45 protein-coding genes and 1 tRNA gene (1 of these 46 running past the window's edge) are annotated in these 57671 nt (G+C 71.3%); 7 read left to right on the top strand and 39 right to left on the bottom strand.

Going from position 1 to position 57671, the window contains the following annotated elements; all coding sequences use genetic code 11:
* Positions 1 to 156: 156 nt before the first annotated feature.
* The 8 genes from DEJ00_RS03070 to DEJ00_RS03035 form a co-directional block, all read right to left on the bottom strand.
* Entirely contained in the window at positions 157 to 1908 is a 1752-nt protein-coding gene (locus tag DEJ00_RS03070; RefSeq protein ID WP_027465763.1) for a proline--tRNA ligase, read from the bottom strand.
* A gap of 42 nt (positions 1909 to 1950) precedes the next feature.
* Positions 1951 to 3105: a flavodoxin-dependent (E)-4-hydroxy-3-methylbut-2-enyl-diphosphate synthase gene (ispG, locus tag DEJ00_RS03065; protein ID WP_173034028.1), complete on the bottom strand. Its 1155-nt coding sequence runs from the start codon at positions 3103 to 3105 to the stop codon at positions 1951 to 1953.
* Between the two features lie 56 nt (positions 3106 to 3161).
* Entirely contained in the window at positions 3162 to 3722 is a 561-nt protein-coding gene (locus tag DEJ00_RS03060; protein WP_181440075.1) for a cysteine hydrolase family protein, read from the bottom strand.
* Positions 3719 to 5197 (bottom strand): cytosine permease, encoded by a 1479-nt coding sequence (locus DEJ00_RS03055; RefSeq protein WP_111056387.1) that lies wholly within the window; start codon positions 5195 to 5197, stop codon positions 3719 to 3721. Before DEJ00_RS03055 ends, DEJ00_RS03060 begins: the two co-directional genes overlap by 4 nt.
* 26 nt (positions 5198 to 5223) lie before the next feature.
* Positions 5224 to 6558, bottom strand: a complete 1335-nt coding sequence (locus tag DEJ00_RS03050) for an RIP metalloprotease (protein ID WP_176708898.1) — start codon at positions 6556 to 6558, stop codon at positions 5224 to 5226.
* 124 nt (positions 6559 to 6682) lie between these two features.
* Entirely contained in the window at positions 6683 to 7795 is a 1113-nt protein-coding gene (gene dxr / locus DEJ00_RS03045) for a 1-deoxy-D-xylulose-5-phosphate reductoisomerase (RefSeq protein ID WP_111056385.1), read from the bottom strand.
* Between the two features lie 2 nt (positions 7796 to 7797).
* Positions 7798 to 8769, bottom strand: coding sequence for an FKBP-type peptidyl-prolyl cis-trans isomerase (locus DEJ00_RS03040; protein WP_071244781.1), 972 nt, complete (start codon positions 8767 to 8769; stop codon positions 7798 to 7800).
* A gap of 6 nt (positions 8770 to 8775) precedes the next feature.
* Positions 8776 to 9285, bottom strand: coding sequence for an OsmC family protein (locus DEJ00_RS03035; protein ID WP_027465770.1), 510 nt, complete (start codon positions 9283 to 9285; stop codon positions 8776 to 8778).
* A 34-nt stretch (positions 9286 to 9319) separates the two neighbouring features.
* On the opposite strand from DEJ00_RS03035, the gene DEJ00_RS03030 reads away from it, so the two are divergent.
* Positions 9320 to 10312 (top strand): asparaginase, encoded by a 993-nt coding sequence (locus tag DEJ00_RS03030; RefSeq protein WP_071244782.1) that lies wholly within the window; start codon positions 9320 to 9322, stop codon positions 10310 to 10312.
* A 63-nt stretch (positions 10313 to 10375) separates the two neighbouring features.
* Here the strand turns inward: DEJ00_RS03030 and DEJ00_RS03025 are convergent, their stop codons facing one another.
* The 22 genes from DEJ00_RS03025 to DEJ00_RS02920 all read right to left on the bottom strand — a co-directional run bounded on the left by DEJ00_RS03025 (position 10376) and on the right by DEJ00_RS02920 (position 38041).
* Complete coding sequence (locus tag DEJ00_RS03025) at positions 10376 to 11137, bottom strand: hypothetical protein (RefSeq protein WP_111056384.1); 762 nt, start codon at positions 11135 to 11137, stop codon at positions 10376 to 10378.
* A gap of 65 nt (positions 11138 to 11202) precedes the next feature.
* On the bottom strand, positions 11203 to 13218 hold the full coding sequence (locus DEJ00_RS03020) for a zinc-ribbon domain-containing protein (RefSeq protein WP_111056383.1): 2016 nt from the start codon (positions 13216 to 13218) through the stop codon (positions 11203 to 11205).
* Positions 13215 to 15692 (bottom strand): transglutaminaseTgpA domain-containing protein, encoded by a 2478-nt coding sequence (locus DEJ00_RS03015; RefSeq protein WP_111056382.1) that lies wholly within the window; start codon positions 15690 to 15692, stop codon positions 13215 to 13217. Before DEJ00_RS03015 ends, DEJ00_RS03020 begins: the two co-directional genes overlap by 4 nt.
* The gene (locus DEJ00_RS03010; protein ID WP_258373510.1) at positions 15689 to 17002 is read right to left on the bottom strand and encodes a DUF58 domain-containing protein; all 1314 of its coding nucleotides are present in this window, start codon (positions 17000 to 17002) and stop codon (positions 15689 to 15691) included. The genes DEJ00_RS03015 and DEJ00_RS03010 overlap by 4 nt, the downstream gene beginning before the upstream one ends.
* Before the next feature lie 98 nt (positions 17003 to 17100).
* A complete protein-coding gene (locus DEJ00_RS03005; protein ID WP_027465773.1) occupies positions 17101 to 18072 on the bottom strand; it encodes a MoxR family ATPase in 972 nt (323 codons plus the stop codon).
* Positions 18073 to 18131: 59 nt separating this feature from the next.
* Positions 18132 to 23987: an Ig-like domain-containing protein gene (locus tag DEJ00_RS03000; protein WP_146247863.1), complete on the bottom strand. Its 5856-nt coding sequence runs from the start codon at positions 23985 to 23987 to the stop codon at positions 18132 to 18134.
* A complete protein-coding gene (locus DEJ00_RS02995) occupies positions 23984 to 25396 on the bottom strand; it encodes a serine/threonine-protein kinase (protein WP_111056379.1) in 1413 nt (470 codons plus the stop codon). The genes DEJ00_RS03000 and DEJ00_RS02995 overlap by 4 nt, the downstream gene beginning before the upstream one ends.
* A gap of 130 nt (positions 25397 to 25526) precedes the next feature.
* Positions 25527 to 26348 (bottom strand): PP2C family serine/threonine-protein phosphatase, encoded by an 822-nt coding sequence (locus tag DEJ00_RS02990; protein WP_017885739.1) that lies wholly within the window; start codon positions 26346 to 26348, stop codon positions 25527 to 25529.
* Between the two features lie 3 nt (positions 26349 to 26351).
* Entirely contained in the window at positions 26352 to 27134 is a 783-nt protein-coding gene (locus DEJ00_RS02985; RefSeq protein WP_111056378.1) for an FHA domain-containing protein, read from the bottom strand.
* 55 nt (positions 27135 to 27189) lie between these two features.
* On the bottom strand, positions 27190 to 27747 hold the full coding sequence (locus DEJ00_RS02980) for a hypothetical protein (protein ID WP_111056377.1): 558 nt from the start codon (positions 27745 to 27747) through the stop codon (positions 27190 to 27192).
* 107 nt (positions 27748 to 27854) lie between these two features.
* Positions 27855 to 28607, bottom strand: a complete 753-nt coding sequence (locus DEJ00_RS02975; protein WP_250899321.1) for a YaaA family protein — start codon at positions 28605 to 28607, stop codon at positions 27855 to 27857.
* Positions 28608 to 28621: 14 nt separating this feature from the next.
* The gene (locus DEJ00_RS02970) at positions 28622 to 28885 is read right to left on the bottom strand and encodes a F0F1 ATP synthase subunit epsilon (RefSeq protein ID WP_027465776.1); all 264 of its coding nucleotides are present in this window, start codon (positions 28883 to 28885) and stop codon (positions 28622 to 28624) included.
* Position 28886: 1 nt separating this feature from the next.
* Positions 28887 to 30341, bottom strand: coding sequence for a F0F1 ATP synthase subunit beta (gene atpD, locus DEJ00_RS02965; protein WP_017885744.1), 1455 nt, complete (start codon positions 30339 to 30341; stop codon positions 28887 to 28889).
* A 47-nt stretch (positions 30342 to 30388) separates the two neighbouring features.
* Positions 30389 to 31291 (bottom strand): F0F1 ATP synthase subunit gamma, encoded by a 903-nt coding sequence (locus tag DEJ00_RS02960; protein ID WP_027465777.1) that lies wholly within the window; start codon positions 31289 to 31291, stop codon positions 30389 to 30391.
* Positions 31292 to 32920 (bottom strand): F0F1 ATP synthase subunit alpha, encoded by a 1629-nt coding sequence (gene atpA / locus DEJ00_RS02955; protein ID WP_111056375.1) that lies wholly within the window; start codon positions 32918 to 32920, stop codon positions 31292 to 31294.
* A 108-nt stretch (positions 32921 to 33028) separates the two neighbouring features.
* Positions 33029 to 33823: a F0F1 ATP synthase subunit delta gene (locus tag DEJ00_RS02950; RefSeq protein ID WP_111056374.1), complete on the bottom strand. Its 795-nt coding sequence runs from the start codon at positions 33821 to 33823 to the stop codon at positions 33029 to 33031.
* Positions 33824 to 33825: 2 nt separating this feature from the next.
* A complete protein-coding gene (locus DEJ00_RS02945) occupies positions 33826 to 34380 on the bottom strand; it encodes a F0F1 ATP synthase subunit B (protein ID WP_027465780.1) in 555 nt (184 codons plus the stop codon).
* A gap of 9 nt (positions 34381 to 34389) precedes the next feature.
* Positions 34390 to 34626 carry an ATP synthase F0 subunit C gene (gene atpE, locus DEJ00_RS02940; protein ID WP_027465781.1) on the bottom strand — a complete coding sequence of 79 codons (237 nt, stop codon included), beginning with the start codon at positions 34624 to 34626 and terminating at the stop codon, positions 34390 to 34392.
* Between the two features lie 61 nt (positions 34627 to 34687).
* Positions 34688 to 35548, bottom strand: a complete 861-nt coding sequence (atpB, locus tag DEJ00_RS02935) for a F0F1 ATP synthase subunit A (RefSeq protein WP_027465782.1) — start codon at positions 35546 to 35548, stop codon at positions 34688 to 34690.
* Positions 35549 to 35655: 107 nt separating this feature from the next.
* A complete protein-coding gene (locus DEJ00_RS02930) occupies positions 35656 to 36147 on the bottom strand; it encodes a hypothetical protein (RefSeq protein WP_035808335.1) in 492 nt (163 codons plus the stop codon).
* Entirely contained in the window at positions 36144 to 37370 is a 1227-nt protein-coding gene (locus tag DEJ00_RS02925; protein ID WP_027465783.1) for an MraY family glycosyltransferase, read from the bottom strand. The genes DEJ00_RS02930 and DEJ00_RS02925 overlap by 4 nt, the downstream gene beginning before the upstream one ends.
* Positions 37367 to 38041 carry an L-threonylcarbamoyladenylate synthase gene (locus DEJ00_RS02920; protein WP_111056373.1) on the bottom strand — a complete coding sequence of 225 codons (675 nt, stop codon included), beginning with the start codon at positions 38039 to 38041 and terminating at the stop codon, positions 37367 to 37369. Before DEJ00_RS02920 ends, DEJ00_RS02925 begins: the two co-directional genes overlap by 4 nt.
* 37 nt (positions 38042 to 38078) lie before the next feature.
* On the opposite strand from DEJ00_RS02920, the gene DEJ00_RS02915 reads away from it, so the two are divergent.
* On the top strand, positions 38079 to 38732 hold the full coding sequence (locus DEJ00_RS02915) for an HAD family phosphatase (protein ID WP_146247861.1): 654 nt from the start codon (positions 38079 to 38081) through the stop codon (positions 38730 to 38732).
* 321 nt (positions 38733 to 39053) lie between these two features.
* Here DEJ00_RS02915 and prmC read toward each other — a convergent pair whose 3' ends face one another.
* The 9 genes from prmC to argS all read right to left on the bottom strand — a co-directional run bounded on the left by prmC (position 39054) and on the right by argS (position 51102).
* Positions 39054 to 39929: a peptide chain release factor N(5)-glutamine methyltransferase gene (gene prmC / locus DEJ00_RS02910; RefSeq protein ID WP_051596799.1), complete on the bottom strand. Its 876-nt coding sequence runs from the start codon at positions 39927 to 39929 to the stop codon at positions 39054 to 39056.
* A gap of 25 nt (positions 39930 to 39954) precedes the next feature.
* Positions 39955 to 41037, bottom strand: coding sequence for a peptide chain release factor 1 (prfA, locus tag DEJ00_RS02905; RefSeq protein WP_017885756.1), 1083 nt, complete (start codon positions 41035 to 41037; stop codon positions 39955 to 39957).
* Between the two features lie 3 nt (positions 41038 to 41040).
* Positions 41041 to 43329: a transcription termination factor Rho gene (gene rho, locus DEJ00_RS02900; protein ID WP_111056371.1), complete on the bottom strand. Its 2289-nt coding sequence runs from the start codon at positions 43327 to 43329 to the stop codon at positions 41041 to 41043.
* 180 nt (positions 43330 to 43509) lie between these two features.
* Positions 43510 to 44493, bottom strand: a complete 984-nt coding sequence (thrB, locus tag DEJ00_RS02895; RefSeq protein WP_181440074.1) for a homoserine kinase — start codon at positions 44491 to 44493, stop codon at positions 43510 to 43512.
* Between the two features lie 32 nt (positions 44494 to 44525).
* Positions 44526 to 45605, bottom strand: a complete 1080-nt coding sequence (gene thrC, locus DEJ00_RS02890) for a threonine synthase (RefSeq protein WP_111056370.1) — start codon at positions 45603 to 45605, stop codon at positions 44526 to 44528.
* Between the two features lie 87 nt (positions 45606 to 45692).
* Complete coding sequence (locus DEJ00_RS02885) at positions 45693 to 47000, bottom strand: homoserine dehydrogenase (RefSeq protein WP_111056369.1); 1308 nt, start codon at positions 46998 to 47000, stop codon at positions 45693 to 45695.
* 65 nt (positions 47001 to 47065) lie between these two features.
* The gene (lysA, locus tag DEJ00_RS02880; RefSeq protein ID WP_111056368.1) at positions 47066 to 48487 is read right to left on the bottom strand and encodes a diaminopimelate decarboxylase; all 1422 of its coding nucleotides are present in this window, start codon (positions 48485 to 48487) and stop codon (positions 47066 to 47068) included.
* Positions 48488 to 48545: 58 nt separating this feature from the next.
* Positions 48546 to 49301, bottom strand: coding sequence for an LmeA family phospholipid-binding protein (locus DEJ00_RS02875; protein ID WP_027465792.1), 756 nt, complete (start codon positions 49299 to 49301; stop codon positions 48546 to 48548).
* Between the two features lie 130 nt (positions 49302 to 49431).
* Positions 49432 to 51102 carry an arginine--tRNA ligase gene (argS, locus tag DEJ00_RS02870; RefSeq protein WP_056068838.1) on the bottom strand — a complete coding sequence of 557 codons (1671 nt, stop codon included), beginning with the start codon at positions 51100 to 51102 and terminating at the stop codon, positions 49432 to 49434.
* 59 nt (positions 51103 to 51161) lie between these two features.
* Here argS and DEJ00_RS02865 point away from each other — a divergent pair, with 59 nt between their 5' ends.
* The 5 genes from DEJ00_RS02865 to DEJ00_RS02845 all read left to right on the top strand — a co-directional run.
* Positions 51162 to 51737 (top strand): hypothetical protein, encoded by a 576-nt coding sequence (locus tag DEJ00_RS02865; RefSeq protein ID WP_111056367.1) that lies wholly within the window; start codon positions 51162 to 51164, stop codon positions 51735 to 51737.
* A gap of 245 nt (positions 51738 to 51982) precedes the next feature.
* A tRNA-Arg gene (locus tag DEJ00_RS02860) sits at positions 51983 to 52054 on the top strand.
* A gap of 149 nt (positions 52055 to 52203) precedes the next feature.
* Complete coding sequence (locus tag DEJ00_RS02855) at positions 52204 to 53265, top strand: Gfo/Idh/MocA family protein (RefSeq protein WP_258373508.1); 1062 nt, start codon at positions 52204 to 52206, stop codon at positions 53263 to 53265.
* Between the two features lie 44 nt (positions 53266 to 53309).
* On the top strand, positions 53310 to 57206 hold the full coding sequence (locus DEJ00_RS02850) for a Pls/PosA family non-ribosomal peptide synthetase (protein ID WP_111056366.1): 3897 nt from the start codon (positions 53310 to 53312) through the stop codon (positions 57204 to 57206).
* Positions 57207 to 57220: 14 nt separating this feature from the next.
* Positions 57221 to 57671 carry the 5' portion of a M1 family metallopeptidase gene (locus DEJ00_RS02845; RefSeq protein ID WP_258373507.1) on the top strand. 878 nt of this gene lie beyond the right edge of the window, so 451 of the gene's 1329 nt are visible here — the first part of the coding sequence; the start codon lies at positions 57221 to 57223; its stop codon lies off the right edge, out of view.

The raw sequence follows: 57671 nt of genomic DNA, 5'->3' as shown, positions 1-57671 counted from the left end.
CGCAGAAGTCGGCCACAAGCGTACCCCAGAACCAGGAGACGGACAGGAGGCCCGTGGCGGCGTCGCACCCCTCCCTCGCAGGCTCGGTCGGCGCGCCCCGCGTGACGCTGGCGCGTCACGGCTGAGCGGGGCGCGCCCGTCCGTCAGGGGGCGCGTCTAGATCGCGCGGACCGCGTCGAGCAGGTCGGCCACCGGCACGTCGCGGCGGTCGCCCGTCGCCCGGTCCCACAGCTCGACGACGCCCTCGGCGGCGCCGCGGCCGGCGACGACGACGATCGGCATGCCGAGCAGCTCGGCATCGCGGAGCTTCACGCCGGGCGACACCTTCGGGCGGTCGTCGTACAGCACGTCGAACCGCTCGCCCTCGAGCTCGGCGACGACGGAGGCCGCCAGCTCGTAGGCGACCTGGTCACGGCCGGTGGCGACGATGTGCACGTCGAACGGCGCGACGTTCTTCGGCCAGACCAGGCCCTTCTCGTCGTTGTGGGACTCGGCCAGGATCGCGAGGATGCGGGTCACGCCGATGCCGTACGAGCCCATCGTGACCGTGGCGAGCTTGCCGTTCTCGTCCTGCACCTTGAGACCGAGCGCCTCGGCGTACTTCCGACCGAGCTGGAACACGTGCCCGATCTCCATGCCGCGCGCGGTCTCGAGCGGGCCGGAGCCGTCCGGGGACGGGTCACCGGCGCGGACGTCGGAGACCTCGACGACACCGTCGGCCACGAAGTCACGGCCGGCGACGAGGCCGGAGACGTGCACGCCGCGCTCGTTGGCGCCGGTGATCCAGCTCGTGCCGTCGACCACACGGGGGTCGACGAAGTAGCGGAGGCCGGTGGCGCTGTCGGCACCGAGGACCTGCGGGCCGATGTAGCCCTTCACCAGGCCGCGGTGCTTCTTGAAGTCGTCGTCGCCGGCGGCCTCGACCTCGGCCGGGGCGAACGACACCTCGGCGCGCTTCAGGTCGACGTCGCGGTCACCGGGCAGGCCGACGACCACGACCTCACGAGTGCCATCGAGGTGGGTGAGCGCGAGGACGACGTTCTTCAGCGTGTCGGCCGCGGTCCACGGGGCGCCCTCGCGTGGCGCGACCTGGTTCGCGTGGGCGACGAGCGTGTCGATCGTCGGGGTGTCCGACGCCGGCAGCAGCACGGGCTCGGGCTGACCCTCGATCGGCAGCGACTCGGGGACGGGGGTGACGTAGGCCTCGACGTTGGCCGCGTAGCCGCCGGCGCTGCGGACGAAGGTGTCCTCGCCGACGCCGATCGGGTGCAGGAACTCTTCCGACTTGGAGCCCCCCATCGCGCCGGCGTCGGCCTTGACGATGACGTAGTCGAGGCCGAGGCGGGCGAAGATCTTCTCGTACGCGTCGCGCATGACCTGGTAGCTGCGCTCGAGGCCCTCGTCGGTGAGGTCGAACGAGTACGCGTCCTTCATGGTGAACTCGCGGCCGCGCAGGAGTCCGGCGCGGGGCCGGGCCTCGTCGCGGTACTTGTCCTGGATCTGGAACAGCGTCACCGGCAGGTCCTTGTACGACGAGTACAGGTCCTTCACCAGGAGCGCGAACATCTCCTCGTGCGTGGGCGCGAGCAGGTAGTCGGAGCCCTTGCGGTCCTGCAGGCGGAACATGCCGTCGCCGTACTCGGTCCAGCGGTTCGTCGCCTCGTACGGCTCACGCGGCAGCAGCGCCGGCAGCAGGACCTCCTGCGCGCCGGCGGCGACCATCTCGTCGCGGATGATCGCCTCGATCTTGGCGCGCACCCGGAGTCCGAGCGGCAGCCAGGCGAAGATCCCCGGGGACTGGCGACGGACGTACCCGGCGCGGACGAGCAGCTTGTGGCTCGTCACCTCGGCGTCGGAGGGGTCGTCGCGGAGCGTACGGAGGAACAGATGCGAAAGCCGTGTGACCACGGGGCAAGCCTAGTGGCGGCGGGCAGGGAGCGGTGGTCGCGCCTACGGCGCCATGATCACCTGGGGCGTGCCCGTGGCGGCGGCCGGACCCATCTCGTCCGCGATGCGGTTCGCCTCGTCGATGAGCGTCTGGACGATCTCGGCCTCGGGCACGGTCTTGACGACCTGGCCCTTGACGAAGATCTGCCCCTTGCCGTTGCCCGAGGCGACACCGAGGTCGGCCTCGCGCGCCTCGCCCGGGCCGTTCACGACGCAGCCCATGACGGCGACGCGGAGCGGGACGGTCATGCCCTCGAGCCCCTTCGTGACGTCGTTCGCGAGCTGGTAGACGTCCACCTGCGCGCGACCGCAGCTCGGGCAGGAGACGATCTCGAGCTTGCGCTCGCGCAGGTTGAGCGACTGCAGGATCTGCAGGCCGACCTTGACCTCTTGCGCGGGCGGGGCGGAGAGCGACACGCGGATGGTGTCGCCGATGCCCTCGGCCAGCAGGATGCCGAACGCGGTGGCGCTCTTGATGGTGCCCTGGAACTCCGGGCCGGCCTCGGTCACGCCGAGGTGCAGCGGCCAGTCACCGGCGGCGGCGAGCTGCCGGTAGGCCTTGACCATCACGATCGGGTCGTTGTGCTTGACCGAGATCTTGAAGTCGTGGAAGTCGTGCTCCTCGAACAGGGAGGCTTCCCACACGGCGGACTCGACGAGCGCCTCGGGGGTGGCCTTGCCGTACTTCTGCAGCAGGCTCGGCTCGAGCGACCCCGCGTTCACGCCGATGCGGAGCGAGACGCCGGCGTCCTTGGCGGCCTTGGCGATCGCGCCGACCTGGTCGTCGAACTTGCGGATGTTGCCCGGGTTGACGCGGACGGCCGCACAGCCGGCGTCGATCGCCTGGAAGACGTACTTCGGCTGGAAGTGGATGTCGGCGATCACGGGGATCTGCGACTTCTTCGCGATGATCGCCAGCGCATCGGCGTCGTCCTGCGTGGGCACGGCGACCCGGACGATGTCACAGCCCGAGGCCGTGAGCTCGGCGATCTGCTGCAGCGTCGCGTTGATGTTGGTGGTCTGCGTCGTGGTCATCGACTGCACGGACACCGGGGCGTCGCCGCCCACGAGCACCTTGCCGACCCGGATCTGCCGCGACTTGCGACGCGGAGCGAGGGTTTCGGGGGACTTGGGCATACCGAGGTTGACTGCGGGCACGTGAGCACTCTACGCGCTCGGTCTGACCGTGCCGGGTCCGGTCCCCGTGCGTCCGTTCAGAGCTCCCTGACCGAGTCCACGACCGTGATGAGCGGGGCGTAGAGCCGCATCACCGCGAGCGCACGGTCGTGGTCCTCGTCGGTCCCGCCGGCGCAGGCGTCGGCCACGACGGTCACCGTCGCACCGGCGTCGGCCGCCGCCAGCGCGGTCGACAGGACACAGCAGTCGGTCGAGACCCCCGTGAGCACCAGGTGCGGGTGGTCACCGACGACGGCCTGGAGGCTCGTGCCCCACTTGCCGAAGGTCGGTTCCGTCACGACGGGGTCGTTCCGGTCCGCTGCCGCCGACGCGAACGGCTCGGTGAGCGCGTACAGCGGGTCGGCGTCCGGGACCAGTGCGAAGGGCCAGTCGCGGTAGTACGGCACCCACGCGCCCTGGGGCTCCGCCGGAGCCACGAAGCGGGTGAACACCGTGCGGCCCGTGAACCGCGGCAGGAGTCGCTCGATGCCGGCACCGGCGTGGTCGTACCGCGGGGCGGCCCACGGGTTCTCGCCGGTGAAGACCTGCTGCATGTCGATCACGACGAGCCGGGCGTCGTCGGGGATCTCCGCGCTCATCGCAGGTCGTCCGGGGTGGCGAGTGCTTCCTGACGGCGGATCGAGCCGCGCGCGAACAGCAGCGTGCCGAGGAACCCGACGACCAGGGCGACGAGGACGCCGAGGTTCGCGTACGCCCAGGGCCCCTCGCGGCCGCCGAGGCCGAACGGGCCGAGCAGGTAGCCCTGCCAGTTGAGCCAGGCCGGGACGCCGTAGGTGTTCGTCACCAGCCCCCACCCGAGCACGGTACCGAGCACGACGAGCGCGATGGGCAGCCACCGGACGTCGCCGTAGCGCCCGCGGCGGTCGTCGAGCTCGGCTTCGGCGTAGGCGCGTCGACGGAGCAGGACGTCGGCGACGAAGATCCCGGCCCACGCGGCGATCGGGACGCCGAGGGTCACGAGGAAGGCCTGGAACGGCGAGATGAAGTCCTGCGCGAAGAAGGCGACGTAGACGGCACCGGCGACCATGATCACACCGTCGACGCCCGCGGCCGCCGGACGCGAGATCTTCACGCCGACGCTCAGCAGTGCGAGGCCCGACGAGTAGATGTCGAGGACGGCTCCCCCGACGAGCCCGAGGATCGCCACGATCGCGAACGGGATGAGGAACCAGACCGGGAGCACCGTCGTGAGCGCGCCGATCGGGTCGGCTCCGATCGCGTCGTTCAGGTCCGGTGACGACCCCGCCAGCATCACGCCGATCACCACGAGGACCGCCGGTGCGAGGGCACCACCGAACGTCGTCCAGCCGACGACCCCGCCCGTCGAGGCGTTCCGTGGCAGGTACCGCGAGTAGTCGGCGGCGGCGTTCACCCAGCCGAGTCCGAACCCGGTCATCACGAGGACGAGCGCCCCGATGACGTTCTGCCCGCTGCCGGACGGCAGGGCACCGAGCGCTGCGAAGTCGATGGTCGGCGCGGCGAGCACGATGTAGACGACGGTCAACACGGCGGTAACGACGGTGATCACGGTCTGCAGGCGCATGATGACGTCGAACCCGGCGATGCCGGCTCCGACGATCAGTGCGGCAACCACGATGAGCGCGACGACCTTCGTCAGCACCCCACCGTCCCAGCCGAGCTCGGTGAACACCGTCGAGGTCGCCAGGACAGCCAGGGCGGCGAGCGACGTCTCCCACCCGACGGTGAGGACCCAGCTGAGGAACGACGGCACCCGGTTGCCGCGGACCCCGAAGGCGGCGCGGCTCAGCACCATCGTCGGCGCGGAGCCGCGTTTGCCGGCGATCGCGACGACGCCGCACAGCAGGAACGAGAACACCACCCCGATCACCGAGACGATCGTCGCCTGGGCCAGCGAGATGCCGAAGCCGAGGACGAAGGAGCCGTAGCTCAGGCCGAGGACAGAGATGTTGGCGGCGAACCACGGCCAGAACAGCCCCCTCGGGGTGCCCTTCCGGTCGGACTCGGCGATGACGTCGAGCCCCTGGCGTTCGACGGCGCGAACCTCGGGCGGGTTCGTGGCGGCTGTGCTCATGCGCTGAGCGTAGTGGCTCGGCAGCCCTACCCGAAGAGGTTCACCGGACGAACGATGTCGGCGTAGATGAGCAGGGCGCTCATGCCCGCCAGCAGCACCACGACCACCATCGTCAGCGGCATCGTCTTCGCCAGGTCGATGGGCCCCGGGTCCGCCTTGCCGACGAGCTTGAACGACCGTCGCTTGACCGCCTCCCAGAGCGCACCCGCGATGTGTCCGCCGTCGAGCGGCAGCAGCGGCACCATGTTCAGCACGAACAGGCCGATGTTGAGCGAGGCCAGCAGCCCGAGGATCGTGTACGCCTTGTCGACCACGGGGACACCGCTCATCGACGAGACCTCGCCGATCGCACGGCCGACGCCCACCACCGACACGGGGCTGTCCTGCGACCGCTCCTGGGCGCCGAACGCGGCGTTCCACACCGCGACCAGGCGCTGCGGCAGGTCGATGATCAGGTGCGCCGACGCCGCGATCTGGGCGCCGGTCGCGGGCAGCACCTCTGCCGGGGACTGCCGCACCAGGGACTGCCCGATGCTGACGCCGACCACGCCGACACGCTGGGTCTTCGTGGTGCCGTCGTCGTTCTTGACGACCTTGCCCTCGGCGTCGTAGACGTCGCGGGTGGCGGTCGTCGGGGTGATCTCGAGGGTCTTCCGGGCACCGTCGCGCTCGACCACCACGGTGACCTGCTCACCGGCGGACTCCTGGAAGACCTCGGAGACGCGGGTGATCGTGGGGTCCTGCTCGCCGTTCACCGAGAGCACGACGTCACCGGACTCGATGCCGGCCTGCTTCGCCGGGGACACCGCGTCGCCGGGCGAGCACTCGGTCGTCTGGCTGTTCGGCAGCACGCACCCGACGCTCGACGTGAAGGTCGTGGTCGGCGCCCCGAACCCGCACAGCAGCACGCCGAACAGCACGATGCCGATCACCAGGTTCATGGCCGGGCCCGCGACCATGACGATGATCCGCTTCCACGGCGTCAGGCGGTAGAAGGCACGGGAGTCGTCGCCACCGGAGTCCGCGATCTGTTCGGCGCTGGCCTGGCGGGCGTCCTGCACGAACGCGCCGTACATGCCGGTGTTCGTGATGGCGTTCGCCCGGCCCGAGGCGCGCGGCTTGAGCATGCCGACCATCGAGATGTACCCACCGAGCAGGATCGGACGGATCCCGTACTCGGTCTCACCCCGCTTGAACGACCACATCGCCTTGCCGAAGCCCAGCGAGTACTGCGTCACCTTGACGTTGAAGAGCTTCGCGAAGGACAGGTGTCCCAGCTCGTGGAGTCCGATCGAGACCAGCAGGCCGATGATGAAGACGACCACGCCGAGGACGAAGAGCAGGACGGATTCGACGGTCACCGGGAAAGAGTACGGGACTGATTCCATGACGGAGCCGAGCGCCGTCTGAGAGGCGAGCCGGGCCTCCTGTCCGTCGCCGTCCGCGGTCTGCCGCCTCCGCGTCGGACGGGAGGCGCGTCTCGCGTCAGCGGGTCAGCGCGCGGTCCGCAGCGGTGCGCGCCCACTGCTCCGCCGCGAGCACGCCGTCGAGCGACGGCTCCCCCGCGGTGTGCTCCTCGACGATGCGCTCGACCGTGTCGACGATGTCCAGGAAACCGATCGCACCGGCGTGGAACGCGGCGACGGCCTGCTCGTTCGCGGCGTTGAACACGGCCGGGAACGTCCCACCGAGCTCGCCCACCCGCTTCGCGAGGGCGACGGCGCCGAAGGCGTCCTGGTCGAGGGGCTCGAACGTCCACGTGCTCGCGGTCGTCCAGTCGAGCGGCACGCCGACGCCGGGCACCCGGTCCGGCCAGGCCAGGCCGAGTGCGATCGGCAGGCGCATGTCCGGCGGCGACGCCTGGGCGATGGTGGAACCGTCGACGAACTCGACCATCGAGTGCACGATCGACTGCGCGTGCACGGTGACGTCGATGCGGTCGTAGGGCACGTCGAAGAGCAGGTGGGCCTCGATGACCTCGAGCCCCTTGTTCACCAGGGTGGCGGAGTTCGTCGTGACGACGAGCCCCATGTCCCAGGTGGGGTGCGCCAGCGCCTGGGCAGGGGTGACGTCGCGGAGCTGCTCGCGGGTGCGCCCGCGGAACGGACCCCCGCTCGCGGTGAGGACGAGTCGCTGCACCTCGGTGTCGACGCCGGAGCGGAGCGCCTGCGCGATCGCGGAGTGCTCGCTGTCGACGGGCACGATCTGCCCGGGTGCCGCAGCCTGCTGCACGAGGGAGCCGCCGACGATCAGGCTCTCCTTGTTCGCCAGGGCGAGGGTGGCACCGCTCTCGAGTGCGGCCAACGTCGGACCGAGCCCGACCGAACCGGTGATGCCGTTGAGGACGACGTCGGCCTCGACGCTCCGGACGAGCCGTTCCGAGTCGGCCGCGCCGAACGCGGTGTCGCGCACGCCGAAACGGGCGGCCTGCTCGGCGACGAGGCCGCGGTTGCTGCCCGCGGTGAGGCCGACGACCTCGAACCGGTCGGGGTTGCGGGCGACGACGTCGAGCGCCTGGGTGCCGATCGAACCGGTGCTGCCGAGGACGACGATGCGTCTGCGGGCCGGACCGGTGCTGCCGAGGCCGCCGTCCGTCACGATCAGCCCTTGGCGAGGATGTCGACCACGAAGACGAGCGTGGCGTTCTTCGGGATGCCCGAGCCCTCCTGCGGGTTGGCGCCGTAGGCGTCCTCCGGCGTGGCGACGATCAGGACCTGTGAGCCGACCTTCTGCCCGACGAGCCCGGTGACGAAGCCCTTGATGAGTGCGCTCTCCGACACGGTGAAGGTGGTGGGGACGCCCTTCGACCACGAGGAGTCGAACTCCTTGCCCGTGTCGTAGACGACGCCCTTGTACTGCACGAGTGCGGTGTCGCCGTCGGCGATCGCGGAGCCGTCGCCCTGCTTGAGCACCTCGACCGTGGTCTTCGTGGGCGCCTTCACGCCGTCGGGGATCGTGATCTCCGGCTCGCCGCTCGACTTGTCCGTGACCGTGGGCAGGGCCGGGTCTTGGTCCTTCGGGGTGCCGTTCGCCTTGGTGGGGGTCTGCGCGACGACGTCGGCGACGACCACGATCTCGCCGCCGGTGTTGAACCCGAGTGCCGAGGACTGTCCGACCGCGGCGATCCGGTCGCCCACCTTCGAGCAGGCGAGGAGTGCGCCGAAGCCCGACCCACCGACGGACAGGACCTGCGGGTTGCCCTCGTCGAAGCCGACGGTGCCGAGCTTCTTGGCGTCCGACGTCTTGTAGACGCTGTAGGACACCTGCGCGTAGTCGCCCTCGTCGAGCGCCGCGCCCTTGCCCTTCACGAGCCGGGTGGCCTGCGGCGTCTTCGCGGACAGGCCCGAGGCGAACTTGACGGTCGGGGCCTTCGTCCCACCGAACGACCCGGTCGCCTCGACGGCGTCGGAGGCCTTGCCCGGGTCGGGGCAGGAGGTGATCGCCGAGGCCGTGGCGCTGGCCGACGGGGTCGGCGAGGCCGAGGACCCGTTCGAACCGGAGCCGGAGCAGGCGGCGAGTCCCAGCACGACGGCGGGGACGATGGCGATCGGGAGCAGGCGGAGACGCTTCACGAGGACCTAGTCTGCCCCACCAGTCGAAGAGTCCCCTGCCAATGACGCAGGTCGGACGACCAGCTGCGGCTCGTGGTGCACCGGGAACGCCACGGAGCGCGCGATGAAGCAGAGCTGGTTGGCGGTGACGTGTGCGGCTTCGGCGTCCGCGACGCGGTCGGCCTCGAGGATCGTGACGACCGGGTGCAGGGTCGCCTCGGTCAGTTCACCCGAACCGTCACGGTTCAGGCGGAGCGACGCGGTCGCGGTGTCCTGGTAGTCCACGACGGTGAAGCCCTTCGTGACCGCGACGTGCAGGTAGCTGAGCATGTGGCACTGGGCCAGCGCCGCGACCACCATCTCCTCGGGGTTCCAGCGGTCACGGTCCCCGCGGAACGTCGGGTCGGCAGAGCCGGGGACGTCCGGCTTGCCCGTCGCCGAGACCACGTGTTCGCGGCCGTAGTCGCGGTACCCGGACGTGCCGGTCCCGCGGTCGCCGGTCCAGCTGACGGAGACCTCGTAGGAGTGGTCGTGCACGGGTGTGCCCCTTCGCCTTGGCTAGCATGGCGGCATGACGGTGAGCCCCGAAGTCCGCAGTGATCGCCATCCTCTCACCGCCGACGGTTCCGTCGAGCTGGCGGTGCTCGAACGCTCAGGGTTCGACGAGAGCCGACACGTCGGTGCCGGCGTCGTCGTCGACGCGACCGGCACGGTGATCGACTCCGTGGGTGACGTGACGGCGAGCATCTACCCGCGTTCCACCATGAAGCCGTTCCAGGCCCTGGCGGTCCGACGCGCCGGCGCGCTGTTCTCCGACGAGGAGCTCGTCCTCACCACCGCGAGCCATGCCGGGACCGCGGCGCACCAGGCGCTCGCCCTGCACATGCTCGAGTCCTTCGACCACGTCGAGGCCGACCTCGGTTGCCCGCCGGACATGCCGTTCGACCGCGGCACCGCCCGCACGATGGACGGACCCCGCCGACTGGCGATGAACTGCTCCGGCAAGCACGCCGGCATGCTCGCGGCCTGCCGGGTGAACGGGTGGGACGAGGCCACCTACCTCGACATCGAGCACCCGCTGCAGCAGCGGGTGCGTTCCGTGGTCGAGGAGTACACGCACGAGACCGTCGACCTGGTCGGCACGGACGGCTGCGGCGCCCCCGTGTTCCCGCTGACCCTGACGGGGTTGGCACGCGGGTTCGCCGGTGTCGTGGCACGGGCCGACGACGACTCCGCCGCGCTGACCGACGCGGTCCTTGCGCACCCGTGGGCGATCGACGGTGTCGGGCGTGCGAACACGGTCACCATCGAGCGGCTGCAGGTGCTGGCGAAGCTCGGTGCCGAGGGCGTCATGGTCATGGGGTTGCCCGGCGGCGCGGCGGTGGCGGTGAAGGTGCTCGACGGCTCGCAGCGGGCCGGCACCCTGGCGGCCCTTGCCCTGCTCGAGCGGAACGGGCTCGTCGCGTCCGACGGCGTGGCCGAGGTGCTCGAGGCGACCGGTGAGCGGGTGCTCGGCGGTGGCGTCCCCGTCGGTACGGTGCGCGTCGGTGCCGGGCTGCGCTGATCCGTCGCGGGTGCTGATCCTCGGTCGGCGCTGATCCTCGGTCGGTGTTGTCCTTGGCGCTGGTCATCGGTCCGCACGGACGGGGTCAGGGGCGAGGACCGGCAGTGCCGGGAACACGCGGACGACCCCGTGGCCGTCGAGTCGACGGACGGAGCAGCCGTACCGCGAGACCTCGACGGTGACGTCCCGGTGTCGGGGCGCTGCTCCGAGTCCGGGGACGAGCACCACCGTGCCGAGCGGTCGGCCGTCGGCGCCCATCCACACCGCGACCGAGGTCCCCGACGGGAGGGTCTCCACTGACGGCGCGCTCGAGGTGGTCGGGGCCGGATCGTCGCTGCCGGAGCCCGCGGCGTCGAGGAGTCCTGGCGCGACGGCCCACCGCAGATCGTCGTCGGCGTCGACGGCAGCGGCGCTGAGCTGCTCGGCGAGCCCACGGAACACCGCGACGGCGAGTGCTCCGGCCCCGACGACCACGATGTGGGAGCCGGCGTCGACGCGGAGCAGGTTGCCGCCCGGCCCGTGCCCGAGGACGAGTGCCGGGGTGCCGTCACCGTCCTCGGAGGTCGTGCCCGTCGGCTGCTCCGGCGAGCCGAGGGGATCGGCCGCGGCGGGCTGGTCCGGCGCACGCGGCGCAACGACCTGGGCCGGACCGGTTCCGGGATCCGGCGGCGCCGATCGGTGCAGCACCACGTCGACCAGGGCGCAGCACGCTCCCGCGCCGAGCAGGACGCTCTGCCCGGCACCACTGATCGGCGCGAGGACACCGGCCACGACCAGCGCGACCGCTGCCCCCACGATCACACAGCGGGCGGTGAAGCGGGACATGTCCCCATCGCACCAGGTGCGAACGGCTCAGCGCTGGTCCACGACGGGATCTGTGGAGAAGTCGCCTACTGCACGAGGAAGAACTGCTCACCGATGTCGACGCGCGCACCACGCTCGACGCGGTACCGCCGACCGGGCTCGCAGCGGCGGATCGATCCGTCGATGTGCCGGACCACCGTGCCGTTGCCGGAGAACCGGTCGGAGACCCACAGGTCGTCGCCGTCGCGGCCGAGCTCGAGGTGGGTCTTCGACACGGACTTGCCCGGATCGTGCACGGTCAGCAGATCGTCGTACCGCTCCCCCGGCTGCGGTCGCGGCAGGCGGCCGAGCAGGCCCGTGCCGTGCACCCCGAGCCGTTCACCCGTGCTGAAGTGCAGGACGAACGGCGCCCGGGTCGGGGTCTTCGCGACGATGCGGGTCTCGTCGACGTCGTCGTCGGGGTCGTCGGACTCATCGGCTCCGGCGTTCGACTCGGACGGGCTCGCCGGCGGGAGCGGCAGCGCGGGTCCGGTCGCTCCCGGGATCGGGGGCAGCGGCGCAGCCAGTGGCGCACCGGGCGCGGTGGCGGACGGCGCGGAGGACGGGACGGTCGCGGAACCGGGCACCGGCGGGAGCGGGACGCGCGGTACGGCGGACGCCTCGGGCTCGCTGACCGGGGCAGCGTGCGCCCTCCGGGCGCGACGGCCCGAACCGGACTGCTCGACCCCGGCGCGGACCGGCTCATCGTCCACCGGGACCTCGTCGTGCGGCTCATCGCCTTGCTCGTCGTGCGCAGCGAGTTCGTCGGCGCTGTTCTCGTCGGACTCGTCCGAGCCCGTGGAGTCGGACGAACCCCCGACCGGCTCGTCCGCATCGTCGGCCGTTCCGGACGCCTCGGTGCCGTCAGGCCCCTGGGTGCCGTCAGACCCCTGGGCGCTGTCAGATCCCTGGGTCTCGTCGGAGCCCTCTGCTGCCCAGTCGGGTCGGGTCATCGGCAAGGGCATGACCGGGCCGGTGAAGGCCGCGGTGACCGCCGGGCGGACGGCTCCGCACTCGCCGCAGAAGATGTCGTCGGGCTCGAGCCGGTTGCCGCAGACGTGGCAGATGGTCGTCTCGTGCATGCCGGGGGTGACGAGCGGGGCCGGACGCGGCGGCCGTCGGTCGATGAGCGGCTCGACCACAGCGGTGTCCCCGGGCTGCGGGGGCGACACGACGGCGGGCTGGTCGTCGGCGGCACTCGTCTCCGACGCCGCCACGATCACCTCGTCGCGCTCCGGCTCGGAGCCGGCCTGGGCATCCTGTGCGCCCTGTGGGTCCGGTCCGTCCTGTGGTTCCGGTCCGTCCTGTGGGTCCGACCCAGGAGCCGCGGTGCCCTGCTCGGCGGCCGGGTCGGCAGGTGCTCCTGGCACCGGGGGAACGACCGGCTCGGACGGCGTCTCGGCAGCCGGGGTACCACGGCCCACCCACCAGGACGGACCGGCGGGTGCCGCTGGGGGTGCGGAGGCGGCCGGCGGTGCCCACACGGGCAGAGCGGGCTCCGCGGTGTGCGGGGGTGCGACGGGCTGCTGCGCCGTCTGCTCGGGACCCGGCGTCGCGGCATCGCGCACCGGGGCGGCGGGCGTCGCCGGGCGACCCGGAGCCGGGGCGATGCGGGTGCGCTCAGGGTCGTCGGCGTCGAGGGGCTCGGACGGGTAGGCGTCGGGGTCGAGAGCCGGCTCCGGCTCCGACTGGCCCGGCGCGCCCGACCAGTCCCCGAGTCCGGATCCGGCGCCGTGCACGTGGGAGGGCGCCTGGCGCGGCGCGAAGTCGTCGGGACGCTGCACCGGCACGGGTGCCGGCGGTTCGGTTCCACGGCGGTCGGCACCGGTGAGCCAGGCGCGGGTGGCGGGATCGAGCGTGGCTTCGGGCAACCAGGCGTCGGAGGCCGGGTCGGACCGTCGGCCGTGGGCGTCGGGCTGCTGCAACGGTGGCGGCGGTGCCTGTTCGACGGGGGTCGGCGCGACCGGGCGACGGCTCGCCGCGGCGGTGACCGCGCGTCCGCACTCACCGCAGAAGATCGCCCCGTCCGGGAGCATCGATCCGCAGTGTTCGCATCTGATCACGTGGTGCCTCTGTCCTCACTCGGCCGTCCACGACGCTCGTCCGGCCTCTGGACATCGTAGTCGTCGTGCCCCGACGCAGCCTGGCCGTCGGTTCCGCGACGGGACCGTGCCGTCGGACGACGCCCGGTTCCCCGCAGCGACCGGAGCGACACGGCGGTGCGGAACCGCTCCCGCCGGGTCCGCCCGGTCCGGAGCGAACCGATCGCGTCGTCCGTCGCCGCCCACATGCGATCGGCGGTGGACTGGTCGGCGTCGCTCGGACCGAACACCGCACGGTCGGCCAGCGCCGCGAGTCCGGTCCCGCCGTCGCCCGGTGCACCGACGACGGCTTCACGCCGGGTGGCGGATCGCCGTACGTCGTGCCCACGGTCGAGCAGCGCGTCGCGGTACTCGTCCCAGGCGCCGACGATGCGACCCCGGTGCGTGGTGGCGTTCCGCCGTCGTCGCCGTCGCAGTCGCTTCAGCAGCACGATCACGGCGAACGGCAGCAGGACGAGTGCGACGACGCCGAGGGTCCCGAGGGCCCAGGGCAGCACCGCGAGCAGGATCCGGAGCCAGAGCGGCTGCACCGGCGGCGTGTTCCGGTCACTCTCCGGAGGCGTCTGCTGGTCCTGGTCCTGCTGGTCCACCGGGGGCGGCGGCACGACCGTCTCCGGACGGGTCACCGGCTGCGGGGTCTGCTGCTGCTCGTCCGGGATCTCGCGCACCTCGGGGTTGGGGTTGAGCATCACCCACCCCCACTGCGCGGTGTCCACCTCGATGCGGGCCGTGACGTCGGACCCGCGGAAGGTCGTCGTCCCGCCACGCGCTGCGGTGCCGTCGCTGCCCGAGTCGCCCCCGGCCGTGAAGCCCATCACGACCCGCGCGGGGAACCCGATCTGGTCGGCCATCAGCGCGGCCGCCGCGGCGTACTGTTCCTGGTCCCCGATCATCAGGGGCGCGGTGAGGAGCTCCTGGACACGGTCGGCGCCGTGGCCGGACCGGCTCATCCGGTCGTCACCGACACCGTGACTGACGTACCCCTTCCGCTGCAGTGCCTGCACCGCGGCGAGGAGCTTCGCACCGGGTGCCGAGACGTCCTTCGTCGTCGACTCCACGGTGTCGCGCACGGCGTCGGGGACGTCCCGTGCGGTGGGGACCGCTGCGCTCCCCGGCCGCGCGGCGGCCAGCTGCCGTTCCGTCGGCTGGTCGGGCAGCACCGCCGTCAGGTCGTAGGACGTGCCGTCCCCCACTCCGCCGACCACGGCGCCGGTGCCGGTCGATCCGTTGTAGAAGAACGCGCCGCGCTCGTCGTCGGCGTCCTGCCCGGTGAACTCCACGCGCTCCAGGTCGCCGACCGTCGGCAGCCACACACCGCGGTACCTGTCGACCGTCACACCGACGTCGACCGTGGTGCCCCGGACGCCACGGACGTCGACCGAGGTCGGCACGCGTTCGAAGGTGCCCGAGCCCGCCGAGCCGTCGGCGCCGCCGACCCGGTAGACCACGCCGTCGTAGGTGTCGAGCGTCGCGATGCGGACGAACCCGCCCTCGGGCAGGCCGGTGACCCGGAGCTGGGTCGCGTCCGAGGCGGTCGATTCCTCGTAGGCGCGGAACCCGCTGAGCGGACTGACGTAGTCGCGGGGATCGAACGGCTTCACGACGTCGGTGCGAGCGACGGTGCGGTCGCCGGAGGGCGGTGCGACCAGGCCGAGCCCGGTCGCGACGACCGCCGCGGCCACGATGGTGCCGGTGCCCACGAGCGCGGGTCGGACGATGGACCGTGCGACCGGCACGCGGGAACCGATGGTGGTCGCCACGGCGACCGCGCGACGCGCGTGCCGGACCGTCAGCGCCCAGACGAGGGCGAGGCCGACCAGGACGACCGCCGTCACGATCGACGTGTCGAGCCGGCTCGGCCCGACGACCACGCCCACCGCGAAGAGCACCAGTGCCGGGATGCTCGCGAGTTCCTGCCTGGAGGCGCGGGTCGCCACGCTAACGGCGGTCACCGTCGCCACGAGCAGCGTCACGAAGTAGGGCACGAGGAGCGCTTCGTAGGAGCCCACCGGAAGGCTGATGGTCACCAGCTGCTTCCAGCCGAGGGCGACGCCGGCGAAGAGGTCGAGGAGTCCGTGTCCGGTGGGCAGCAGGCCGTTCGCCTGGCTCGGCACGGCGGCGGGGACGCCGGTCAGCGTGAACGCGGCGACGGTCGCGATCGCCACGACGGCCATCGGGAGCCGGAGCAGGGTGCCGAGGAGCGCGACGACCGTCCCGATCACGATCGCCGTGACCGCGGCGGTGATCATCGCGCCGTCCCGGTACACCGGCCACCAGGACGTGCTCGCGACGGCCAGCAACAGCCAGACCGCGAGCGTGCCGCCGGCGAGGCGGAACGGGACGAGCCGGCGGGCATCGCGACGGTCGGACCGTCGGGTCGAGCGTCTCGCCCGGTCCGGCGCCGGGGCCGGGGTGGTCACGGGTGCGGCGCTCATGCTGCCGACGCCGATCGGTGCAGGGCGTGCCGGAGGTCGTCCAGGTAGCCGATGGTCATCACCGTCAGACCCGCGACACGCAGGAACCGCGGCTGGGCCTCGGGCTCGCAGATCACCGCGACGACCTCCACCCCGACGGGGAACCGCGTGGCGGCGAGTCGGAGCGCGGGCAGGCCGACGGTCGAACCCACGACGAGGAACGCGACGGAGATGCCGTCGGTGTCGCTGCCCACGATCCGGGAGACCTCGGCGATCGGCAGGCACGCGTCGGCCAGGCCGACCGAGGCGAAGTCGTCGAGCAGGCGCGTCGGCGTGACGGTGGGGAGCGTCCGGACGGCGTACACCGCACGCTTCGCGAATTCCGGCGTGCGCTGGGACACCACGACCGAGACCTCACGGCCGTCACGGATCGCCCGCGCGCCGAGGGAGGCGGCCGCGCTCACCGCGAGCTCGAACTCCTCGTCGTCGGCGAACTCACCGCGGGCGATGCCGAGCGCGACGACGAGGTGCGAGCGACGGGTGTCCTCGAACTGCCGGACCATGAGCGCGCCGGACTTCGCGGTCGACTTCCAGTGGATGGTGCGGGGGTCGTCGCCGGGCATGTACTCGCGGATGGCGTGGAAGGCGATGTCCGCGGGCGACAGGTCCGTCGTCGCCTGCCCCTCGAGGTCACGCACCAGCCCGGTACTCGTCGACGGGATCGCGATGGTGCGCGGGTGCACGATGACCTGCTCGCGGGCGGTCCAGACGAGTTCGCGGCGGACGAGTCCCACGGGGTCTGCGCGGACCCCCGTCACGGGCCCGACGTCGAGCACCCCGCGGCGGAGCGTCGGGACGGGGACCTGCCGCTCGAAGGCGCCGTGCGGCCCGATGGCCGGGATGGCGACGTCGACCAGACCGGATCCGACCGGCACCTCGACGGTGGTCGGCACCGACGGCAGGCGCGTGGGGTTCTCGGCCGTGATGATCACACCGGCGTCGTCGCCGACCGCCACACGGTGCTGCGGGAGCCGCATCCGGATCACCAGCCGTGACCGGCCGATCAACGCCACCGCAGCGACCACCGCGAGCACCGCGCCGGCGAACCCGACGACGACGATCTCCCGCAGACCGAAGCGGTAGCCGGCCACGAACGCGACGAGCGTCAGCGCGGCGACCGTCCACCCGAGCCCGGTGACGACGGACGAGACCTCGCCCCAGAGACGCAGGACGAGCCTCCAGGCCGTTGCCCAGAGCCGGACGATCCCGATGACCGCATCCGCTGCGACGCCCTCGCGGTCACCGACGATCCGCGTCCGGACGTTGGTCATGCCGGTGACCGTCCCCGTGCGCTCGTACGCCGTCGTGCCACGACGCGACCGCGTCGAGGACGGACGGCGCGAGCGCGTGGAGACGGGCCGGCGGTCCGTCACGTCGTGACTCGGTCGGCGGGCGGCGGGGTCTCCACCAGGAGCTGCGCGATGACGCTCGGTGCGCTGACGCCGTCGAACTCGGCCTCGGCGTCGAGCACCAGGCGGTGCGCGAGGACCGGGACGGCCAGCGCCTTCACGTCGTCCGGTGTGACGTAGTGGCGACCGCTCAGCGCCGCGAGGACACGGGAAGCACGGATCAGGCCCATCGCCCCTCGGACGCTGACGCCGAGCCGGACCTCGCTCGCGGAGCGGGTCGCGTCCACCAGGCGGGCGACGTAGTCGGCGATCACGGCGTCGACGTGCACGGTGCGCGCCAGGGCGGCCATCTCGGTGATGGTCGCGGCGGGCACGACGCTCGCCAGCGGGACCGACGCCGACGGAGCCGACGAGGTCTCGAGGATCTTCACCGTCGCCGCGTGGTCGGGGTAGCCGATGGACGTCTTCATGAGGAAGCGGTCGAGCTGCGCCTCGGGCAGGCGGTAGGTGCCGGCCTGCTCGATCGGGTTCTGGGTCGCGATGACCATGAAGGGCGCGGCGAGACGGTGGTTGACGCCGTCGACCGTGATCGCGGACTCCTCCATCGCCTCGAGCAGCGCAGACTGGGTCTTCGGGCTCGCACGGTTGATCTCGTCGGCGAGCACGATGTTCGCGAAGACCGGCCCGCGGTGGAAGTCGAACTCCTGCGTCCGCTGGTCGTAGACGCTGATGCCGGTGATGTCGCCCGGCAGCAGGTCGGGGGTGAACTGGATGCGGTTCGTGGTGCCCTGCACGCTCTGCGCCATCGCTCGGGCGAGGCTCGTCTTGCCCGTTCCGGGAACGTCCTCGAGGAGCAGGTGCCCCTCGCTGAGCATCGCCGTGACCGCGAGGCGGATCACGAACGTCTTCCCGAGGAGCACCTGCTCGACGTTGGTCACGATGCGGCCTGCGACGTCGGCGAACCAGGTGGCCTGCTCCGGGGTCATGCTCATGCGGGATGGTCCTTCGGTCGTGGCGGGAGGGCGGCGTTGGCGGGTCGGGGCGGCGGGTGTCAGCCGCCGGGGGCTGATTCCGGGGCAGGCTGCTCGGGAGCGGGGGCCGCGTCCGACTCGTACGTCCAGGTGTCCGTCTGCCCGGCGATCTGCACCTCGATGGTCACGGTGGTGGTCCGGAGCGGTGACAGGGCAGATGTCGGCACGACCGAGTTCGTCGTGTAGGCCACGTTCTGATCGTCGCTCCCACGACCGTCGAAGCGCACGGTGTACGTGGGGGCGGCGCGACCGTTCGACGGATCCTGAACGTTGAGGGCCGTGCCCTCGACGGGTTGCTGCACGATCGGCTTGGTGATGATCGGGGTTGCGGAGTTGGATTCCGAAGACGCGGGACCGCAGTAGTCGTAGTTGTTGCTCGGTCCGCGGCAGCCCTGCACCTCGATCGAGACCGCCGTCCCGTAGCCCAGTGCGGCCGTGGGCCCGGAAGGTGCGTCCTGCCATCCACCACCGTTGTAGCGAACACGGTAGTGATCGGCGCGTCCGGACTTCACGCCGTACCCCTCTGCGACCAGCTGGTAGACGCCGTTGTCCTGGTCGGTCTTCACGACACGGATCGAGGGTGTGGTGGCCTGGCCAGGACGCTCGTAGCTCGTCACGGACGTCGTCGCTCGGCTGACGCTGCAGAAGCCGTAGGTGTTGGACGCCACGACGACGTAACTGGTCGTGCTGCCGTCCGCAGCGTTGCCGTCACGCAGTGTCCCGCCTCCGGGGCCCGTGCTGTCGACCTGCTGACCGCCGCCGATCGGGCCGCAGGTGACCTGCCCTCCGACCCGGACGAGCGCGTACGACTGGATCGGCGCACCTTGACCGTCGGACTTGGAGTAGTCGACGCTGACGACCGTGCGACCGGAGGACGCGTCGACGTTCGGATCCCCCACGGAGACGGCTGTCGGTACACCGACTGCGCTCCCGGTGGCGGACGCCGAGTTCCACTGCACCACCGTGCCGTTGCGGTCGGCGGCGTTCCGGGCCGACACGGTGACCGTGTACTGGGCGGCACTCTGGGCACCGGTGAACGAGGTGCTCGTGGCGGTGCCGGTGTTGCGGGTGTCGGACAACCCCGGACCCTCGATCGTCACGACGTAGTTGTCGACCGCGCTGCCGTTGTTCGGCGCGGACACCTTGCCCCACTTGACGTCGAGCTGGTTCGGCGTCGACCTGCTGGGCGTGACCGTGATGCCCTTCGGCGGTGCCGGCACGAAGTCCGCACTCATCGGACCCGAGCGGGCCGACGGCTTCGAGTCACCGATCGCGTTGGTCGCCACGACCTGGAACCGGTAGGACTCCTTCGGGTCGAGGCCGGTGACCGTGCACACCGTCGCGGTCCCGCAGTTCTTCGAGACGCCGTTGGTCCCGACGACGCGATAGCCCGTGATGGCCGAGTTGTTGCTCTGCGGGGTCGCCCAGGTCAGCGTGGCCTGACCACCGTCGTAGGAGCCGGTGCGGGTGGGCGCCCCCGGCGCGTCCGGGACGTCCTGCACCGAGATCGTGACGTCGCCCCAGACGTACCGGTCGGGGTCGTTCGTGGCGTCCGCCACCTGGTACTGCAGGTGCGCGTCGCCGGGCTTCGCGGTTCCGGCGACCGCGACCAGCAGACGCGAGCGATCACCGCTCGGTGTGACGGTGACACCCTTCGGGAGTCCGCCGGACAGACCGCGGATGTTCACGACGCGCAGCCGCTCGCCGGGGAACGGGTTGGTCGGCTGGTCGTTCGTCAGGACGTCGAGGGTGGTGGTCGCCCCGCGCTTCGTGACCGCGCGGTCGGCGCCCGGCTGGACCACCGGCCGGGTGGAGCCGACGACGCCCACGGCGACCGTGCCGGCACGACCGGCGTTGGCGTCGTCCGCGACGCCGATCCCGATCGACGCGGTGGTGTTCTTCTTCGCGGTGTCGGCGACTGCGATGGTGAGCTGCTGCTTCGCGATCGACGCGGTCGTCCCAGCGGCGGGCCGGCCGACGATCGAGTACCGGAGCTCCGGCAGGTCCTTCGGGTACGGGTAGTCGGTGAGCTTCGTCAGGTCGATCTTCCGCGTCTCGCCCGGCTGCATCTCGATCGAGGAGCCCGCGAACGCCGGCGGCTGGTTCGACCGGGGCGTGACCGTGATCGGGAGCACGAGGGTGGCGACGCGGCCTTTGCCGCCGTTCGCCGACGAGCCGTCGGTGACCTCGAACGAGATCGACGCCTTGCCGTAGTAGAGCTTCGACGACGTGAACTGCAGCGTCGACGAGTCCACCACCAGGCTCTGCCCGTTCGCGTGGGTGGCCTTGACCGTGCCGCGGTCGGTGATCTTCGCGGTCTGACCGTTCGCTGTCACGACGAAGTCCTGCAGCGGGATGCGGACCGTGGCCTCGCTCTTCACCGTGACCGCGCCGGCGCTGCGGTTGATCTGGGGCAGGGCGTCGTCGAAGCCCGGCACGTTGATGAAGCCGTAGGAGACGATGTCCGGGTGGTCGAGCCGGGCGACCGAGAACGGGATCACCTGCGAATCGTCGGTCAACCGGACCGTGATGCGGCCGTCGCCGGTGGGCGTCGCCGTGTCGCCGTAGCCGGGGACGACCCCGACCCGGAGGTCGGCCGCGGTGCCCTCGGCGAAGAAGACGTTGTCGAGCACGTCGACGGTCACGCTCTTCCGGCGGAGGATGTCCTGCAGGTCGAGGGTCGTGTCGTCGACCTCGGGCCGGAGCGGCTGGGCGTCCGGGTCGACGGTCACCGTGAGGAAGGTCGTGCTCGATCCCCCGCTGCTGTTCGCGACGGTGTAGAGCACGGCGTAGTCACCGCGCTTCGCCGACTTCGGGGGCGTGACGCGGATCTGCTGCTTCCGGAGGATCTTCGCGGTGACGTCCTCGGCCGTCGGCTCGGCCTGCGCGACGGTGAGCTGCCCGCCCTCGGGGTCGGAGTCGTTCTGCAGGACACGAACCGTCACCGACCCACCGGGACGGATCGTGACGTGGTCGGCCTCGGCCACGGGGTTCGAGGCCTGCTCGGCGCGGGGTGCGATACCCACGCGCACGGTGCCGGACGCGCGGGCCCCGAGAGCGTCCACTACCGTGTAGGTGAACTCGTCGGTACCTGCCGAGTAGTCTCCGGCCTCGTAGGTCAGGGCGTCCGAGGCGACGTCGGCGACCGATCCCTTGTCGGGGTTGGAGCCCACTCCGACGAGCTGGACGGAGTCGCCGTCCGGGTCGATCCCGTTCAACGGCACGCTGATCCGCACCGACGACCCGGCGACCACGCGCGCGGTGACGGTCTGCGGGACCGGCGGGTTGTTGGTCGCGGCGTCACGCTCGCGCACCGAGATCGACACGGCGGCATCGGCGTACTGGCCGTCGGGGCCGGCCACCCGGTAGACGGCGGTGTAGTTGCCCGGCGTCTTCGGGGCGAGGTAGCGCAGGTGGTCACCGGAGACGAACAGCAGGCCGCCGTTGCCCGGCACGTTCTGCACCAGTTCGGGCTGGAGCGTCAACGGTTCGCCCTCGGGCTGGGTGTCGTTGCCGAGCACGTCGATGTTCGCGACGTCTCCGACGCGCACGGTGGCGGTGTCGGGCTGCGCGACCGGAGGCTGGATGCGGTCGGGCTTCGGGATCTCGACGACGGTGATCGTGCCGGGGGACGACGCCAGCCCGTTCGTCTCCGTGTACCCGAACGACACCGGACCGTCGAGCGGCGCCGTGAGCGTGACGCGGACCTTGTGCTGGTCGAGGATGCTCGCCTGCACCCCGCTGCCCCGTCCGGGTCCGTCGAGCGCCGTCACGAGCAGCACCCCGCCCGCCGGGTCGATGTCGGTCGCGGTGACGTCCGTGTCCTTGGTGGACAGGGTGTTGACGAACACCGTCTTCGGCGTGGTGATCGGCGCCGTCGAGGCGTCCGGTGGCGCGAGGACGGTCACCCGGACGATGCCGCTCGACGTCTTCACGCCGTCGGTCACCGTGTACTCGAGCTGGTGGTCGCCCGCCCGCTCCCCTTGCACCCGGAAGGTCCCGGCGTCGTAGCTCGGGGTGACGGTGAGCCCGGATGCCGACGACACGCTGGTCAGTGTCACGGTGCCGTTGCCACCACGCACGTGGTCGAGTGGCTCGACCGTGAAGGCCTTGCCGGCGTACCCGGACACGGGGAACGGGTCGGCGCGCAACGGGACGGTGCCCTGCTTGGCCACCCGCACCGTCACGGCGCCCCGGCCGTCAGCGCGTCCGTCGCTCACGACCAGCTGCACCGACCGCTCACCGGTGCGGCCGCTGTCGTTCCGGAAGTCGAGCAGGCCGTCCGGCGTGGTGGACACCCGGTCGCCGTTCGACGCGGTGGCCGACTCCAGGTACACCGGGTCGCCGTCCGGGTCGATCCAGTCACCGAGCACGTTCGAGACCACGTGCCCGTTCTGGACGACGTCGGCCGAGGTGTCACGGACCTGCCGCGGCGCCTCGTTCTCGCTGTCGGGGCGCACGCGGATCCGGACCGTCGCGGTGTCCGAACCGCCGTTGCCGTCGGTGATCGTGTACGGGAACGTCACGGTCCCGGTGGCGCGCGGCGACAGCGTGACCTGCAGACGTTGTCCGTCGCCGACGATCGCGACGCGGCCGACGGACTTCGAGATGGTGCCGACCTCGCTCACGATGATCGGGTCACCGTTCGGGTCGTAGTCGTTCAGCAGGACCGGGAGGCTCGTGGTGCGTCCCGGACGAGCGCCAAGTTCGTCGTCCACCGCCACCGGCGGCTTCTGGTCCTTGTCGACCTCGGGGTCGTCGTCGGAGACCTGCTCCTGCTGCTGCTCGTCGTCCTGCTTGATCAGGTCGGCCCAGTTGTCGATGAGCTGACCACTCCGGTCGATCGCCCAGGATCGGCCGCTCGTCGGGTCGTTGGCGACGACGGTGTCGCCGTTGTGCAGGATCTGCAGTTCGCTCGTACCGCCGGTGCTCGCCAGCCGCTGCAACGCGCTGCCGTCGCACGTGTCGATCGCCTGTCCGCCCGCCCACGCGGCGTACGTGCAGGAGCCGTCGACGTAGGGCCGCGCGGCTCGACCGGACACCTCGAGCGCGGTGGCGTCCACGGTGCCGGAGGCACTGACGCGGACCAGCCCCGCCGTGCCCGCGACCGTGACCTGGGCCGTGGTGTCCGACGACCGCTGGAGGGCCGGCGACGACCCCACCCGGTCGCCGAGCTCGACGGTGCGCCCGTCGACCGACAGGGCACCGCTCGTGCGGTCGAGCACGGCGAGGTGCCCGTCGAACGTGGCGACCTGGAAGTCGTCGCCCCGGTCCATGTCGACCTTCCACCGTTCGGCGACGGTGAGTGTCGTGCCGACGTCGACCAGCGACGCCGTCCCGGTCTTCGCGGAGTAGACCGCGACGTGGCCGTCGGAGGCGTCGAAGACGGTGTCGGCGCCCAGGGTCAGGTCGGCCTTGGCCGACGCGTCGAACTCGGCGAGGTCGCTCGCGGGGGTCGACCAGAGCTCACCCGTGTCCGCGTTGCCGATGACCGCGGTGTCGCCCGCGAAGAAGACCTGTGGCGTCCCGGCAGGCAGCGTGATCGCATCACCCACGGTGGCGTCGGCGACGTCGACCCGGGCGACCGTGCCCTTGGTCTCGTCGACGCTGTAGACGGTGGAGCCGCGCTGCAGCACGGACAGGTCGTCGCTGGCCGTCTCGACCGCGGTGTTGAGCTGCAGGATGCCGGTGTTCGCCCGGCCGACCGCGCCGTACTCGGCCGAGGGCACCCAGACGGTGCCGTCACCGAGGTCGACGCGTTGCGTGTGGTACCCGGTGGAGACGATGGCCGTGGTCGCGACGACGGCGGCGACGAGCACCGAGGCACCGGTGGTCACGGCTGCGGAGCGGTGCTTCGCGAGGAGGGCGCGGATCACCCGGCGCTCCCGATCGTCGCGCACTTCTGCGCGCTCGCAGCACCCGTCTTGCCGTCGCGGTTCACCGCGACGGCGATGCACTCCTCGTCGCCGCGTTCACCGGAGACGACGAACGTCGTGCCGGTCTGCTGGCTCGAGGACCCGTTGGACGAGATGACGTACGTGTCGCCGCTGCGCAGCCCCGGGTCGGTCCAGCTGAAGGACACGGACTGCGGCGACGGCTCGGCTCGGACCTCGGCCACGACCGGGATCGCCCCGGCGCCGAGCCGACCGACGACGACGACCGTGGCGATCGCGAGGGCCGCGACCACGACGACGGCGAGTGACGTCGCCCAGACCAGGGTCGAACGGGTCCGGCGACGGGCACGGGTCACGGACCCGGTGCGGTGCACGGTGCCGACGCTGTGCGATCCGCCTGCCACGACTCCGCCCTGCACCGCGCGGCGGGTCCGACGACGCGCACCGACCCGGGTGGGTGGCTGCAGCTCACGGATCACGGTGCGGTCGCCGTGCGGGGTGGGCGTCGAGATAGCCCAGGCCTCGACCGCGACGTCCGCGGAGGTCTGCGGGATACCGAGCTCGGCCTCGACCTGCTGGAACCCGCGCACGAGTTCCATCACCGTTGCCGGGCGTCCCTGCGGCTTGCGGGACAGCGCCGAGGCGAGCAGACGCTCCAGCGAGGGCGGCACGTCGGTGCGACCGGTCGGCTTCACGCCGCCCTTGTCGATCCGGTGCATCAGGTCGTTCGCACCGTTCTTGCCACCGCGGACCTCGAACGGGCTGCGCCCGGCGAGGAGCGAGTACGCCGTCGCCGCGAGTGAGTACACCTCGGACTGGATCGTGCCGCGCGACTCGTCGATCAGGACCTCGGGCGCGGACCACGGGATCGACATGCCGATCGGCTCGTCGGGGTCGGTGCCCCCGATCGTCGCGGCGATGCCGAAGTCGGATAGCACGGGGTTGCCGTAGGCCGTCAGCAGGATGTTCGAGGGCTTGATGTCGCGGTGCAGCACGCCCTCACGGTGTGCGGTCTCGAGCGCCGAACCGATGCGGATGCCGATCGACAGCACCTCGGACACCGGGATCGGTTCGCGACGGTAGCGCTCGCTGAGGGACGACGAGCAGAGCTCCATGACCAGGTAGGGACGGCCGTCAGCGGCGACGCTGGCCTGGAAGACGGTGAGGATCGACGGGTGCGTGCTGAGCCGGGCCATCAGGTTGGCCTCGGCCTGGAACATCTGCCGGACGCGGTCGTCGACGACCTCGTCCAGCAGCACCTTCACCGCGACCTGTCGTCGGGGCATGTCCTGCTCGTAGAGGAAGACGTCGGCGAAGCCACCGGACCCGAGGACGTGGACGGGACTGAAACCGCCGATCACGGGCGGGTTGGACGGCAGGCGTCTCGCCATGGTCCTCTCCTCCCCCGGCCGAGCGGCCAGCTCTCTCGACGTGGCCATGTCATTGTACGAAGCGTGGGTGACGGACATTCCGCACGCCGATCCCCCACAGCTCGACGCGTTCCCCCAGTTCGGGGGCCAGTCAGTGCCTCGGCAGCGTGTCCTCGAGGTCGCCGTCGTCCGGTGCGGCATCGACCTGCAGCACCACCACGGTGACGTTGTCACGACCGCCGGCCACGACGGCGTCGCCCACCAGACGCTCCGCCAGGTCCTGCGCGCCCGGCTCACGTGCCGCGATGCGCGCGATGCCGGCGTCGCCGAGCTCCTTGGTCAGCCCGTCGGAGCAGACGATGTAGCGGTCACCGGCTCGCAGGGGCAGGGTCCACCAGTCCGGTGCCGGCGGTTCGCCGAAGCCGACCGCACGCGTGATGACGTTGCTGTCCGGGTGCTGCTCGGCGTCCTCGGCACGCAACAGACCGGCGTCCACCATCTCCTGCACCACCGAGTGGTCGACGGTGACGCGGCGGAGCACGCCGTCCTCGATGCGGTAGGTGCGGGAGTCACCGACGTTGAACACGAGCGCTGCGGGCTGCCCGAGCGAGGCCACGAGCGCGATCCCGGTGACGGTGGTGCCCGCGCCGATGGCGTTGCCGCCGGCTGCGCGCTCGATGTCGGCGGTCGCGAGGAGCAGTGCACGCTGGATGCCCTGGCGCGTGGTGAACGGTTCGGCCGTCACCTGTTCGAGCCGACGCACGACCGCGTCGCTGGCGCGGTCCCCCGCGAGGTGCCCGCCCATGCCGTCGGCGACGACGAAGAACGGCGCGCCCACGATGTAGCTGTCCTCGTTGTGGTCACGCCGTCGACCGACGTCGGTCGCGGCTCCCCACGAGAGCGTCAGGGTGGCGCCGTCGGCACCGGGGACGTCGATGGCGTGCGCAGTGGCTGCTCGGCCGAGTTCGGTCACGTGTCAGGATCGCTCTCTGGTGGGTCGGGGCGTGCCGTGTGCTGTCTGATCGGAGGGCCACGGGGGAACCGGAGGCAGCCCCTCTGCCGGTGCGACCCGGAGGTACGGCGAGAGGACCTCGATGGCGTTGCCGTCACCGATCTCGACTACCGTACCCGTCAGCGCCACGATCGACGCACCCGACGCCATGCGGTAGGCGGGCGCACCGGCCGGGCGGACGACGGTGCCGTTCGTGGACCGGAGGTCCTGCACGACGACGGCTTCGCCCTCGGCGTGCATCCGGACGTGGGACGACGACACCTGCCCGTACGCCGACCGCACGGTCACGAGTTCGGGCTGCGGACCACGGGTGACGCGGGGCAGCGACGGCCGGCGGCCGATGACCACCGGGTGGTCGAGCCGGAAGGTGCGGTCGCCGATGCGGACCGAGGGCACGCGTGCCGCGGGTGCGGCGGGTACCGACGGGACGGCCGGGAGGCCCGGGGCAGCACCCACGAACGGGCCCGCTCCGGCGCCGGGTCGCGCCGGCACCCGGACGACGGTGTCCTCCGGATCGACGTTGTCCACCGCTGCCGGCGCCTGGGCGGGTGCACCGACCGGGGGCCGGATGACCGTGTCACCGAGGACTCCGTCGTCGGACCCGAGGTCGGAGTCGGGACCGGCTCCGGGGAGGACGGGACCAGCGCCGCGGATGACGGTGTCACCGACGGCGTCCGCCGCCCGGTCGCCCGACGGCGATCGTCGGGGTCGCCGGATCACGGTGTCCTCGATGTCGTCGTCGTACAACCGGAGCCCTCCCAGTGTGGTCTCCCCCACCGTAGACGATCCGGTCGACCCCACGTCATCGACGCTCCCACGACGGCCCGCTGCCCGCGACGACCGAGCGCAGGACGAGCCCCGCGAGCGGGTCGTCGGCGCGCGTCTCGAGGGCGTACCGGGCACGCGTCTCCGCCCGGGCCCAGGACCCCAGCGCCCACGCACACCAGGCACCGAGCGACAGGGCTCCGGCGGCACCCGACGATCCGTCGAAGGGGCCGTCCTGCGCCCGCCACACCCGCCACGCGTCGGCGCACCGGTCACCGGCGAGCCGCACGCGGGCACGATCGGGGGCCGGGCCGAAACCGTGGAGCGCCGGTGGTGTCGGATCGGCGAAGGGGTCGAACACCCGGATCGACCGCGGGTTCGGCGTACCCTGCGCCGCGATGAACGGCACCAGGGCCATCCGGGGCGCGAGTGCGCCGCACGCGGTCACCACGGCCGTCGCAGCCGCCGTCGACAGGTCCGCACGGCCCGGCGCGACCAGCGCGGCCGCTGCGGCGGGGAGGGTGACCGCCGCGGCGATCTCGCGAGGGAAACGGACTGCGGAGCCGGGGCCGGACTGTGCCGTGAGAGGGATCATGCACGCCATCGAAGCGTGCTGCGGGCCTCCAGGCAGGGGCGCCCCGGCCATCTGTGGACCGGAGCTGCCCCACCCACGCCTGTGGAGGACGAGCCGGCGGAACCCGCTCAGGCGGCGACGGGCTCCAGGCTCTCGGCGACCAGGTCCCAGCCGCCCTCGTTGCGTTCGACCACCACGCCGTTCGCCGCCGCCCAGACGACCAGGTCGTCCATGCTGCCGATGCTCGCGCCGGTGCGGGCGAGCAACGCCACCAGGCGGCCCTTCGCGGTCTTGTTCCAGTGGTTCAGTGCACGACGACGGCCCGAGCCGTCGACGCTCACCACGCGCGGGGTCACCGCTCCGGACACGGGACCGAGCTGCCGGTACCCCTCCGACCGCAGGTCGAGCACCAGGCCGTCCGCACGGGTCAGCAGGGAACGGGTCGACACCGTGGGCCAGTGCGCGGCCAACCGGATCGAACCGAGCCGCGAGTCGTGCGACAGCCGGTACGCCGGGATCGGGTCACCGGCCCCGATCGGGCCGAACATCGCGGACTGCACGATCACGTGCTCCGCCCACCACGCACGGGTCGCCGCATCCGCGTCCTGCACGCCCAACGGGTCGTAGAGGACCCCCGTGTACCGCTCGATCGCGGGCATGGTGCCCGAGGTGTCGAGCTCGAGGTTCCGGAGCCGCTCGGCGATCGACTTCGGACCGAGCTTGAGTGCCGTCCTGGCCGAGGACTCCTCGGAACTGACGAAGCGGGCCGCGGTGATCACCGCGGCCCGCTCATCGGCCAGTTCCGGGAACGAGAGTGCACGCAGATCGAGCGTGCGGCTCGTGTCCCCGCCCTCCCGCTTCGTCTCCGAAGGCGGGAGCAGGACGGTCAGTCCGGTCAGGACGCCAGCGCGGCCTGCCGCGCGACGATCGTCACCGTGTCGTGCTCGACCGACAGGAAGCCGTCCTCGGCGTCGACCGCGACGGTCGACCCATCGGCCCGCGTGATGCGGACCTGACCCTGCGCCAGGATCGCGAGCATCGGCTCGTGTCCGGCGAGGATGCCGATCTGGCCCTCTGTCGTCCGTGCGACGACCATGGTGGTGTCGCCCGACCAGACCTCGCGGTCAGCCGAGACGACGCTCACGCTGAGACCCGCCATGTCAGCGGTTCTCCTTCTGGATCTGAGCCCACTTCTCTTCCACGTCGTTGATGCCACCGACGTTGAAGAACGCCTGGGTCGCAACGTGGTCGAACTCGCCGTCGGCGATGGCACGGAAGGACTCGATGGTGTCCTTCAGCGGCACCGTGGAGCCCTCGACACCCGTGAACTTCTTCGCCATGTAGGTGTTCTGCGAGAGGAACTGCTGGATACGACGAGCGCGCTCGACCGTGATCTTGTCCTCTTCGGAGAGCTCGTCGACACCGAGGATGGCGATGATCTCCTGCAGTTCCTTGTTCTTCTGGAGGATCTGCTTGACGCGCGTGGCCGTCTCGTAGTGGTCGGCACCCAGGTAGCGCGGGTCCATGATGCGCGACGTCGACGCCAGCGGGTCGATCGCGGGGTACAGACCCTGCGACGCGATCTCACGGGAGAGCTCGGTCGTCGCGTCGAGGTGCGCGAACGTGGTGGCCGGAGCCGGGTCGGTGTAGTCGTCAGCCGGCACGTAGATCGCCTGCAGCGAGGTGATCGAGTGACCACGTGTCGAGGTGATGCGCTCCTGGAGCACACCCATCTCGTCGGCGAGGTTGGGCTGGTAGCCCACGGCGGACGGCATGCGGCCGAGCAGCGTCGAGACCTCGGAGCCGGCCTGCGTGAAGCGGAAGATGTTGTCGATGAAGAGGAGCACGTCCTGCTTCTGGACATCGCGGAAGTACTCCGCCATCGTCAGCGCCGACAGGGCCACGCGGAGACGCGTTCCCGGCGGCTCGTCCATCTGGCCGAACACGAGGGCCGTCTTGTCGAAGACACCCGCCTCTTCCATCTCACCGATGAGGTCGTTGCCCTCACGGGTGCGCTCACCGACACCGGCGAACACCGACACACCGCCGTGGTCCTGCGCAACGCGCTGGATCATCTCCTGGATGAGGACGGTCTTGCCGACGCCCGCACCACCGAAGAGGCCGATCTTGCCACCCTGCACGTACGGGGTGAGGAGGTCGATGGACTTGATGCCGGTCTCGAACATCGAGGTCTTGGACTCGAGCTGGTCGAAGGCCGGGGCCTTGCGGTGGATCGGCCAGCGCTCGGTGATCTCGAGCTTCTCGTCCGTGTTGAGCACGTTGCCGAGGACGTCGAAGACCTTGCCCTTGGTGACGTCGCCGACGGGGACCGAGATCGGAGCGCCCGAGTCACGGACCTCCTGGCCACGGACCAGGCCGTCGGTCGGCTTCAGGGAGATGGCACGGACGAGGTCGTCGCCGAGGTGCTGGGCGACCTCGAGGCCGATCTCCTGCGACGAGTCACCGATGGTGATGGTCGTGAACAGGAGGTTGTACATCTCCGGGATTGCGTCGTGGGGGAACTCGATGTCGACGACGGGGCCCGTGACACGGGCGATCCGGCCGACACCGGGCGCCGACGACGTCTCGACCGCGGTGGTTGCGGTGTCGGTCATGGCTGGTGCCTTCCTGAGGGTGGGTATCTGTCCGCGAACGACGCGGACTACTTCTTCTTCGACGAGAGGGCGTCGGCGCCGCCGACGATCTCGGAGATCTGCTGGGTGATCTCCGCCTGACGCGCGTTGTTCGCGAGTCGGGTGAAGTCACGGATCAGCGAGTCGGCGTTGTCGCTGGCCGCCTTCATCGCCTTCTGACGCGCGGCGTGCTCGGAAGCAGCCGACTGCAGCATGGCGTTGAAGATGCGGCTCTCGATGTAGACCGGGAGCAGCGAGTCGAGCACCGCATCGGCGTCCGGCTCGAACTCGTAGAGCGGCAGGGGCTCGTTGCCCTCGGGCTCGTCGATGCCCTCGACGACCTCGAGGGGCAGCAGGCGAACGACCTGCGGCTCCTGGGTCGCCAGGCTGATGAACCGGTTGAACACGATGTGGATCTCGTCCACGCCGCCGTCAGCAGTGTCCTGGAGGAACTTCGCCACGACGGCGTCGCCGATCTCCTTGGCCGTCGAGAACTCCGGCTGGTCGGTGTTGCCGACCCACTGCTGCTCGGACGGACGCTCACGGAACGCGAAGTACCCGACGGACTTGCGGCCGACCAGGTAGTAGACGACGTCCTTGCCCTCGCTGCGGAGCAGGGAGGCGAGCTCCTCGCCCTGCTTGAGGACGTTCGTGCTGAACGCGCCGTTCAGGCCGCGGTCCGAGGTGAAGAGCACGACGGCTGCACGGGTCGACGACTCCGGCTCGGTGGTCAGCACGTGATCGACGTTCGAGAACGTCGCCACTGCCGATACCGCACGGGTGACGGCCCGCGAGTACGGACCGGACGCAGCCATGCGGGCCTGCGCCTTCTGGATCCGCGACGCCGAGATCAGCTCCATGGCGCGGGTGACCTTCTTCGTGGTCTTCGCCGACTTGATCCGCTGGCGGTAGACCCGGACCTGCGCTGCCATCTAGCGACGACCCTTGACGATCTGCTCCTGGTCGACGTCCTCGGCGTCAGCCGCGTCGAACTGCTCGGAGCCGAGGGTCTTGCCGTCGCTCGTCTGGAAGCTCTTCGTGAACTCGTCGATCTGCTTGTTCATCTCGGCAACGGTCTCGTCGCTGAGCTGGTTCGTCTCGCGCAGGGTCGTGAGGACATCGGAGTTGCGACGCAGGTGGTCGAGCAGTTCGGACTCGAAGCGGAGCACGTCCGGCACCGGGACGGTGTCGAGCTTGCCGTTCGTGCCGGCCCAGATCGAGACGACCTGCTCCTCGACCGGGTACGGCGAGTACTGCGGCTGCTTGAGGAGCTCGGTCAGACGGGCACCGCGCTCCAGCTGACGACGCGACGCCTGGTCGAGGTCGGACGCGAACATCGCGAACGCCTCGAGCGAGCGGTACTGCGCCAGCTCGAGCTTCAGCGTGCCGGAGACCTTCTTGATCGACTTCACCTGCGCGTCACCACCGACGCGGGACACCGAGATGCCCACGTCGACGGCCGGACGCTGGTTCGCGTTGAAGAGGTCCGACTGCAGGAAGATCTGGCCGTCGGTGATGGAGATGACGTTGGTCGGGATGTACGCCGAGACGTCGTTCGCCTTGGTCTCGATGATCGGGAGACCCGTCATCGAACCGGCGCCGAGCTCGTCGGACAGCTTCGCGCAACGCTCCAGCAGACGGGAGTGCAGGTAGAAGACGTCACCCGGGTATGCCTCGCGGCCCGGCGGACGACGCAGGAGGAGCGACACCGCACGGTAGGCCTCGGCCTGCTTCGACAGGTCATCGAAGATGATGAGGACGTGCTTGCCCTGGTACATCCAGTGCTGGCCGATGGCCGAACCGGTGTACGGGGCGAGGTACTTGAAGCCGGCCGGGTCGGATGCCGGAGCGGCGACGATGGTGGTGTACTCCATCGCACCGGCGTCCTCGAGCGCACCCTTGACGGAGGCGATCGTGGAGCCCTTCTGACCGATGGCGACGTAGATGCAGCGGACCTGCTTCTCCTCGTCGCCGGACTCCCAGTTGGCCTTCTGGTTGATGATCGTGTCGATCGCGATGGCCGTCTTGCCGGTCTGGCGGTCGCCGATGATCAGCTGACGCTGACCACGGCCGACGGGGATCATCGCGTCGATGGCCTTGATGCCGGTCTGCAGCGGCTGGTGGACCGACTTGCGGGCCATGACGCCGGGAGCCTGGAGCTCGAGGGCACGACGGCCCTCTGCGGCGATCTCGCCGAGACCGTCGATCGGGGCGCCGAGCGGGTCGACGACGCGACCGAGGAAGGCGTCGCCGACGGGGGCGGAGAGGACCTCACCCGTGCGGGTGACCTCCATGCCCTCCTCGATGCCGCCGAACTCGCCGAGCACGATGGCGCCGATCTCGTCTTCGTCGAGGTTCTGCGCCAGGCCGAGCGTGCCGTCCGCGAAGCGGATGAGCTCGTTCGCCATGACGCCGGGGAGACCCTCGACGTGGGCGATGCCGTCACCGGCGTCGGTGACGTGCCCGACCTCGGCCGTGGAGGCCTTCGTCGGCTCGTAGTTCGAGACGAAGTCCTTCAGGGCATCACGGATCTCATCGGGGCTGATGGTGATGTCTGCCATGGGATTTTCCTTGTGGTTTTCCGGGGCCCTTCGGCTCCGAGAGGGTGACGCTGCCGGACTCGGCAGTTCCCGTTGTGGACTTGGGGAGGAGCGGCTTCGACCGTACGCCTAGCCGGCGAGCTGGAGCCGGAGCTCCGAGAGTCGCGTGGACACGGTGCCGTCGATGACGTCGCCGCCGATCTGCACCCGGACCCCGCCGACGACCGTGGGGTCGACGACCTGGTTGATGCTGATGTCCTTGCCGTACCGCTCGGACAGACCGCGCGTGACGCGGGCCGACTGGGCGGGGGTCAGTGGCGTCGCCGTGACGACGGTCGCGACGAGCTTGCCGGCCTGCTCGGCCACGATGCGCGAAGCGTCGCGGACGATCTCGCCGATGCGGCGGCCGCGGGGCTGCTGCACCAGGGCCGACACGATCGTGATCGTCTGCTCCGAGGCCTTGGCACCGAGGAGCCGCTCGACGAGCGCGCCCTTCTGCTCGGGGCTGCCGAGCTTGGTGCCGAGCGCCAGCTCGAGGCCGGCGTCCGAGCGGACGGCGGTCTCGAAGGCGAACAGCTCCGACTCGATCGACGAGTCCGGACCCGCGGTGGCGGCGACGGCGCGGATGCCCGCGTCCTCGATGCCCGCGAGCAGGTCCTGCTGCGAGGACCAGCGCGAGCCGGCCACCGCGGTCAGGACCGCACGCGTCGCGTCCGACTGCCCGGCGAAGACACGGTCGATGAGGACCTTCTTGCCGGCCGCGTCGGCCGTGGGGTCGGACAGCAGCCCGAGCAGCTGCGGCGCACCGGCGATCGCACGCCCGGAGGCGAGGATCTCGGCACCCGCGACCAGGCCGGCGCTCGGACCGAGGTCCGACAGCACCGCCCTGGTGGACGCGAGTGCTTCTCTGGTAGCGCTGCGCATGCTCAGTGCTCCCCCGTCTTCGTGGCCTGCGAGGCCTCGAGGTCGGCGAGGAAGCGGTCGACCACTGCGGTCGACTTGGCGTCGTCCTTGAGGGACTCACCGATCACACCGGACGCGAGGTCCAGCGCGAGGGTGCCCACTTCGGACCGGAGTGCCTGGACGGCGCTCTGGCGCTCGGCCTCGATCTGCGCCTGGGCGTTGGCCGTGATGCGTGCTGCATCGGCGGCCGCCTGCTCGCGGACCTCGTTGCCGATCGCCGTGGCGTCGGCGCGGGCCTGCTCACGGATGCGCGATGCCTCGGCCCGTGCGTCGGCGAGCTGCTTGTTGTACTCGTCGAGCGCAGCGGCGGCCTGCTCCTGAGCGGCCTCGGCCTTCTTGATGCCGCCCTCGATGGCCTCGGTGCGCTCATCGAGCATCTTCGTGATGCGCGGCGTGACGACACGCCACATCACCACGAAGATGATGACGAAGGCGAGCGCCGACCACACGATGTCGTACACCGGCGGGATCAGCGGATTGTGCGCTTCCTCCGCCGCGATGATGAGTGCGTTCTGCATCGAGGAACCTTAGTTGGTGAAGATGAAGTACGTGGCGATACCGATGAAGGCCAGGGCCTCGGTGAAGGCGATACCGATGTACATGAGGGTCGTCAGGCGGCCCTGGAGCTCGGGCTGGCGAGCGACGGACTCGATCGTCTTACCGACGACGATGCCGACACCGATGGCCGGGCCGATCGCTGCGAGGCCGTAGCCAACCGTCGCGATGTTGCCGTTGATCTCCGCGAGAACGGTCGTTGCGTCCACGTGTTTTCCTTTCGAGGTGCGGGTCCGACGGTCGCCGGTCCCGTAGGGGGTCAGTGAGGAATCAGTGCTCGTCGGCCAGCGCCAGCTGGATGTAGACGGCGGTGAGGAGCATGAAGACGTAGGCCTGCAGCAGCGCGACGAGGACCTCGAAGAAGCTGAACGCGATGCCGAACGCGATGGTCCCGACGCCGAAGGCCTTGAAGCCGAGCGAAGCGTCGAAGAAGAAGAACTGCGTGGCCGAGAAGAACAGCACGAGGAGCAGGTGCCCTACGACCATGTTCATCAGGAGTCGCAGCGTCAGGGTGACGGGACGGAGCACGAAGGTGGAGACGAGCTCGATCGGCGTCACGATGATGTACAGCGGCCACGGCACCCCGGGCGGGAAGAGCGAGTTCTTGAGGAACGTGCCCGGGTGCTTGCGGAGACCGGCGTAGATGAAGGCGAGGTACGCGACGATCGCCAGGATCATCGGCATCGCGATGCGGCTGGTGCCGGCGAGGTTCATGCCCGGGATCAGACCGGTCAGGTTCATGAACAGCACGCCGAAGAAGATCGTCGCCAGGAGCGGCAGGAAGCGCTTGCCGTCCTTCTCTCCGAGGTTGTCGAAGGTGTTGCGACGGACGACGTCGAACGCGTACTCGATGAACGCCTGACCGCGGTTCGGCACGAGCTTCAGTGCACGGGTACCCACGAACGCGAACACCAGCAGAACGGCGACGGCGAAGAAGCGGATGAGGACGACCCGATCGATCTCGAACGGCGTCCCGGCGAAGAAGATCGCATCCGGGAAGAACTCGTTGATCGACGGACCATGGAACTCGGCGGCCTTGCTGCTCCCCGCCGCGACGGTGTCAACCGCAGCGGAGAGGGACAGGGGAAGAGCGTGGGATAGCAGCGCTGTCTCCTGTGTCGGCGCGCGCACATCATGGCACGCGATGGTGGACGTTGTGGAGGCTCGTCCGCCCCGAGCGAAAGGCTCCGGTAGCGGACTTCGAGAAGCCTATCAGGTGCGAGAGGCTTCCCGGCTTCTCAGACGCGGGGGGTCGGGTTCCCAGCGTCCGCGGAGTCGTCGAGGCCGTCGCCCGGCAGCCGGACGCCGATCGGGATGCGGGCCTTCGCGACGGCGACGACGTCGATCACCAGGGAGCCGACGACCCCCGCGATGATCACGATCGCCAGCACCGGGAAGTCGACCCAGTCGCGGTCCTTGAGCAGGACCAGCAGCACGATGAAGACGATGAACTTGAGCAGCCAGGTGCCCATCACGATGCCGAAGAAGGCACCGGAGATCATCTGCCCCTTGGAGACGCGCAGCGCGACGAGGACACTGACGGCGGTGAGCCCGAGGAACACGACGCTCAGCACGGCGCCGAGCAGTCCCCCGACCAGCCCCGGGCCGTCCGCGACGAGGAACCCGATGAGCCCGCCGACCACCGCCAGGGCGACGGCGAGGACCGCGCCCCAGGTGATGATGCGGCGGAACACCGGCCGGACGTGGTCGAGCGCGTTCGGTGCGGTCACGTGATGTCTCCAGGGATCGTGCGGTCGTTGGCGGCCCGGTCGAGCGGGTCGAGGCTGGCATCCACCACGGCGGCGGAACGGTTGGCGGTCTGGGCGGCGATCTCGGTGCGTTTGCGGCCGAGCGGCGCGAACGTCGCGACGGCGCAGACGGTGAAGCCGACGGACACGAAGACGACGACCCAGTACCAGTCCACGAAGAGGAACAGCAGGCACCCGAAGGCGACGGTCGCGGTCCACGCGTAGAAGATCAGCACCGCGTGGAAGTGCGAGTGCCCCATGTCGAGCAGGCGGTGGTGCAGGTGCTTCCGGTCGGCCGAGAACGGCGACTTGCCCGCGCTGAGCCGTCGGGTGACCGCGAGCCCGAAGTCCAGGATCGGAACGATCAGGATCGCGAACGGCAGCAGGATCGGGATGAACGCCGGCAGCAGCGCCTGGCGTGTCTGCACCGCCGCCGGGTCGATGTTGCCCGTGACCGACACTGCGCTCGTGGCCATCAGGAACCCGACGAGCAGCGCGCCGGCGTCGCCCATGAAGAGCTTGGCGGGGTGCCAGTTCAGGATGAGGAAGCCGAAGCAGGCCCCGACGAGCACCGCGGTGAGCAGCGACGGCAGGTTGAAGAAGAACTCGGTCTGCACGACCACGCGGTTGATGAAGAACGTGTAGAGGAAGAAGACCCCGCCGGCGATGATCGCGACGCCGGCCACCAGGCCGTCGAGCCCGTCGATGAAGTTCACCGCGTTCATCACGAGCACCACCGCCAGCACGGTGAAGATCAGGCTCATGTACGACGAGCCCACGCCCAGCGTGTTGCCGATGGGCAGCGAGACGATCGCGACGCCCTGCCAGGCGAGGATGCCCGCCGCGATGATCTGCCCGGCGAGCTTCGTCATCCAGTCGAGGTCCCAGATGTCGTCCGCGACACCGAGGACCACGATTATGGTCGCTCCCCCGAGCACCGCGAGCACGCGACCCGGTTCGGAGAACACGAGCCGGAAGTAGTCGGTCCCCGCTATCGACGGGAACAGGAACCAGGCCGCGAGCAGCGAGACGATGACGCCGATGTACATCGCGATGCCGCCGAGCCGCGGCGTCGGGGTGCGGTGCACGTCCCGCTCGCGGACCTGCGGGTACCACTTGTACTTCAGCCCGAGCTTCCAGACGATCAGGCTCATCACGAAGCTCACGACCGCGGCGATGGCCCCGGCGAGCAGGTAGTACTTCATGTGACGAGGTCGGCTCCGACGACCCGGATGATCTCCTCGTCGGGGATCACCCCGTGCCGGACGATGCGGAGCTTCCCGCCGTCCGACAGCCCGGTGGCGTCGACGATCGTCGAGCCGGTGCTGGCCTCGAAGCCGTCGTGCACCTCGACGGGTCCGCCGTCCAGGTAGATCGCGACGCTGTCGCCGAGCATGCGCTCGGCGGCGTCGATGTCCATCGCGGCCGGGTCGCCGGTGGAGTTCGCGGACGAGACCGCGAGCGGCCCGACCTCCTGCAGCAGCTCGAGGGCGATCCGCGAGTCCGGCATCCGCAGCGCGACCGTGCCGCGCGTCTCGCCGAGGTCCCAGTCGAGCGACGGCTGTGCGTGCAGGATGACGGTCAGCCCGCCCGGCCAGAACTCGGCCACCAGGTCGCGCACCGGCTGCGGGACCTCGCTGGCGAGGGCGTCGAGCGTGGGCGGACCGGGGATGAGCACGGGCGGCGGCGACTGCCGCGTTCGGCCCTTCGCGTCGAGCAGCCGCTGCACGGCCGTCGCGCTGAAGGCGTCCGCGGCGAGGCCGTAGACGGTGTCGGTGGGGACCACGACGAGCTCTCCGCGTCCGAGGGCGGCACGTGCGAGCCGCATCCCGGTCAGGAGCCCGTCGGAGTCGGTGCAGTCGTATCGGGATGCCATGACTCGACGATGATAGTGCGACACAATGGTGGACATCGTGAACGAGACGCCCGCACCCCCGCTCCTGTTCCTCTTCGACATGGACGACGTCCTGGTCCGGTACGACTGGCAGGTGCGCATGGCCGCACTCTCCGAGTTCACCGGACACGAGTTCCAGGAGCTCCGTCGCCGCTGGTGGGACTGCGGACACGAGATGCGTGCCGAGGCCGGCGGGTTCGCCGACGGCGACGAGTACCTGGCCGCGTTCGAGCGCGCGATGGAGTGCGACGTCCCCGAGGCCGACTGGGCCCGGATCCGCGGATCCGCCATGACCGAGCTGCCGGAACGCATCGAGGCGGTCCGGATCGCGAGCGAGCACGGGCGTGTCGGACTGCTCACGAACAACGGTCCGCTGGCCGGCCGCTGGATCCACGAGTGGGCGCCGTCCCTGCCCGAGGTCTTCGGCGAACACCTGGACACATCGAGCAACTTCGGTGCCCGGAAGCCCGAGCCAGAGGTCTTCGAGCGTGCGGTCGCGCACCACGGCGTCCCCGCGGAGCGCACGTTCTTCGCCGACGACATGCCCGAGAACGTCGCGGGAGCGCGGAGCATCGGCATCCACGCGGTCCTGGTCGAGCACGACACCGACCTGCGCGAGCACGTCCGCGCGTTCGTTGCGGCACAGCAGCGCGAGGCCTCCCCCGTCGCGTAGCCCGCCACGCCCGTTCCTTCCCATCGCGGTCGCGCTGGAAAGCGTGAACGGGCATACCTGGTCATTCCGAACGACCCGGTACGCCCGATCCCACCAGGTACGCCCGGACCCACCCGGCACACGCACGCACGAGTGAGGGACGGGAGGCCCGCCCCACGCCCGCCACGCCCGTTCCTTCCCATCCCGGTCGCGCTGGAAAGCGTGAACGGGCATACCTGGTCATTCCGAACGACCCGGTACGCCCGATCCCACCAGGTACGCCCGGATCCACCCGGCACACGCACGCACGGACGAGTGACGGGAGGCGCGGCCCGGCCCCGGCTAGCGCGTCGCGGTGGTCGTGCGGTCGCGCCCCGTCAGGTCGACGTGCGTCTCCGGCGTGCGGAACCCCCGGCGCGCCAGGACCTGCCGCACGCCGGCGCCCTGCGGCTCGGCGTGCTCGACGACCAGGACTCCCCCGGGCACCAGCAACCGCCAGGCCGTCTCGGCGAGAGCCCGGACGGCGTCGAGGCCGTCGGGACCGCCGTAGAGGGCCATCGCCGGGTCGTGGTCGCGGACCTCGGGGTCGATCGGGATCGCGTCGTCCGGCACGTACGGCGGGTTCGACACGACGACGGACACGGTGCCGTCGAGTTCCGGCAGCGCGTCGGCGAGGTCGCCCTCGACGAGCCGGACGGTCCCACCGTGGGCGTCGACGTTCCGCCGGGTCCACGGCAGGGCCTCGGCCGACCGCTCGACGGCGTAGACCACGGCGTTCGGCACCTCGGTGTCCATCGCGATCGCGATCGCACCGCTGCCGGAGCCCAGGTCCACGGCGATCGGCTCGGGGACCGCGGTCGCCCGCAGCGCGTCGATGCCGAACTGCACGACGCCCTCGGTCTCCGGACGGGGCACGAACACGCCCGGTCCGACGGCCAGGGTGAGCGCGCGGAAGTACGCCTGCCCGGTGATGTGCTGCAGCGGCTCACGGGTGGCTCGGCGCGCGACGGCGTGCCGGAAGCGGTCGACGTGCTCCGGCGCGATGCCGCCACCGATGAGTGCACGGGCCTGGACGGCACCGCGCGAGGTGTCGGTCGCCCACGCGAGCAGCAGCTCGGCGTCGACCCGGGGCGTCGGGACGCCGACGGCGACGAGCGCCGCGGTCGCCTGCTCGAGCAGGCGATCCGCGGCGTACGTGAGGGGCGTGTCGGCGGTGATCCGGGCCTCCAGGCTGGGTGTGCGGTTACGCGTCCTGGTCGCCGATGGCGGCCAGACGTGCCTCTTCGTCCGCCTGGATGGCGGACTGGATGACGGGCTCGAGGGCACCGTTCATCACGCGGTCGAGGTCGTACGCCTTGTAGCCGGTGCGGTGGTCCGCGATCCGGTTCTCCGGGAAGTTGTACGTGCGGATGCGCTCCGAACGGTCCATCCCGCGGATCTGCGACTTGCGCGCGTCCGAGGCGATCGCGTCGAGCTCCTCCTGCTGCCGCGCGAGGATGCGTGCGCGGAGCACGCGCATGCCGGCCTCGCGGTTCTGCAGCTGCGACTTCTCGTTCTGCATCGCCACCGTGATGCCCGTGGGCAGGTGGGTGATGCGGACCGCGGAGTCCGTCGTGTTGACGGACTGCCCGCCCGGGCCGGAGGACCGGTAGACGTCGATCTTGAGGTCGTTCTGGTTGATCTGGACCTCTTCGGGCTCGTCCACCTCGGGGAACACCAGCACGCCGGTGGTCGAGGTGTGGATGCGCCCCTGCGACTCGGTCTGTGGCACCCGCTGAACGCGGTGCACACCGCCCTCGTACTTCAGGTGCGCCCAGACGCCCTGGGACGGATCGGTCGTGTTCGACTTGATCGCGACCTGGACGTCCTTGTAGCCACCCAGGTCGGACTCGGTGCGCTCAAGGAGCTCGACCTTCCAGCCCTTGGTCTCGGCGTAGTGCGAGTACATGCGCAGCAGATCGGCTGCGAACAGCGCCGATTCCTCGCCGCCCTCGCCGCCCTTGATCTCCATGATGACGTCACGGCCGTCGTCGGGGTCGCGCGGGATGAGCAGCCGGCGGAGACGCTCCTGGCGCTCCGACAGCTGCTCCTCGAGCCCGGGGACCTCGTCCGCGAACGCCGCGTCTTCACGCGCGAGTTCCTGGGCGGCGGCGAGGTCGTCCCCCGCCGCCTGCCAGGCCTCGTACGCGGACTTGATCTGGTTGAGCTCGGCGTACCGCCGGTTCACCTTCTTCGCCCGGGCCGCATCGGCGTGGAGCGCGGGGTCCGACAGCTGCTGCGTCAGGTCCTCGTGTTCCGCCAGCAGCCCCGCTACCGACTCGAACACGCGTTACTCCTGGTGACCGTTGTGGTGGGCGCCGGTCGTGGGGACCGACTTCTGCACCTGCACCAGGAACTCGACGTTCGACTGCGTCTCCTTGAGGTTCCGCAGCACGATCTCGAGGGCCTGCTGCGGGTCGAGCCCGGCGAGGGCCCGGCGCAGACGCCAGGTGATCTTGACCTCGTCGGCGGAGAGCAGCTGCTCCTCGCGACGGGTACCGGAGGCGTTCACGTCGACGGCGGGGAAGATCCGCTTGTCGGCGAGGTGACGGTTCAGGCGGAGCTCCATGTTGCCGGTGCCCTTGAACTCCTCGAAGATGACCTCGTCCATCTTGGAGCCGGTCTCGACGAGCGCGGTCGCGAGGATGGTCAGCGAGCCACCGTCCTCGATGTTGCGCGCGGCACCGAAGAAGCGCTTCGGCGGGTACAGCGCCGCCGAGTCGACGCCACCGGAGAGCACGCGGCCCGACGGCGGGGTCGACAGGTTGTACGCACGGCCCAGGCGGGTGATCGAGTCGAGCAGGAGCACGACGTCGTGGCCCAGCTCCACCAGGCGCTTCGCACGCTCGATGGCGAGCTCGGCGACGGTGGTGTGGTCCTCGGCGGGACGGTCGAAGGTCGAGGCGATGACCTCGCCCTTCACCGTGCGCTGCATGTCGGTGACCTCTTCGGGCCGCTCGTCGACGAGGACGACCATCAGGTGCGCCTCGGGGTTGTTCTTGGCGACGGCGTTCGCGATGGCCTGCAGCACGACGGTCTTGCCGGCCTTCGGCGGGGACACGATGAGACCGCGCTGGCCCTTGCCGATCGGCGACACGAGGTCGATGATGCGGGTCGACAGCTTGCCCGGCTCCGTCTCGAGGCGCAGGCGCTCGTTCGGGTACAGCGGGGTGAGGTCGTTGAAGTCGACGCGGGCCGCGGCCTCGTCGGCGGACTGGCCGTTGATCGACTCGACGGCGACGAGCGCGTTGTACTTCTGGCGGCTCTGCTGCTCGCCGTCACGCGGCTGCTTGATCGAACCGACGACGGCGTCGCCCTTGCGCAGGTGGTACTTCTTCACCTGGCCGAGGGAGACGTAGACGTCGCTCGGGCCCGGCAGGTACCCGGTGGTGCGGACGAACGCGTAGTTGTCGAGGACGTCGAGGATGCCCGCGATCGGGATCAGGACGTCGTCCTCGGTGACCTCGGGCTCGAAGTCGTCGTTCTGGCCGCCACGGCCGCGCTTGCGGTCGCGCTGGCGACGGCTGCGGCCGCTCTCAGCCTCGTCGGCGTGCTGTTGCTGCTGCTGCTTCTGCTGGCCGCTGGTCTGCTGCTTCTGCTGACCGGCGTTCTGCTGCTGCTTCTGGTCGGCCTTGTCGTCCTGCTTGGCCTCGGCCTGCTTCGGCTGGTCGTTCTGCTTCTGGCCGCCGTTCTGCTGGCCGTTCTGCTGCTCGCCGCCGTTCTGCTTCGGCTGGTTCTGCTGGTCGGCGCCGTTCTGCTTCTGCTGGCCGCCGTTCTGCTGGTCGGCGCCGTTCTGCTGCTCGCCGTTCTCGGCGTTCTGCCCACGGCCACGACCGCGACCACGGCTGCGACGACCGCGACGCGAGCCGCCCTCGCCCTGCTCGGAGTTCTGGTCGCCCTGGTCGCCGGACTCGTTCTGGTCCTGGTCGGCCTGGACGGCGGACGTCGGGGCCTGCTGGCCCTGCTGGGCCGCCTGGCTCGGCTGCTCGGCCTCGGCGGGCGTCGACGCCTGCTGGCCCTGCTCGGTGCCACGCTGGTCGGTGCCACGCTGCTCGGCGTTCCGCTGGCCACGGCCACGACGCTGCGAGCCGGACTGGGCGGCTTCCTGGGCGTCCTTCTCGGCGCGGACCTGGTCGAGCCCGGCGAGGAGGTCCTCGGTGCCGGTCTGGCCGTGGTTGGTGTGCTCGGCGGCCGAGGTCGGCGCGGCGTTCACGGTGCCACCGGACGACGCGCGGCGCGAACGACGGGCACGGCTCGGGGCTGCCGACTCGGCGGGTGCCTCGGAGTCGGCGACAGGTGCCTCGGCAGCGGGCTGCGCGGGGGTCTCGGGGGGCTCCGGCAGGGTCGGCTGCTCGGTGGCGGCCGGCTCGGCGGGGGTCTCGGCGACGACGGCGGCGGCCGGGGCGGCCGGCGTCTCGTCGACGGGACGCTTGTCCTCGATGGAGGCGATCAGGTCGCCCTTGCGGAGCTTGGAGAGCCCGGTGATGCCGAGCGAGGAGGCGATGCGCTGGAGCTCCGGGAGACGGAGGGCACGCAGGTCGCTGGGGATCTCCACCTGGGCGGAGTTGTTGTCGGTCAAGGTCGGTGTTTCCTTTCGAACCGCAGAACGCGGAGAGTTTCCACCGTCCCGGATGCAGGGTGAGCATCGACCGCCGTTCAGACGACGGATCGGGATTCGGTGATCAGAAAGAGATGCACACTCGCGCACCGGACCCTGCGACGTCGCAGGAGCTGTCCTGAGGACGAGCGATCCGTACGGTTACGCGGGTTCGGCTTCGAGCGCCGAGTGCGCTGCCACTGTAGCACCACCGAGATCGACGGCCAGCATGAGCGGCCGCCAGTCGGATTCGGCGTGTCGCTGCACCAGTTCGGCGGCGGTCAGGCGCTGTGCCGGGTCGCTGCCGAGGACGAGCAGGCTCGGCCCGGCACCGGAGACCACCGCGGCGAGGCCGTGCTGCCGGAGCAACCGGATCAGGGCGTCGGTCTCGGGCATGGCGCTGGCACGGTACGCCTGGTGCAGACGGTCCTCGGTCGCGGCGAGCAGCAGCTCGGGGCTCTGGATGAGCGCGGCGACGAGCAGCGCCGAGCGGGAGACGTTGAACGCGGCGTCTGCGTGCGGGACCTGCTCGGGCTGCAGGGAGCGCGCGAGCTTGGTCGAGAGCGTCGAGGTCGGCACGAACACCACCGGGGCGACACCGCGGTGCACCAGGAGCCGCTTGTAGGCCGGGCCCTCGGCGGTCATCCACGCGATCGTCAGGCCGCCGAAGAGCGCCGGCGCGACGTTGTCCGGGTGGCCCTCCATCTCGGTGGCCAGGGTCAGGAGCGTCGAGGCGTCCAGGTCGACGATGCCCTCGAGCAGACCACGGGCAGCCATCAGCCCGGCGACGATCGCGGCGGCGGAGGAACCGAGACCGCGGCCGTGCGGGATCGCGTTCGTGGCGTGCAGCTCGAGACCGGGCTGGTCGACACCGGCGTGCTCCAGGCCCCGGCGGACCGCACGGACGACGAGGTTCGTGTCGTCCGTGGCGACCTCGCCGGCACCGACGCCCTCGACGGTGACGGTCGCGCCGGGTTCGCGGCGGACGCGCACCACGACCTCGTCGTAGAGCGAGAGCGCGAGGCCGAGCGAGTCGAAGCCGGGGCCGAGGTTCGCCGACGTGGCCGGCACCCGGACGCGCACCGCCGATCCGGTCGGCAGCACACGGACCGCCCGTCCGGCCGGTACAGCACTGCGGGCGGTCATGCCCTCACCCGGTCCGGACGAGCGGTCGGAGATCACTGCTCGCTGACCAGACCGAGCACGTCGGCGATCGACTTCGTGTCGACCGGCACGCTCGTCGGGGTGACCTCGCCGCCGTCCGGCGTGCGGAGGGCCCACTGCGGGTCCTTCAGGCCGTGGCCCGTGACCGTGATGACGACCTTCGCGCCCTTCGGCACGACACCGGCGTCGGCACGCTCGAGCAGCCCGGCGACACCGATGGCCGATGCGGGCTCGACGAACACGCCGACCTCGGCCGACAGGATGCGGTGCGCCGCGAGGATGGCCTCGTCGGTGATGGCACCGAAGTAGCCGTCGGTCTCCTGCTGCGCCTCGAGCGCGAACTGCCACGAGGCCGGGTTGCCGATGCGGATCGCCGACGCGATGGTGTCGGGGTGCCGGACGACCTCACCGTGCACGATCGGGGCGGAACCGGCGGCCTGGAACCCGAACATGCGGGGCATCTTGGTGCTGCGGCCGGCGGCGACGTCCTCGCGGTAGCCGCGCGAGTACGCGGTGTAGTTGCCCGCGTTGCCGACGGGCAGGAAGTGGAAGTCCGGTGCGTCACCGAGGACGTCGACGACCTCGAACGCGGCGGTCTTCTGCCCCTCGATGCGGTCGTTGTTGACGGAGTTGACGAGGTGCACCGGGTAGTTCGCCGCGAGGTCGCGGGCGATGTCGAGGCAGTCGTCGAAGTTGCCCTGCACCTGCAGCAGCTGGGCGTCGTGGGCGACGGCCTGGCTGAGCTTGCCCATGGCGATCTTGCCCTCGGGCACGAGCACCGCAGCGGTGATGCCGGCGTGCGTGGCGTACGCGGCGGCCGAGGCGCTGGTGTTGCCGGTCGAGGCGCAGATGACGGCCTTCGCGCCGTGCTCGACGGCCTTCGAGATCGCCATCGTCATGCCGCGGTCCTTGAACGAACCCGTCGGGTTCATGCCCTCGAACTTCACGTAGACCTCGGCGCCCGTGCGCTCGGAGAGCCGACGAGCCGGGATGAGCGGCGTGCCGCCCTCTCCGAGCGTGACGATGGGCGTCGCCTCGGTCACGTCGAGTCGGTCGGCGTACTCGCGCAGGACTCCCTGCCACTGGTGGGCCATCAGGCTTCTCTCTCTGTCCGGTGGGGTGGATCTGGTGGTGGTTCGGCTCGGTGAGCCTGCTGGTCGGCCGGGAGGCCCGTGGTCGCGTCAGCGACCGACGACGCGCAGGACGCTGGTGACGTCCAGGACGACGTCCTCGCCGCGGAGGGCGACGACGGTGTCCGCCAGGTCGGCCTCACGCGCCAGGTGAGTGCCGATGACGAGCGTCGCGGTCCCCTCGGCTGCGCCGGTGGTGGTCTGCTCGACCGTCTCGACGCTGACGCCGTGCTTCGCGAGCACGCCGGCCACGGTCGACAGCACGCCGGGGGCGTCCGTGACGTGCAGGGTGATCTGGTAGCTCGTGCGGACGGTGCCGATCGAGAACACCGGCAGCTCGGACTGCGTCGACTCGGCGACCCCCGGGCCGCCGATGACGTGCCGACGGGCCGCGGAGACCAGGTCGCCGAGGACCGCCGAGGCCGTCTCGACGCCACCGGCACCCGCGCCGTAGAACATCAGGTCACCGGCGGCCTCGGCCTCGACGAACACGGCGTTCTTCGCACCGTGCACGCTCGCGAGCGGGTGCGACTCGGGCACGAGGGCCGGGTAGACGCGGGCGCTGACGCCCTCGCGGCCGTCCTCGTCGGTCAGACGTTCGGCGGTCGCCAGGATCTTCACGACGTAGCCGGCCTTGCGGGCGGCGCGGACCTGGTCGATCGTCACGTGGGTGATGCCCTCGCGGTGCACGGCGGCGAGCGGCACGGAGGTGTGGAACGCCAGCGAGGCCAGGATCGCGGCCTTCTGCGCGGCGTCGTAGCCCTCGACGTCGGCGGTCGGGTCGGCCTCGGCGTACCCGAGTTCCGTCGCGGTGGCCAGGGCGTCCTCGAACGTGGAACCCTTGCGGTCCATCAGGTCGAGGATGAAGTTCGTGGTGCCGTTGACGATGCCCATGATCCGGACGATGCGGTCACCGGCGAGCGAGTCGTGCAGCGGACGGATGATCGGGATCGCCCCGGCCACGGCGGCCTCGTAGTAGAGCTGCGCGCCGACCTGCTCGGCCGCGGCGAAGAGCTCCGGGCCGTGGGTCGCGAGCAGCGCCTTGTTGCCGGTGACGACGTCCGCGCCGGACTGCAGGGCCTGGAGCACGAGGGTGCGCGCCGGCTCGATGCCGCCGATGAGCTCGACCACGATGTCCGCGCCGAGGATGAGCGATGCAGCGTCCGTGGTGAAGAGCTCCGCCGGCAGGTCGACGTCGCGCTGCGCGTCCACGTCGCGCACGGCGATCCCGACCAGCTCCAGCCCGGCACCGGCGCGCGAGGCCAGCTCGTCGCCGTGCTCGAGGAGCAGTCGCGCGACCTGGGAACCGACCGAGCCGGCCCCGAGCAGCGCGACACGGACGTTGCGGTATTCGATCATCTGGTAGCGGTTCCTGTCGGTGGGGGTGCGCCCTGCGGGGTGGGCGGACCCGGTCGGGTCGGGGGTCAGCGGCCGGTGCCGTCGGCGGGCGCGGCGGCGACCCCGGTGTCACGGGCGAGGAGGTCGTCGATCGTCTCGCCCCGCACGAGGATACGGGCTGCGCCGTCCGCGACGGCGACGACCGGCGGGCGGCCCACGTGGTTGTAGTTGCTCGACAGCGCCCAGCAGTAGGCACCGGTGGCCGCCACGGCCAGCAGGTCGCCACGCTGCACGTCGCCGGGCAGGTACTCGTCGTCCACCACGACGTCGCCGCTCTCGCAGTGCTTGCCGACGACGCGGCTCAGCACCGGCGGGGCGTCGGAGGTGCGGGCGAGCCGGGCCGTGTAGTCGGCGCCGTACAGCGCGGGACGGATGTTGTCGCTCATCCCGCCGTCGACCGAGACGTACGTGCGGGTCGCGCTGCCGCCGTCGTCGGTCTCGAGCGTGACCGGCTTGATCGTGCCGACGCGGTAGAGCGTCACCCCGGGCGGGCCGATGATGTAGCGGCCCGGCTCGACGGCGATGTCCGGCACCGGGATGCCGCGCTCGGCGCAGGCCTCGCCGATGATCGTGGCCAGTGCGTCGGCGACGTCCTCGGGGGCGAAGGCCGAGTCGGCCTCCGTGTAGTCGATCCCCCAGCCGCCGCCGAGGTTCAGCTCGGGCACCGGACCGGAGGCCACGAGCGTCGCGTGCACGTCCATCAGTCGGCGTGCGGCCTCGCGGAAGCCGGCGTCGTCGAAGATCTGCGAACCGATGTGCGAGTGCAGCCCGACGAAGGCGAGCGAGGGCTCGGCGCGGACGGCTGCCGCGGCCTCGACGGCCTCGGACAGCGGGATGCCGAACTTCTGGTCCTCGCGAGCGGTCGCCAGGTACTCGTGCGTGGACGCGTGCACGCCGGTGTTGATCCGGATGCGGACGCGCTGCACGACCCCGGCGTCGGCGGCGGCACGGGCGACTCGCTGCACCTCTTCGTGGCTGTCGAGCACGATCGTGCCGATGCCGACCTCGACCGCGCGGGTGATCTCGGCGTCGGACTTGTCGTTGCCGTGGAAGCCGAGCCGGCCGGGGTCGATGCCGCCGGCTAGGGCGACCGCGAGCTCGCCTGCGGTGCAGACGTCCACGCGCAGGTCGGCCTCGGCCATCCACGCGACGACCTGCGTCGTCAGGAAGGCCTTGCCGGCGTAGTAGACGTGCGCGTGGCTGCCGATGCGCTCGAACGCCTCGGCGAACGCGTTCCGCACGCGGACGGCGCGGGACTGGACGTCACGCTCGTCGACGACGTACAGGGGCGTGCCGAACTGCGCGACCAGGTCCGTCGCGCTGATGCCGCCGATCGCCAGGGTGCCGTCGTCGGTCCGCGTCGCGGACGCGGGCCAGATGCGGTCCACCAGTTCGGAGGCGTCCGTCGGGAACCGCAGCCGCGGCGGTGCAAGGGGGTTCTCGCTCACGGGACCCGATCCTACCGACGCGAGCCGTTCCTCCAGGCCGCGTTACGCACCCGTCCGCTCAGCCGCAGCTGCCGACGGTCCGCAGGCCGTCCTCGTTGAGCGGCAGCGCGTCCGCGGTGATCCGGACCGTCGCGTCCGACTTCGACACGTCGAGCGAGCGCACCCGCAGCGCCTCGGGCAGGAACTGCGCGGTGCAGACTTGCACCGGGACACCGGTGACGCCCGGGATCGAGTCGACCTTGAGGCCGAGGTCGGAGTTCGTGATCCGGACGCTCTCCGGGGTGATGGTGATGCCGCGGCCGTCGTCCTGCGCGACGACGGCCCCCTTCGCCGCGTAGGTGATGTCGTAGCCGAGCACCGACGACGACCCCGTGAGTTCGACGCCGCCGTCGACCAGGTTCAGCCGGTCGAACAGCGGGCTGTACTTCGCCAGGTCCTTGACGCTCGACGACGCCAGGGTGACCGTGCCGTCGACGTCGCGGACGTCGCCCTTGCCGTCCACCGGGACGTCCTGTGCGGTGACGTCGGCGGCGAGCGGGATGCCGTCGACCGTGAGCTTCGCCGAGGAGATCTCGACGCGGTCGAGGGTGCCGCTGATGAGCTGCGGGATGACGATGCCCTCGGCGTGGGCGTCGACCTCGCCGGTCGTGCCGTCCGGCAGCGACTGCTCGACCTGCTGGGCGATGATCCGGTCGACGACGCCGCGCAGCACGAACTCGGCGATCACGACGAGGGCGGCGAGCACGACGACGACCACGAGCAGGACGACGGGCCAGCGGCGGCGCGTGGTGGGGCGTTCGGTGGCTGCGGGCATGCGTCCTACCCTGCCAGTCCGGGCTGCGGCCCAGCTGCGGCCGGGATGCAAAACACCGGTGTTCGCGCTCGACACCGCGGAATGCGGGTGTTCGGTGCGCGAACACCGGTGTTTTGCGGAAGGAGTACCGCTACATGCGGGACGGCGCCGACACGCCGAGCAGGCCGAGGCCGTTGCGGACGACCTGCCCGGTGGCGTCGTTCAGCCACAGGCGCGTGCGGTGCAGGTCGGTCACGGGCTCGTCGCCGAGGGGCGTGACACGGCAGGAGTCGTACCAGCGGTGGTACAGGCCGGCCAGCTGCTCGATGTACCGCGCGATGCGGTGCGGCTCGCGCAGCTCGGCGGCGTGCCGGACCACCCGCGGGTACTCGGCGAGGGCTCCGAGGAGCGCGCTCTCGGACTCGTGGGTCAGCAGCGACGCGTCGAACACGGACCGGTCGACCCCGGCCGCCGCGGCGTTCCGGGCCACCGACTGCGTGCGTGCGTGGGCGTACTGCACGTAGAAGACGGGGTTGTCGTTCGTGCGCTTGGTGAGCAGGTCGAGGTCGATGTCGATCGCGGTGTCGCTGGCGAACCGGACCAGGGCGTACCGGCCGGCGTCGACACCGACGGCGTCGACGAGGTCCTCCATCGTGACGATGGTGCCGTTGCGCTTCGACATGCGCATCGGTTCGCCGTCCTTGAGCAGGTTGACCATCTGCCCGATCAGGATCTCGAGGTTCTTGCCCGGCTCGTCCCCGAACGCGGCGCACATCGCCATCATCCGGCCGACGTAGCCGTGGTGGTCGGCGCCGAGCATGATCAGGTTCCGCTCGAACCCGCGCTCGCGCTTGTCGAGGTAGTACGCCAGGTCGCCGGCGATGTACGCGGGCTCGCCGTCCGACTTGATGACGACGCGGTCGCGGTCGTCGCCGAAGTCGGTCGTGCGGAGCCACTCGGCGCCCTCGGCCTCGTACATCACGCCGGCCGACCGCAGTCGGGCGATGGCACGCTCGACGGCCTTCGACTCGTGCAGGGCGTTCTCGTGGAAGTAAACGTCGAAGTCGACGCCGAAGTCGTGCAGCGACGACTTGATGTCCGCGAACATGAAGTCGACGCCCTCGCGACGGAAGAGCTCCTGCGCCTCGTCGCGCGGAAGGTCGCGGACGTCGATGCCCGGCTCGAGGGTCGCGATGACCCGTGCGGCGATCTCGGCGATGTAGGCGCCGCCGTAGCCGTCCTCGGGCGTGGGCTCACCGAGTGCGCTGGCGACGAGGGAGCGGGCGAACCGGTCGATCTGCGCGCCGTGGTCGTTGAAGTAGTACTCGCGGGTGACGAGCCCGCCCTGCGCCTGGAACACGCGGGCCAGGCTGTCGCCGACTGCGGCCCACCGCACGCCGCCCATGTGGATCGGGCCGGTGGGGTTGGCGGAGACGAACTCCAGGTTGATCCGGACGCCGTCGTACAGGTCGCCGGTACCGAAGGACTCGCCGCCGTCCACGATGGTGCGCGCGATCTCACCCGCGGCGGCGGCCTCGAGCGTGATGTTGATGAAGCCGGGGCCGGCGACGTCGACCGAGTCCACGCCGTCGAGCTCGGTCAGCTCGCCGGCGATCTCGGTCGCGAGCTCGCGCGGGTTCGTGCCGAGCCGCTTCGCGAGCTGCATGGCGGCGTTCGAGGCCCAGTCGCCGTGGGCGCGGTTCTTCGGACGCTCGAGCACCACGTGGGACTCCTCGATCGTCACGGTCTCGGACGCGCCTCGGCGCTCGACGATCCCGGTCAGGATCGACAGGTACGCGGCGGAGAGTTCGGCAGGAGTCACGAGGACCGATCCTACCGGGACGCCCAGGTCCGCACCGGTCGATGCAGCATCATGTCGGGATGACCCCCCGCAGCCGTGCCCGGGCGCTCACCGTCGCCACCCTCACCACCGCAGCAGCCGTCGTGCTCGCCGGGTGCTCGGGCGGCGGGGACAGCACCCCGTCGGCCACCGCGACCCCGGCGGGCAAGCCGGTGTCCGAGACCTGCGCGGAGCTCCTGCCGACCAGCGCGCTGTCCGTGTACGGGCAGACCTTCGAGATCGACGACTCCTTCACCCCGGCGAAGGGCTCCCCCGCTGCGACCATCGCGAAGCAGCAGGGTCGCGTGTGCCGGTTCGTCAGCACCGACGCGGACGCCACGGCGATCACGCTCGCGGTCGCCGACCTGCCTGAGAAGTCGCTCACCAACCTGAAGGACGCCCTGTACGAGCGGGGCGGGTCCGTCCCCACCTACCGGGTGGAGGGGTACTTCGCCCTGAGCGGCGACGTCGGCCGTGCGGACGCCTTCGCCGACCCGTACTGGATCACCGCGCAGTCGACGCTGTTCACCGAGCCGGGCGGGGCGCAGCCCGTCGTCGACGCGGTGCGGGCCGCGCTGCAGCCGTCCGCGTCGGCCACGGCCACGCCCGCGGGCTGACCCGCGCTGCGGCCGCGCACGGTGCGAGGCCGCCGTCCGGTGCGAGGTTGCGCACGTGGTGCGCGGCTCGCAACGCTGCACGGGACACGGAACCTCGCACGGGAACGCGACGCTCGCACGGTGCGGACGGGAGGCCCGTGGCGGGCCCGCACCGCGCCTCCAGGCCGCCCGTCGTCACGTCCACGGCGCGACACGCGCTGTCCAGGACCACCCGCCGGACCTGCTACGGTTGTTGACACCCCTTGGCCCCCATAGCTCAGGGGATAGAGCACTGCCCTCCGGAGGCAGGGGCGGAGGTTCGAATCCTCCTGGGGGCACTGGAAATCGCCGGCCAAGGTGACGTCTCCGCTTCGCGGAGTCGGCACCGGCCGATGTCGCCTGCGGCGACCTTTCCCCGTTGAGACTCCTCCGGGTGCGTCGCCGTCTCGTGGCTGGGTGCCTCGGGTCTGCCCGGTAGCGTTCGGGCATGACGATGACGTTCCCGGTGCCCGGAGTCCACGCACTGCGGGGCGGACCGGTGCTCCGGTGGGGTGTGATCGGCCCCGGGGAGATCGCGAACGACTTCACGACGACGCTGCACGCGAACTCCGACCAGCGCGTCGTCGCCGTGGGCTCCCGCTCCCCCGAGCGTGCCGCGGCCTTCGCCGCCCGCCACGGCGTGCCCGGGGTGCACGGCTCCTACGAGGCCCTCGTGGCGGACCCCGCCGTCGACGTGGTCTACGTCGCCTCGCCGCACCCGCAGCACCTCGGGCACGCACTGCTCGCGATCGCCGCCGGCAAGCACGTGCTCGTCGAGAAGCCGATGACGACCTCGGCGGCGGACACCCGCACCCTCGCCGACGCCGCACGGGCTGCGGGTGTCCTCGCGATGGAGGCGATGTGGACCCGGTACCTGCCGGGCACCACCGTCGTCGCGCGTCTGCTCGCGGACGGGGTCCTCGGCGACGTCCGCCTCGCGACGGTCGACGTCGGGTGGCCGCACGACCCGGACCCGGCCGACCGGATGTTCGACCCCGCCGCCGGAGGGGGTGCCCTCCTCGACGCCGGTGTGTACGGGCACTGGTTCGCACGCTTCGCCACCGGCGCCCCGGTGACCAGCAGCACGACGGGGGCGGTCTCGGATCGCGGGGTGGACCTCCAGTCCGTCACGGTGTCGACGGCGGAGGGTGGCGCGCAGTCGGTGGTGACCACGTCGATGACGGCGTGGACGCCGGGGCTGGCGGTGATCGCCGGGAGCCGGGCCACGGTCCGGTACACCGACCACTTCGTGTTCCCCGCGTCGTTCGCGGTGCACCACCCGGGTGGGGAGGACCACTGGGAGGAGCCGACGGGGCTGCGGGGTCGTCAGGGACTCGTGTGGCAGGCCGTGGCGCTCGCGCAGTACGTGGCTGACGGTCGCACGGAGTCGCCGGTGCACTCGCTGGACGACTCGATCGGGGTCGCGGCGGCGCTCGACGCGGCACGTGCGGCGCTCGGCCCGACCGGTGCGGCACCGTCCGTTCCCGAGCAGGACACCTCGACCCTCTAGGATCACGGGCCGGTCGTCCCGCACGCGACCGGGAAGAGGCCTCGATGACCATCGGCACCGGGAACGCGCAGCTCGAACTCGCCCGCGGCGGCGACGCACCCGCCCCACGGACCCTGTTCGACGTCCTGGCGGCGACCGCGGCGACCCACCCGGACGCGACCGCCCTCGAGGACCCCGCCGGCAGCGTCGACTACGCCGCCCTGCTCGACCTCGTGCGCGCGCAGGCCGACGACCTGGCCCGCCGCGGTGTCCGACGGGGCGACCGGGTCGGGGTGCGGATCCCCTCCGGCGGGCGCGACCTGTACCTGTCGATCCTCGCCGTCCTCGCCGCCGGAGCGGCGTACGTGCCGGTCGACGCCGACGACCCCGAGGAGCGCGCCACCCTGGTGTTCGGCGAAGCCGGTGTCGTCGGGGTGATCGGCGCGGGCGGCGTCCTGCGCGACCGCGACGGCACGGAGCTGCCGGTGACGGACCCTGCGGCGAGCGCCGAGCTCCCGCGCGAGACCGACGACGCGTGGATCATCTTCACGTCGGGTTCGACGGGTGTGCCGAAGGGTGTGGCGGTCACCCACCGCAGTGCTGCGGCGTTCGTGGACGCCGAGGCGCGGATGTTCCTGCAGGCGGCGCCGATCGGTCCGGGTGACCGGGTGCTGGCGGGGCTGAGCGTGGCGTTCGACGCGTCGTGCGAGGAGATGTGGTTGGCGTGGGGGCACGGTGCCGCGTTGGTGCCGGCGCCCCGGTCGTTGGTGCGGACGGGGGTGGACCTGGGGCCGTGGCTCATCGCGCACACGATCACGGTGGTGTCGACGGTGCCGACGCTGGCGGCGTTGTGGCCGGACGATGCGCTGGAGCAGGTGCGGCTGGTGATCTTCGGCGGTGAGGCGTGCCCGCCGGAGTTGGCGGCGCGCATCGCGAGTCGTGACCGTGAGGTGTGGAACACGTACGGTCCGACCGAGGCGACGGTGGTGGCGTGCGGGTCCCTGCTCGACGGGAGCCAGCCGATCCGGATCGGGTTGCCGCTGGACGGGTGGGACCTTGCCGTGGTGGACGGCGCCGGACGACGGGTGGAGCCGGGCGGCGTCGGTGAGCTCGTGATCGGCGGGGTCGGGCTGGGGCGGTACCTCGACCCGGCGAAGGACGCGGAGAAGTACGCGCCGTTCCCGGAGCTCGGGTGGGAGCGGGCGTACCGGAGCGGGGACCTGGTGCGGTACGAGCCCGAGGGGCTGGTGTTCCAGGGGCGTGCGGACGACCAGGTGAAGCTCGGTGGCCGGCGGATCGAGCTCGGGGAGATCGATGCGGCGCTGCAGGCCCTGGACGACGTGGCGGGTGGTGCCGCGGTGGTGCAGCGGACCCCGGCGGGCAACCAGGTGCTGGTCGGGTACGTGGCCCCGGTGGCCGGGGCGACGGTGGACGTGGCTGCGGCGAACGCCCGGTTGCGGCAGGAGCTGCCGGCGGCGCTGGTGCCGTTGGTGGCCGTGGTGGAGTCGCTGCCGACGCGGACGTCGGGCAAGGTCGACCGTGCGGCGCTGCCGTGGCCGTTGCCGGGCGCCTCGGACGCGGCGATGCTGCCGGACACGGTGGCGTGGATCGCCGAGCGGTGGTCGGCGATCCTGGGGGTGCCGGTGGCGAGCGTCGACGACGACTTCTTCGCGCACGGCGGTGGGTCGTTGACGGCGGCGCAGCTGGTGTCGGCCATCCGCGAGCGGTTCCCGACGACGACGGTGGCGGACGTGTACGACCACCCGCGGATCGGGGCGTTGGCGGCGGCGCTGGACGAGTCCGGCCCGGTCGAGGCGTCGTCGCGTGACGTCACGCCGGTGCCTCCGGCGACGGGGTTGCTGATGACGCTGCTCGGGCTGCCGGTGCAGGTGCTCCGGGGGTTGCGGGTGCTGACGTGGACGGCCCTGGTGGCTGCGGTGCTGCACGCGACGACGCTGCCGTTCCTGCCGGTGCTGCCCTGGCTGGTGCTGGTGCTGGCGATCCTGGTGTTCGTGACGCCGATCGGCAAGATGGCGCTGACGGTGGTGCTGGCGCGGCTGCTGCTCGCCGGGGTCCGGCCGGGGTCGTACGCCCGCGGTGGTTCCGTGCACCTGCGGGTGTGGTTGGCCGAGCGCATCGCCGAGGCGGTCGACGGCCCGTCGACGGCGGGTGCCCCGTGGATCAGCTACTACGCCCGGGCACTCGGTGCGCGGATCGGCAGGGACGTCGACCTGCACACGTTGCCGCCGGTGACGGGGATGCTCACGATCGGCAAGCGTGCGTCGATCGAGCCCGAGGTCGACCTGGCCGGGCACTGGCTCGACGGCGACGTGTTCCACCTGGGGCACGTCCGTGTCGACGAGGACGCCGTGGTGCGCAGCCGGACGACGCTGCTGCCGGGGGCGCACGTCGGTGCGGGTGCCGAGATCACGGCGGGTTCCGCCGTCGGCGGCCCGGTGCCCGCGGGCGAACGCTGGGCGGGGGCGCCTGCGGAGCGCACCGGGTCGGCTCGTGACGACCGGGAGGCCCGCCCAGCGACCCGACGACGCTGGCTGCTCGCGTACGGGGCCGGGTCCCTGGCCGTGGCCGGGTTGCCGGTGGTCGGTGTCGCGGTCGGCCTGCTGGTCGCCCTCGCCCTGGTCGGGCGGGCGTCGACCCTCGGCGACGCGCTGCTCCGTGCGCTGGTGACGGTCCCCCTGGCGACGGTCGTCGCCGGTGCGGTGTACGCGCTGCTGGTGGTGGTCTCGGTGCGGCTGCTCGGCATCGGGCTGCACGAGGGGCGGCACCCGGTGCGCTCCCGGATCGGCTGGCAGGTGTGGTCGACCGAGCGGGTGCTCGACGCGGCGCGCACCCTGCTGTTCCCGCTGTACGCCTCGCTCGTGACGCCGGTGTGGCTGCGGCTGCTCGGTGCCCGGGTCGGTCGGGACACCGAGATCTCGACGGTGCTGCTCATACCGGCGTTGACGCAGATCGCGTCGGGGGCGTTCCTGGCCGACGACACGATGGTGGCGACGTACGAGCTCGGCGGCGGTCGGGTGCGGATCGGTCGTTCGAAGGTCGGCCGTCGGGCGTTCCTCGGCAACAGCGGGATGACGGGCGCCGGACGCTCGGTGCCGCGCGAGGCCCTGGTGGCGGTGCTGTCCGCGGTGCCGAAGAAGGCCAAGCGCGGGTCGTCGTGGCTCGGGTCGCCCCCGGTGCGGCTGCGGCGTGCGGCGACGGAGTTCGACGAGGCGCGCACGTTCCGTCCGTCCAGGCGCCTCAAGGTCGCCCGCGGCTGCTGGGAGCTGCTGCGCCTGGTGGCCCCGATGGTCTCCGCCGCCATCGCGCTCGGCGTGGCCGGAGCCCTGCTGGCGCTGTGGTCGGTGGTCGGGATCGGGTGGACGGTGCTGCTCGCCGGGCCGGTGCTCATCGCCGCCGGTGCGGTCGCCGCCGTGGTGTCGACGATCGCGAAGTGGGCGTTCGTCGGCCGGATCACGGCCCGGGAGCACCCGCTGTGGTCGTCGTTCGTGTGGCGCAACGAGGTGCAGGACACGTTCGTCGAGACCGTCGCGCGCCCCTGGTTCGCCGAGCAGGCCACCGGCACCCCCGCGCTGGCCGTCTGGCTCCGGAGCCTCGGTGCGACGATCGGCCGCGGCACCTGGCTCGAGACGTACTGGCTGCCCGAGGCCGACCTGGTCACCATCGGCTCCGGGGCGTCGGTGGCGCGGGGCACGGTCGTGCAGACGCACCTGTTCCACGACCGCGTGATGCAGCTCGACACCGTCCGGATCGACGCGGGTGCGACCCTCGGGCCGCACAGCGTGGTCCTGCCGGCGGCCGGCATCGGTGCCGGGGCGACCGTCGGGCCGTCCTCGCTCGTGATGCGCGGTGAGCAGGTGCCGACGGGTTCCCGCTGGTCCGGCAACCCGATCGCTCCGTGGACATCGGCAGCACCGTCGGTGACCGCCCCACCGGCGCCATGAGGTTGACTGTCCCCGTGCCCTCCGATCCCGCCGCAGACCCGTACACCCCGCACAGCGGCGACCGACGGTGGAGCGCCGAGCACTACGAGCTCCGTCTCGACTACCGCGTCGCCACGAACCGCCTGGACGGCACCGCCACGATCACCGCGCGCGCCCTCGAGCCGCTCGACAAGGTCGTGATCGACCTGCACGGGCTCACGGTCGACCGGGTCGACGTCGACGGACGCCGGGCGAAGAAGGTCTCGACCGCGACGCACAAGGTGACCGTCACCCCGGCCGACCCCATCGCCGCCGACACCGTGTTCAGCGTGCACCTGCGGTACCGCGGCACCCCGCACCCCGTCCGGAGCGCGTGGGGGCAGCTCGGCTGGGAAGAACTGTCCGACGGCGTCATCGTCGCCGCGCAGCCCACGGGAGCGCCGTCGTGGTTCCCGTGCAACGACCGCCCCGACGACAAGGCCACGT

The organism is Curtobacterium sp. MCLR17_039 (assembly GCF_003234745.1).
Taxonomy (GTDB): Bacteria; Actinomycetota; Actinomycetes; order Actinomycetales; family Microbacteriaceae; genus Curtobacterium; species Curtobacterium flaccumfaciens.
This window is presented reverse-complemented; position numbering and strand designations above follow the sequence as displayed.

Excerpts from the sequence above, each read along its gene's own strand:
- DEJ00_RS03055 (WP_111056387.1), bottom strand. The coding sequence starts at position 5,197 with ATGAGCACAGCCGCCACGAACCCGCCCGAGGTTCGCGCCGTCGAACGC.
- thrC (WP_111056370.1), bottom strand. The coding sequence starts at position 45,605 with ATGGCCCACCAGTGGCAGGGAGTCCTGCGCGAGTACGCCGACCGACTC.
- DEJ00_RS02850 (WP_111056366.1), top strand. The coding sequence starts at position 53,310 with ATGACCATCGGCACCGGGAACGCGCAGCTCGAACTCGCCCGCGGCGGC.
- DEJ00_RS02865 (WP_111056367.1), top strand. The coding sequence starts at position 51,162 with ATGACCCCCCGCAGCCGTGCCCGGGCGCTCACCGTCGCCACCCTCACC.
- DEJ00_RS02885 (WP_111056369.1), bottom strand. The coding sequence starts at position 47,000 with ATGATCGAATACCGCAACGTCCGTGTCGCGCTGCTCGGGGCCGGCTCG.
- DEJ00_RS02875 (WP_027465792.1), bottom strand. The coding sequence starts at position 49,301 with ATGCCCGCAGCCACCGAACGCCCCACCACGCGCCGCCGCTGGCCCGTC.
- DEJ00_RS02970 (WP_027465776.1), bottom strand. The coding sequence starts at position 28,885 with ATGGCGGGTCTCAGCGTGAGCGTCGTCTCGGCTGACCGCGAGGTCTGG.
- thrB (WP_181440074.1), bottom strand. The coding sequence starts at position 44,493 with ATGACCGCCCGCAGTGCTGTACCGGCCGGACGGGCGGTCCGTGTGCTG.
- DEJ00_RS03030 (WP_071244782.1), top strand. The coding sequence starts at position 9,320 with ATGACGGTGAGCCCCGAAGTCCGCAGTGATCGCCATCCTCTCACCGCC.
- DEJ00_RS02995 (WP_111056379.1), bottom strand. The coding sequence starts at position 25,396 with ATGGCGAGACGCCTGCCGTCCAACCCGCCCGTGATCGGCGGTTTCAGT.
- DEJ00_RS03005 (WP_027465773.1), bottom strand. The coding sequence starts at position 18,072 with ATGAGCATGACCCCGGAGCAGGCCACCTGGTTCGCCGACGTCGCAGGC.
- DEJ00_RS02925 (WP_027465783.1), bottom strand. The coding sequence starts at position 37,370 with ATGAAGTACTACCTGCTCGCCGGGGCCATCGCCGCGGTCGTGAGCTTC.
- DEJ00_RS02945 (WP_027465780.1), bottom strand. The coding sequence starts at position 34,380 with ATGCAGAACGCACTCATCATCGCGGCGGAGGAAGCGCACAATCCGCTG.
- atpA (WP_111056375.1), bottom strand. The coding sequence starts at position 32,920 with ATGGCAGACATCACCATCAGCCCCGATGAGATCCGTGATGCCCTGAAG.
- DEJ00_RS02980 (WP_111056377.1), bottom strand. The coding sequence starts at position 27,747 with ATGATCCCTCTCACGGCACAGTCCGGCCCCGGCTCCGCAGTCCGTTTC.
- DEJ00_RS03015 (WP_111056382.1), bottom strand. The coding sequence starts at position 15,692 with ATGAGCGCCGCACCCGTGACCACCCCGGCCCCGGCGCCGGACCGGGCG.
- DEJ00_RS03060 (WP_181440075.1), bottom strand. The coding sequence starts at position 3,722 with ATGAGCGCGGAGATCCCCGACGACGCCCGGCTCGTCGTGATCGACATG.
- DEJ00_RS03025 (WP_111056384.1), bottom strand. The coding sequence starts at position 11,137 with ATGTCCCGCTTCACCGCCCGCTGTGTGATCGTGGGGGCAGCGGTCGCG.
- DEJ00_RS02855 (WP_258373508.1), top strand. The coding sequence starts at position 52,204 with ATGACGATGACGTTCCCGGTGCCCGGAGTCCACGCACTGCGGGGCGGA.
- atpD (WP_017885744.1), bottom strand. The coding sequence starts at position 30,341 with ATGACCGACACCGCAACCACCGCGGTCGAGACGTCGTCGGCGCCCGGT.
- DEJ00_RS03010 (WP_258373510.1), bottom strand. The coding sequence starts at position 17,002 with ATGACCAACGTCCGGACGCGGATCGTCGGTGACCGCGAGGGCGTCGCA.
- DEJ00_RS02920 (WP_111056373.1), bottom strand. The coding sequence starts at position 38,041 with ATGGCATCCCGATACGACTGCACCGACTCCGACGGGCTCCTGACCGGG.
- DEJ00_RS02950 (WP_111056374.1), bottom strand. The coding sequence starts at position 33,823 with ATGCGCAGCGCTACCAGAGAAGCACTCGCGTCCACCAGGGCGGTGCTG.
- DEJ00_RS02960 (WP_027465777.1), bottom strand. The coding sequence starts at position 31,291 with ATGGCAGCGCAGGTCCGGGTCTACCGCCAGCGGATCAAGTCGGCGAAG.